The 51,062-nt window shown below is 71.5% G+C and carries 50 protein-coding genes and 1 pseudogene; 28 read left to right on the top strand and 23 right to left on the bottom strand.

Translation table 11 applies throughout. The features are described from left to right. Together IG78_RS0134700 and amaP are read left to right on the top strand one after the other, a co-directional pair. Positions 1-669 (top strand): DUF6286 domain-containing protein (locus IG78_RS0134700; protein WP_030571371.1); only part of this gene is annotated, 669 nt, incomplete at its 5' end. A gap of 7 nt (positions 670-676) precedes the next feature. Continuing rightward, a complete protein-coding gene (gene amaP / locus IG78_RS0134695) occupies positions 677-1,255 on the top strand; it encodes an alkaline shock response membrane anchor protein AmaP (RefSeq protein WP_030571368.1) in 579 nt (192 codons plus the stop codon). Positions 1,256-1,389: 134 nt separating this feature from the next. On the opposite strand, the gene IG78_RS0134690 is transcribed toward amaP, so the two are convergent. The 6 genes from IG78_RS0134690 to IG78_RS0134665 form a co-directional block, all read right to left on the bottom strand. Next, positions 1,390-2,145 (bottom strand): SDR family oxidoreductase, encoded by a 756-nt coding sequence (locus tag IG78_RS0134690; protein WP_030571365.1) that lies wholly within the window; start codon positions 2,143-2,145, stop codon positions 1,390-1,392. A gap of 14 nt (positions 2,146-2,159) precedes the next feature. Next, positions 2,160-3,983 carry a glycoside hydrolase family 15 protein gene (locus IG78_RS0134685; RefSeq protein ID WP_030571362.1) on the bottom strand — a complete coding sequence of 608 codons (1,824 nt, stop codon included), beginning with the start codon at positions 3,981-3,983 and terminating at the stop codon, positions 2,160-2,162. Positions 3,984-4,076: 93 nt separating this feature from the next. Next, entirely contained in the window at positions 4,077-4,877 is an 801-nt protein-coding gene (locus tag IG78_RS0134680) for an SURF1 family cytochrome oxidase biogenesis protein (protein WP_030571359.1), read from the bottom strand. 79 nt (positions 4,878-4,956) lie between these two features. Continuing rightward, positions 4,957-5,190, bottom strand: coding sequence for a hypothetical protein (locus IG78_RS0134675; RefSeq protein ID WP_078965802.1), 234 nt, complete (start codon positions 5,188-5,190; stop codon positions 4,957-4,959). Between the two features lie 64 nt (positions 5,191-5,254). Continuing rightward, positions 5,255-6,406, bottom strand: coding sequence for a DEDDh family exonuclease (locus IG78_RS0134670; protein WP_078965801.1), 1,152 nt, complete (start codon positions 6,404-6,406; stop codon positions 5,255-5,257). A 31-nt stretch (positions 6,407-6,437) separates the two neighbouring features. Continuing rightward, positions 6,438-7,199, bottom strand: coding sequence for a TetR/AcrR family transcriptional regulator (locus IG78_RS0134665; RefSeq protein ID WP_225882338.1), 762 nt, complete (start codon positions 7,197-7,199; stop codon positions 6,438-6,440). Between the two features lie 102 nt (positions 7,200-7,301). Here IG78_RS0134665 and IG78_RS0134660 point away from each other — a divergent pair, with 102 nt between their 5' ends. The 6 genes from IG78_RS0134660 to IG78_RS0134635 all read left to right on the top strand — a co-directional run bounded on the left by IG78_RS0134660 (position 7,302) and on the right by IG78_RS0134635 (position 13,555). Further along, the gene (locus tag IG78_RS0134660) at positions 7,302-8,099 is read left to right on the top strand and encodes an acetoacetate decarboxylase family protein (protein WP_030571347.1); all 798 of its coding nucleotides are present in this window, start codon (positions 7,302-7,304) and stop codon (positions 8,097-8,099) included. Position 8,100: 1 nt separating this feature from the next. Further along, positions 8,101-8,985, top strand: a complete 885-nt coding sequence (locus IG78_RS0134655; RefSeq protein WP_030571344.1) for an SDR family NAD(P)-dependent oxidoreductase — start codon at positions 8,101-8,103, stop codon at positions 8,983-8,985. 20 nt (positions 8,986-9,005) lie between these two features. Continuing rightward, entirely contained in the window at positions 9,006-10,298 is a 1,293-nt protein-coding gene (locus tag IG78_RS0134650; protein WP_030571342.1) for an amidohydrolase family protein, read from the top strand. A gap of 56 nt (positions 10,299-10,354) precedes the next feature. After that, positions 10,355-11,605, top strand: a complete 1,251-nt coding sequence (locus IG78_RS0134645) for an amidohydrolase family protein (protein WP_030571340.1) — start codon at positions 10,355-10,357, stop codon at positions 11,603-11,605. A 166-nt stretch (positions 11,606-11,771) separates the two neighbouring features. Beyond that, on the top strand, positions 11,772-12,722 hold the full coding sequence (locus IG78_RS0134640; RefSeq protein WP_030571336.1) for a sterol desaturase family protein: 951 nt from the start codon (positions 11,772-11,774) through the stop codon (positions 12,720-12,722). A gap of 218 nt (positions 12,723-12,940) precedes the next feature. Beyond that, positions 12,941-13,555, top strand: a complete 615-nt coding sequence (locus IG78_RS0134635; RefSeq protein ID WP_030571333.1) for a lysoplasmalogenase — start codon at positions 12,941-12,943, stop codon at positions 13,553-13,555. Here the strand turns inward: IG78_RS0134635 and IG78_RS51845 are convergent. The 3 genes and pseudogenes from IG78_RS51845 to IG78_RS0134625 all read right to left on the bottom strand — a co-directional run. Then, positions 13,524-14,005, bottom strand: a pseudogene (locus IG78_RS51845) (hypothetical protein); the annotation flags it as partial. The gene IG78_RS0134635 and the pseudogene IG78_RS51845 overlap by 32 nt on opposite strands. A 259-nt stretch (positions 14,006-14,264) precedes the next feature. Further along, positions 14,265-15,836: a S8 family peptidase gene (locus IG78_RS0134630; RefSeq protein WP_030571331.1), complete on the bottom strand. Its 1,572-nt coding sequence runs from the start codon at positions 15,834-15,836 to the stop codon at positions 14,265-14,267. An 8-nt stretch (positions 15,837-15,844) separates the two neighbouring features. Continuing rightward, positions 15,845-17,434, bottom strand: a complete 1,590-nt coding sequence (locus tag IG78_RS0134625; RefSeq protein WP_030571328.1) for a S8 family peptidase — start codon at positions 17,432-17,434, stop codon at positions 15,845-15,847. A gap of 351 nt (positions 17,435-17,785) precedes the next feature. Between IG78_RS0134625 and IG78_RS0134620 the strand changes: the two genes are divergently transcribed. The 3 genes from IG78_RS0134620 (at position 17,786) to moaA (ending at position 21,024) form a co-directional block, all read left to right on the top strand. Continuing rightward, entirely contained in the window at positions 17,786-18,160 is a 375-nt protein-coding gene (locus IG78_RS0134620) for a DUF485 domain-containing protein (RefSeq protein ID WP_030571323.1), read from the top strand. Next, positions 18,157-19,800, top strand: a complete 1,644-nt coding sequence (locus tag IG78_RS0134615) for a solute symporter family protein (protein WP_225882336.1) — start codon at positions 18,157-18,159, stop codon at positions 19,798-19,800. Before IG78_RS0134620 ends, IG78_RS0134615 begins: the two co-directional genes overlap by 4 nt. 204 nt (positions 19,801-20,004) lie before the next feature. Then, entirely contained in the window at positions 20,005-21,024 is a 1,020-nt protein-coding gene (moaA, locus tag IG78_RS0134610) for a GTP 3',8-cyclase MoaA (RefSeq protein WP_030571317.1), read from the top strand. Positions 21,025-21,046: 22 nt separating this feature from the next. On the opposite strand, the gene IG78_RS0134605 is transcribed toward moaA, so the two are convergent. After that, the gene (locus IG78_RS0134605) at positions 21,047-21,259 is read right to left on the bottom strand and encodes a hypothetical protein (RefSeq protein WP_030571314.1); all 213 of its coding nucleotides are present in this window, start codon (positions 21,257-21,259) and stop codon (positions 21,047-21,049) included. A 178-nt stretch (positions 21,260-21,437) separates the two neighbouring features. Then, a complete protein-coding gene (locus tag IG78_RS0134600; protein ID WP_051853206.1) occupies positions 21,438-21,827 on the bottom strand; it encodes a DUF3099 domain-containing protein in 390 nt (129 codons plus the stop codon). A 212-nt stretch (positions 21,828-22,039) separates the two neighbouring features. On the opposite strand from IG78_RS0134600, the gene IG78_RS0134595 reads away from it, so the two are divergent. Continuing rightward, positions 22,040-22,315: a GlsB/YeaQ/YmgE family stress response membrane protein gene (locus tag IG78_RS0134595; protein WP_030571307.1), complete on the top strand. Its 276-nt coding sequence runs from the start codon at positions 22,040-22,042 to the stop codon at positions 22,313-22,315. A 142-nt stretch (positions 22,316-22,457) separates the two neighbouring features. On the opposite strand, the gene tyrS is transcribed toward IG78_RS0134595, so the two are convergent. From tyrS to IG78_RS0134580, 3 genes are all read right to left on the bottom strand, one after another. Next, complete coding sequence (gene tyrS, locus IG78_RS0134590) at positions 22,458-23,723, bottom strand: tyrosine--tRNA ligase (protein WP_030571305.1); 1,266 nt, start codon at positions 23,721-23,723, stop codon at positions 22,458-22,460. Positions 23,724-23,842: 119 nt separating this feature from the next. Beyond that, on the bottom strand, positions 23,843-25,264 hold the full coding sequence (locus IG78_RS0134585; protein WP_051853204.1) for a metallopeptidase TldD-related protein: 1,422 nt from the start codon (positions 25,262-25,264) through the stop codon (positions 23,843-23,845). Next, positions 25,261-26,835: a TldD/PmbA family protein gene (locus IG78_RS0134580; RefSeq protein ID WP_030571299.1), complete on the bottom strand. Its 1,575-nt coding sequence runs from the start codon at positions 26,833-26,835 to the stop codon at positions 25,261-25,263. The genes IG78_RS0134585 and IG78_RS0134580 overlap by 4 nt, the downstream gene beginning before the upstream one ends. Before the next feature lie 308 nt (positions 26,836-27,143). Between IG78_RS0134580 and fabG the strand changes: the two genes are divergently transcribed. From fabG to IG78_RS43150, 3 genes are all read left to right on the top strand, one after another. Further along, complete coding sequence (gene fabG, locus IG78_RS0134575; RefSeq protein ID WP_030571296.1) at positions 27,144-27,863, top strand: 3-oxoacyl-[acyl-carrier-protein] reductase; 720 nt, start codon at positions 27,144-27,146, stop codon at positions 27,861-27,863. Positions 27,864-27,867: 4 nt separating this feature from the next. Next, the gene (gene fabI / locus IG78_RS0134570; protein WP_030571294.1) at positions 27,868-28,638 is read left to right on the top strand and encodes an enoyl-ACP reductase FabI; all 771 of its coding nucleotides are present in this window, start codon (positions 27,868-27,870) and stop codon (positions 28,636-28,638) included. 382 nt (positions 28,639-29,020) lie between these two features. Then, entirely contained in the window at positions 29,021-29,317 is a 297-nt protein-coding gene (locus IG78_RS43150; protein ID WP_225882337.1) for a hypothetical protein, read from the top strand. Positions 29,318-29,359: 42 nt separating this feature from the next. On the opposite strand, the gene IG78_RS0134560 is transcribed toward IG78_RS43150, so the two are convergent. Next, a complete protein-coding gene (locus IG78_RS0134560) occupies positions 29,360-30,046 on the bottom strand; it encodes a FadR/GntR family transcriptional regulator (protein WP_030571288.1) in 687 nt (228 codons plus the stop codon). An 83-nt stretch (positions 30,047-30,129) separates the two neighbouring features. Between IG78_RS0134560 and IG78_RS0134555 the strand changes: the two genes are divergently transcribed. The 4 genes from IG78_RS0134555 to IG78_RS0134540 all read left to right on the top strand — a co-directional run bounded on the left by IG78_RS0134555 (position 30,130) and on the right by IG78_RS0134540 (position 32,898). Continuing rightward, the gene (locus IG78_RS0134555; RefSeq protein ID WP_030571284.1) at positions 30,130-31,596 is read left to right on the top strand and encodes a CynX/NimT family MFS transporter; all 1,467 of its coding nucleotides are present in this window, start codon (positions 30,130-30,132) and stop codon (positions 31,594-31,596) included. A 61-nt stretch (positions 31,597-31,657) separates the two neighbouring features. Next, positions 31,658-31,774, top strand: a complete 117-nt coding sequence (locus IG78_RS52295; protein WP_107055065.1) for an SGM_5486 family transporter-associated protein — start codon at positions 31,658-31,660, stop codon at positions 31,772-31,774. Positions 31,775-31,962: 188 nt separating this feature from the next. Next, positions 31,963-32,184 (top strand): hypothetical protein, encoded by a 222-nt coding sequence (locus IG78_RS0134545; protein WP_030571280.1) that lies wholly within the window; start codon positions 31,963-31,965, stop codon positions 32,182-32,184. 195 nt (positions 32,185-32,379) lie between these two features. Continuing rightward, entirely contained in the window at positions 32,380-32,898 is a 519-nt protein-coding gene (locus IG78_RS0134540; protein WP_030571277.1) for a SixA phosphatase family protein, read from the top strand. Positions 32,899-33,062: 164 nt separating this feature from the next. Here IG78_RS0134540 and serB read toward each other — a convergent pair whose 3' ends face one another. Then, positions 33,063-34,370 carry a phosphoserine phosphatase SerB gene (gene serB / locus IG78_RS0134535; RefSeq protein WP_199813339.1) on the bottom strand — a complete coding sequence of 436 codons (1,308 nt, stop codon included), beginning with the start codon at positions 34,368-34,370 and terminating at the stop codon, positions 33,063-33,065. A 175-nt stretch (positions 34,371-34,545) separates the two neighbouring features. Next, a complete protein-coding gene (locus IG78_RS52835) occupies positions 34,546-37,107 on the bottom strand; it encodes a streptophobe family protein (protein WP_404827803.1) in 2,562 nt (853 codons plus the stop codon). 332 nt (positions 37,108-37,439) lie between these two features. On the opposite strand from IG78_RS52835, the gene IG78_RS0134525 reads away from it, so the two are divergent. Continuing rightward, positions 37,440-40,106: an FHA domain-containing protein gene (locus IG78_RS0134525; RefSeq protein ID WP_030571268.1), complete on the top strand. Its 2,667-nt coding sequence runs from the start codon at positions 37,440-37,442 to the stop codon at positions 40,104-40,106. Between the two features lie 132 nt (positions 40,107-40,238). Here IG78_RS0134525 and IG78_RS0134520 read toward each other — a convergent pair whose 3' ends face one another. After that, entirely contained in the window at positions 40,239-40,928 is a 690-nt protein-coding gene (locus IG78_RS0134520; RefSeq protein WP_030571265.1) for a transglycosylase SLT domain-containing protein, read from the bottom strand. 551 nt (positions 40,929-41,479) lie between these two features. On the opposite strand from IG78_RS0134520, the gene IG78_RS0134515 reads away from it, so the two are divergent. The 4 genes from IG78_RS0134515 to IG78_RS0134500 all read left to right on the top strand — a co-directional run bounded on the left by IG78_RS0134515 (position 41,480) and on the right by IG78_RS0134500 (position 44,139). Continuing rightward, complete coding sequence (locus tag IG78_RS0134515) at positions 41,480-42,625, top strand: GAF domain-containing sensor histidine kinase (protein WP_030571262.1); 1,146 nt, start codon at positions 41,480-41,482, stop codon at positions 42,623-42,625. Then, positions 42,618-43,280 (top strand): response regulator, encoded by a 663-nt coding sequence (locus tag IG78_RS0134510; protein ID WP_283936556.1) that lies wholly within the window; start codon positions 42,618-42,620, stop codon positions 43,278-43,280. The genes IG78_RS0134515 and IG78_RS0134510 overlap by 8 nt, the downstream gene beginning before the upstream one ends. Positions 43,281-43,454: 174 nt before the next feature. Beyond that, a complete protein-coding gene (locus IG78_RS0134505) occupies positions 43,455-43,700 on the top strand; it encodes a chaplin (protein ID WP_030571257.1) in 246 nt (81 codons plus the stop codon). A 193-nt stretch (positions 43,701-43,893) separates the two neighbouring features. Then, positions 43,894-44,139 (top strand): chaplin, encoded by a 246-nt coding sequence (locus IG78_RS0134500; RefSeq protein ID WP_030571255.1) that lies wholly within the window; start codon positions 43,894-43,896, stop codon positions 44,137-44,139. A gap of 173 nt (positions 44,140-44,312) precedes the next feature. Here IG78_RS0134500 and IG78_RS0134495 read toward each other — a convergent pair whose 3' ends face one another. After that, positions 44,313-45,119: a hypothetical protein gene (locus IG78_RS0134495; RefSeq protein ID WP_078965800.1), complete on the bottom strand. Its 807-nt coding sequence runs from the start codon at positions 45,117-45,119 to the stop codon at positions 44,313-44,315. Between the two features lie 130 nt (positions 45,120-45,249). Between IG78_RS0134495 and IG78_RS0134490 the strand changes: the two genes are divergently transcribed. The 3 genes from IG78_RS0134490 (at position 45,250) to IG78_RS0134480 (ending at position 47,684) form a co-directional block, all read left to right on the top strand. After that, positions 45,250-46,041 carry an ABC transporter ATP-binding protein gene (locus tag IG78_RS0134490; protein ID WP_030571250.1) on the top strand — a complete coding sequence of 264 codons (792 nt, stop codon included), beginning with the start codon at positions 45,250-45,252 and terminating at the stop codon, positions 46,039-46,041. Positions 46,042-46,089: 48 nt separating this feature from the next. Continuing rightward, complete coding sequence (locus IG78_RS0134485; RefSeq protein WP_030571247.1) at positions 46,090-46,518, top strand: NfeD family protein; 429 nt, start codon at positions 46,090-46,092, stop codon at positions 46,516-46,518. A 200-nt stretch (positions 46,519-46,718) separates the two neighbouring features. Continuing rightward, complete coding sequence (locus IG78_RS0134480; protein WP_030571245.1) at positions 46,719-47,684, top strand: SPFH domain-containing protein; 966 nt, start codon at positions 46,719-46,721, stop codon at positions 47,682-47,684. 93 nt (positions 47,685-47,777) lie between these two features. Here IG78_RS0134480 and IG78_RS0134475 read toward each other — a convergent pair whose 3' ends face one another. The 3 genes from IG78_RS0134475 to IG78_RS0134465 all read right to left on the bottom strand — a co-directional run bounded on the left by IG78_RS0134475 (position 47,778) and on the right by IG78_RS0134465 (position 49,881). Then, complete coding sequence (locus tag IG78_RS0134475; RefSeq protein WP_030571243.1) at positions 47,778-48,284, bottom strand: HNH endonuclease; 507 nt, start codon at positions 48,282-48,284, stop codon at positions 47,778-47,780. A 200-nt stretch (positions 48,285-48,484) separates the two neighbouring features. Then, positions 48,485-49,024 carry a YbhB/YbcL family Raf kinase inhibitor-like protein gene (locus IG78_RS0134470; RefSeq protein ID WP_030571241.1) on the bottom strand — a complete coding sequence of 180 codons (540 nt, stop codon included), beginning with the start codon at positions 49,022-49,024 and terminating at the stop codon, positions 48,485-48,487. 74 nt (positions 49,025-49,098) lie between these two features. Then, positions 49,099-49,881, bottom strand: a complete 783-nt coding sequence (locus IG78_RS0134465) for a sporulation protein (protein WP_030571239.1) — start codon at positions 49,879-49,881, stop codon at positions 49,099-49,101. 192 nt (positions 49,882-50,073) lie between these two features. Between IG78_RS0134465 and IG78_RS0134460 the strand changes: the two genes are divergently transcribed. Next, complete coding sequence (locus IG78_RS0134460) at positions 50,074-50,715, top strand: DNA-3-methyladenine glycosylase (protein ID WP_030571225.1); 642 nt, start codon at positions 50,074-50,076, stop codon at positions 50,713-50,715. Positions 50,716-50,871: 156 nt separating this feature from the next. Here the strand turns inward: IG78_RS0134460 and IG78_RS50725 are convergent. Beyond that, a partial coding sequence (locus IG78_RS50725; RefSeq protein WP_037687117.1) for a hypothetical protein occupies positions 50,872-51,062 on the bottom strand: 191 nt, incomplete at its 5' end.

Raw genomic sequence — 51,062 nt, 5'->3', positions numbered from 1 at the left:
GCCCCCGGCTCCGCCCCCGCCCCCGGCTCCGCCCCCGGCCTCGGCTCCGGCTCCGGGCCCCGGCTCGGGCAGTCGGCGTCGGCCGCTGCCCGCCAGCCGCTGCCCACCCTCGACGGCGAGGACGGCGACGCCCACCGCTTCTGGTCCGCGCGCCGGATCCCCGCGGGGATCCTCGCCCTTGTGATCCTCGGCGCGGCCGGTCTCCTCCTGTACGACGTCGTCGCCGTACGGGCCGACCACCCCGCGATGCGGTGGCGGCGCTCCCTCGCGCGGGAGCTCGCGGAGCGGCCGTTGGACAGCACGGCGGTGCTCACCGGGGCCGCGGTGGCCGCGGCCCTGGGGCTGTGGCTGTTCGTGCTCGCGGTGACGCCCGGCCTTCGCCGGCTGCTGCCGATGCGGGCTCCGCACGCCGATGTGCGGGCCGGGCTCGACCGCGGCGCCGCGGCGATGGTGCTGCGCGACCGGGCCATGGACGTGGCCGGGGTGCGGTCGGTACGGGTGCGCATGAGCAGGTCCAAGGTGGCCGTCCGGGCCGTGGCGCACTTCCGTGACCTCGACGACGTACGCGAAGACCTGGACGCGACGCTGGCCGACACCATCCGTGACCTCGGGCTCGGCAGGCCGCCCGCGCTCGCGGTGCGGGTGGCGCGGCCCGGCCGGAAGGGGTGAACGGGTCATGCTGCGTACGGTGAACCGTGTTCTGCTCGGCCTGATCGGCCTGGTACTCCTCCTGTTCGGCGCCTCCGTGCTCGCCGTCGGGCTCGGCGCACGCCCGCCGTCGTGGTGGGTGCACGACGGCCGCCACGACGTGCTGCTCAGTGACGCCGACCGGGCGCGGTGGCGCGACGAGGGCTGGTTCTGGCCGGTGGTCATCGGCGTGCTCGCCCTGGTCGTGCTGCTCGCCCTGTGGTGGCTGACCGCCCAACTGCGGCGGCGCCGGCTCGCGGAGGTCCTGGTGGAGACCGGCGACGGTGAGGGTGCGCTGTTGCGGGGGCGAGCCATGGAGGACGCCCTGGAGAGCGACGCGGGCGCACTCGACGGTGTCGCGCGCGCCCGGGTACGGCTGACCGGGCGGCGCAACGCCCCCGAGGCCCGGGTGAAGCTGCTCCTCGGGCCCGACGCTGTGCCCGGCGATGCGCTTCGCGGGATGTGTACGGGAGCCCTCGCGCACGCGCGGGACTCCGCGGGGTTGGAGCGGCTGCCCGCCACCGTGCGACTGCGCGCGGTGCGGCACCGTGCCGGGCGGGTCAGTTGACGGGTGACGGGTGGGCCGGTGGGCGCTGTCCCACCGGCCCACAGGCAGCCGCAGGACCGGCCCACAGGCAGCCGCAGGCCAGGCAGCCGCAGGCCAGACAACCGCAGACCGGGCAGCCGCAGACCGGGCAGGCCCTAGAAGCCGTGGCGGGCGCCGCCGTCGACGGGAAGCATCACGCCCGTGAGATACGACGCGGCGGGCGAGAGGAGGAACGCGGCGGTGCGGCCGAACTCCTGCGGGGTGCCGTAGCGCCGTAGCGGAATGCGGGACTCGTGGGCCGCACGGGTCGCCTCCGGGTCGGCCGAGAGGCCGTCGAGCTCACGTACGCGGTCGGTGTCGATGCGGGCGGGCAGCAGACCGACCACACGGATGCCGCGGGGCCCCAACTCGTCCGCGAGGGACTTCGCGAAGCCGGCGAGCCCGGGACGCAGACCGTTGGAGATGGTCAGGCCGGGGATCGGCTCGTGCACCGAAGCGGAGAGGACGAAGGCGACGACACCGCCCTCACCCAGCTCCGCCGCCGCGGCACGGGCGAGCCGCACCGCCCCCAGGAAGACCGACTCGAACCCGGCCTGCCACTGCTCGTCGGTGTTGTCGGCGACATAGCCCGGCGGCGGCCCGCCGACGCTGATGAGGATGCCGTCGAACCTGCCGAAGTGCTCGCGCGCGGCCGCGATCAGCCGCTCCGGAGCCCCGGCGTCGGAGTTGTCCGCGGCGACGCCCACCGCGTTCGGGCCGAGCTCCGCGGCCGCGGCGACGGCCGTCTTCTCGTCCCGGCCGCTGAGGACCACCTTCGCGCCGTCCGCGACGAGCTCACGGGCGGCGGCGTTGCCGAGGCCGCGGGTGGCACCGGTGACGACGTACACACGGTTGTTCAGTCCTAGATCCATGGCTCCATCCTGCTCTATCCCACCGCGTCCGGACCGAAGAGGGTGAAGGCGGTGCCCGCGAGGCCGACGTGGGAGAAAGCCTGCGGGAAGTTGCCGAGCTGGCGCCCTGCCACCGGGTCGTACTCCTCCGAGAGCAGCCCCACGTCGTTGCAGAGCGTCAGTATCCGCTCGAAAAGTTCCCGGGCCTCCCGGGTGCGGCCCGTCATGTGCAGGGCGTCGGCGAGCCAGAACGAGCAGACGACGAAGACGCCCTCGTCACCGGGCAGACCGTCCACGGTGGTGTCGTGGGGCGTCGTGTCGTCGGCGCCGGCGGTGGTGCCGGCGGTGGTGTAGCGGCGCAGGAAGCCGTCCTCCGTACCGAGTTCCTTGCGGATCGCGTCGATGGTGCCGGCCACGCGCGGATCGTCGGGCGGCAGGAACCCCACGCGCGGGATCAGCAGCAGGGCGGCGTCCAGCTCGCGCGAGCCGTACGACTGCGTGAACGTGTTGCGCTCCGCGTCGTAGCCGCGCTCGCACACCTCGGCGTGGATCTCGTCCCGCAACCGCCGCCAGCGGTCCACGTCGCCGGGCAGCTCCGGGTCCTCGTCGAGGGCGCGCACGGTGCGGTCGGCGGCCGCCCACGCGAGCACCTTGGAGTGCACGAAGTGCCGGCGCGGCCCGCGCACCTCCCACAGGCCCTCGTCCTCGCGGTGCCAGTTCTCCCGCAGGAACTCCATGAGCGCGAGTTGCAGCCGCCATCCGTGCGCGCGGGTGGCGAGACCCGACCGGCGGGCCAGCGCGAGCGTCTCCACGACCTCGCCGTACACGTCGAGCTGGTGCTGCTCCACCGCCTTGTTGCCGATGCGCACCGGCGCCGAACCCTCGTACCCCGGCAGCCAGGGCACCTCGTACTCGGGCAGCCGTCGCTCACCCGCGAGGCCGTACATGATCTGTAGGTCGCCCGGGTTGCCCGCGGCCGCGCGCAGCAGCCAGTCGCGCCACGCCTCCGCCTCCTCCAGATAGCCCGCGGCGAGCAGTGCGCCGAGCGTCAGCGTGGAGTCGCGCAGCCAGCAGTAGCGGTAGTCCCAGTTGCGGACGCCGCCGATCTCCTCGGGCAGGGACGTGGTGGGCGCGGCGACGATGCCGCCGGTCGGGGCGTAGGTGAGGGCCTTGAGCGTGATCAGGGAACGGACCACCGCTTCGCGGTGCGGGCCCTCGTACCGGCAGCGCGCCGCCCACGCCCGCCAGTCCGAGACGCTGTCGCGCAGCGCCTGCTCGGTGTCGAGCAGCCGCGGGCACGGCTCGTGCGAGGGGTGCCAGGTGAGGACGAACGTCACGCGCTCGCCCGCGGCCACCGTGACATCCGTGTACGTGGTGAAGTCACGGCCCTCGCAACGGATCTCGGGCTCGATGCGCAGCCACACCGCGTCGGGGCCCGCGACGGCCACGTGGTGACCGTCGGACCGGCGCATCCACGGCACGACCGAGCCGTAGTCGAAGCGCAGTCGCAGTGTGCTGCGCAGGGTCACCTCGCCGGTCAGGCCCTCGACGATCCGGACGAGGTCCGGTGCGCGGTCGCGCTGCGGCATGAAGTCGGTCACCCGTACCGAACCGTCCGGAGTGTCCCACTCCGTGTCCAGGACCAGGGTGTTCTCGCGGTACGCGCGGCGGGCGCAGACGTCGGCGTTCTCCGGGGCGATGCGCCAGTGGCCGTGTTCGTCGCCGCCGAGCAGCGCGGCGAAGCACGCTCCCGAGTCGAAGCGGGGCAGACACAGCCAGTCCACCGACCCGGTCCGGGAGACCAGGGCGGCGGTCTGATGGTCGCCGATCAGGGCGTAGTCCTCGATGGGGCGTCGCACGGGTGACGGTTTCCCGCATCACGGGGCCGTCAATCGGGGGCACGCGGACGTGTCTTCGCGGCCGGGCTGTGGCGTCGACCCGTGCCGGACGGGTCAGGCCGTGGCCGGAGTGGCTTCCTCCGCGGGCTCGGACGCCGTCTTCGCGGCCGCCGCCCTGCGGTCCTTGACCTCGCGGCGTACCAGGACGATCCAGCCCGCGGGCACCCCGGCGGCGAACAGCCACCACTGCACGGCGTACGCCATGTGCGCCCCGATCCCGCTGTGGTCGGGCTCGCCGAGCAACTGGGGGGAGTCGTCGTCCGGGCGCGGCGAGGTCTGCTCGACGTAGCCGCCGAGCACCTGCTTGCCCAGGGCGTGCGCCTGCTGCCCGCTGCTGATCAGCATGATCTGCCGGTCGGGCAGGCCGCGTACGTCCTTGATGCCGCTGGCCGCGGATGTCTCGTCGGCCATGAGCCGGCCGGTGACGGTGACTTCGCCGCGGGCCGGGGCGGGGATCTTCGGGAAGGCGGTCTGCGGTCCGTCGGCCGGGACCCAGCCGCGGTTGACGAGCAGCACCTTGCCGTCGTCGAGGACGAACGGGGTCAGGACGTGGAAGCCGACCTCGTCGTCGGCGTTGGTGCGGCGGCGCACGACGACCTCGTGCTCCGGGTCGTAGGTGCCGCGGGCGGTGACCCTGCGGTACACGGCGTCGTCCGGCACGTCACGGCCGGGCGATGTGAGCCGTTCGGCGGGGACCGGCGCGGCGTCGAGCGCCCTGCCGATCTTCGCGTTGTGCGCCACGCGCCGCTCGTGACGGTGCAACTGCCAGAAGCCCAGCTCGATCATCACGGGGATGAGGACGAGGCCGATGAGGGTGAGGATCACCCACTGGCGGGTCAAGAGGAAGCGGTACACCCCATGACGGTACAACTCGGCCATGGGGTGTCCGACAGGGGGTGGGGCACCTCGCGCCGACATTTTGTCGACTTGTCGCCTACACCTTGTCGACGATCCCCACCCGCCCCTCCGCGCGTGAGCAGTGCGCCCCGCAGTACCAGTGGCCCTCCACCTCGACGCCCTGCCCGATGATGCGGCACCGGCAGTGCTCGCAGATCGGCGCCATGCGGTGGATGGCGCAGGCGAAACAGTCGAAGACGTGCACCGCGCCCTGCGCGTGCACCTCGAAGGACATGCCGTACTCGTTTCCGCAGACCTCGCAACGTGCCATGCGCCACAGGGTGGGACCCGGCGGCGGGGCGGGGCGAGCGGTGGCCGGGCGAGTCGCCCGGCAATCACCCGTCCGAGGGGGCGGGTCCGCCGGGCGGGGGCACGCTGCCCGTCGTGCCCTCGGCCGGCGCGACGTCCTGGAGCAACTGGCCGAAGGCGGCCTCGTCGACGACCGGCGTACCGAAAGCCCGGGCCTTCGTCGTCTTCGACGTGCCCGAGTCCGGGTCATTGGTGACCAGCAGGCTCGTCAGCCGCGACACGCTGGTCGCGATGTGCAGTCCGGCCTCGAACGCCCGGTCCTCCAGGAGCTCGCGCTCCACGGAGGTGTCCCCGGAGAACGCGACCCGCATGCCCTGCTGGAGCGGCTTGCCGTCCTGCCACCGCCCCGGGTTCGGGTGGGGGCAGGCGGGGCGCTTGCGGGAGGGACGCCAACTCCCCGGGCGGTACGAGGAGTTGGCGCCGCCGATGGAGCCGGGGCCGGTGCTCTGGTGGCCGATGCGGGCAGCGCCGTCGGACCACTCGGTCAGCGCACGGCACTCCAGGAGCGGCAGCCGCACGCCGCCGCCCGCCGCCGCGTGCAGGCTCGGCCGGAACGCCTCGGCCAGCACACGGGCGTCGTCGAGGGCGTGGTGGGCCTGGCGCTGGACGACACCGAAGTGGGCGGCGAGTGCCTCCAGCTTGTGGTTGGGCAGCGGCAGGCCGAGCTCCTTGGAGAGCGCGATGGTGCACAGCCGCTGGCGGACGGGTGCGGTGCGCGCCGCGCGCGCGTACTCACGGGCGATCATCGACCAGTCGAAGACGGCGTTGTGCGCGACGAGGACGCGGTCGGCGAGGCGGGCGGCGAACTCCTCGGCGATGTCGGCGAAGAGCGGGGCGCCGGCCAGCTTGTCGCTCGTCAGGCCGTGGATCCACACCGGGCCCGGGTCGCGCTGCGGGTTCACCAGGGTGTACCAGTGGTCCTCGACCTCGCCGCGGGCGTCGAGGCGGTAGACCGCGGCCGAGATGATCCGGTCGTCTCTGGACAAACCGGTGGTCTCGACGTCCACGACCGCGTACCCCGAAGGGTAGGCGGTGGGCCAGGGCACGGCGGGTCCGGGGACGACCGTCGCCGCGGTCGCCTCCCCCCTCGCCGGTCCCTGCGGTGCCTGCGGTGCGTGGGGCCCCTTCGGTGCCTCCGGCCCCTCCGTCGGCGGTGCGGTCGTGCGGTCTTCGAGCATGGTCCATGAGGATACGGGCCGCGACTGACAGTCAGTTCCCTGGGCCGGGCGTGTTCGCGTCGCCGCCGGTCCCGCCCGCCTCGCCACCGGACCCCGGCGCGTCCTCCCCGGACTCCGCCGCGCCGTCGCCGGTTCCGGCCGCCGCCTCCCCGCCGGGCCCGAGCAGCCCCGCCACCAGGGCCCGCACCGACAGCGTGAACAGCCGTTCGGCGTCCAGGGGCTTGGCGAGCGCGCGGGCGAGCGCCGGATCGCCGTCCACCGTCCGTGCCTCCCACAACTGATGCTCGTCGGGGCGTTGCACCGGCGCGCGCTCGCGGGCGCGCTCCACCAGGACCTGGCCGACGACATGGACCTGGACGGCGCGCACGGCGTCGGCCGCGCGGGCGCCGCGCAGCCCGGCGGCGTGCATCTCGTGGGCGAGGGCACGCTGCGCGGGCAGGAACATCCGCTCCGTCAGGCCGCGTTCGTGGACCATCGCGACGAGGTGCGGGTGGTCGCGCAACTGTCGGCGCAGGGCGCGCGCGACGGAGACCACGCGCCGGGCGGGCGTGCGGCCCACCGGGTGGAGCTCCCCTAGGTCGGCGAGGGTGCGCGCCACGAGCGCGTCGAGCAGCGACTCGCGGTTGCCGACGTGCCAGTAGATGGAGGTGACGGCCGTGCCGAGTTCGGCGGCGAGCCCCCGCATGGTCAGGGCGGCGGGCCCGTGCCGCTCGACGAGGTCCGCGGCGGCGGCGAGGACCCGCTCGCGGTCGAGCCGCCCGCGTACCTGCTCGCGGTCCCGCCGCCCTGGCAGGTGACCGGAACGCGTCTCTTTACCCTTCACGCCTCCTGTTGTAACTGTGTTACAGAACCCCCGCAAGCCTCCGAAAGGCCCGTCAGCGAAGGGTGGTACGGCATGGCACGCGTACGCTACGGCGCGCGCACCGAGGCGGAGATCGCCGCGACGCGCACCGCGAGCAGCAGGCTCCCCGACATCTGGTCCACCGGCCTCGTGGCCGTCTGGGAGAGCGATCCGGACGTCGTGGCGGCCGTCCTGCCACCGCCCCTGAAGCCCACCGGGCGCCCCTTGGTGCGGGCGAGCATCAGCAGGGTCGCTCTCGCGGGCTACCCCCTCGGTGCGGGCTCGGTGGCCGTCGCCGCGGAGCACGGCGGCGTGTCGGGCTGGTATCCGCTGGTGATGCCGATGACGCACGAGCGTGCCCTGACCGGCGGCCGTGAGGTCTTCGGGGAGCCCAAGAAGCTGGGCGAGGTCACCGTCGAGCGGGACGGTCTGGTGGTGCGGGGTGCCATGGCCCGGCACGGCATCGCGTTCGTGGAGGTGCGCGGGGCCGTGAGCGGCGCCCTGCCGCTGCCGGAGCCCGCCCGGAAGACCGACTTCTACTTCAAGTTCCTTCCCGGCGTGGACGGTTCGGGCTTCGACGCGGATCCGGTGCTCGTGCACTGCGTACGCAACGAGCGGGTCCGCAAGCTGGAGGGCGTCACCGGGGACGTGGTGCTGCGGGAGTCGATGTACGACCCGGTCGCGGACCTGCCCGTATGCCGTCTGGTGGAGATCACCATCGGTGAGAAGACCAGCGACCAGCACGGCCGGGTGGTGGAGCGGGTGAGCGCGCGGGCGCTCCTTCCGTACATCCACCAGCGCTACGACGACCCGCGGCAGGTCCTCGACGGGCCGCCCGAGGGGAGCCTCTGAGATGGAGCTGCGCGCGGGACAGGTCGCCGTCGTCACGGGCGCCGCGAGCGGCATCGGGCTCGCCCTCGCACGGCGGTTCGCGGCCGAAGGACTGGCCGTGGTGCTCGCCGACGTCGAGGACGGCGCCCTGGAGAAGGCGGCGGCCGGGCTGCGCGCGGGCGGGGCGGCGGTGCACGCGCGCGTGGTCGACGTCGGCGTGCGCGAACAGGTCGTCGCGCTGGCCGACGACGTGTACGACAGGTTCGGCGCCGTGCACGTCCTGTGCAACAACGCCGGAGTCGGCTCGGGCGCCGAGGGCCACCTGTGGGAGCACGACCCGAACGACTGGAAGTGGGCCTTCGAAGTCAACGTGTGGGGCGTCTTCCACGGCATCCAGGCGTTCGTCCCGCGGATGCTCGCGGGCGGCGACGAGGGCCACGTCGTCAACACCTCCTCCGGCGACGGCGGCATCGCTCCGCTGCCCACCGCGTCCGTGTACGCGGTCACCAAGGCGGCCGTCGTGACGATGACGGAGTCCCTGTACGCGCATCTGCGGGCGGAGCACGCGCGCGTGGGTGCCTCCGTGCTCTTCCCCGGGCCCCACATGCTGCGCACCGGCCTGTGGGAGTCGCACCGCAACCGCCCCGACCGGTACGCCAAGTCCCGGCCCCGCAGGACGCCCTACCGCAGCCTCGGCCAGTGGGAGACGGCGATGCGGGAGGCCGGGCACGAGGTGGACTTCACCCCGGTCGAGGAGGTCGCCGGGCACGTGGTGGACGGCATCCGCGCCGACCGCTTCTGGATGCTCCCCGAGAGCGAGAACAGCGACCGGCAGATCCGCGCGCGCTCCCGCTCGATGCTGGAGCGCGCCAACCCCTCGTACCTCGAAAGCTTCATCCTGGACTGAGAGTGGATTGCGAGTTGACGATGACGGCTCAGGACGACCGCGACCCGTACTTGATCATCTCCTCCGACTGCCACGCGGGCCTCCCCACCGAGGAGTACCGGCCTTATCTGGACGCCCGCTTCCACCGGGACTTCGAGGAGTTCCTCGCCGGGCGCGAGCGGCGCCGCGAGGAGATGACCCGGCTCGGCATCCGCAACGAGACCTTCGCCGCCAAGTGGTTCAGGGACAACGAGGAGGGCCTGCGAGGGGGCTGGGACCCCGGGCAGCGGCTGAAGGAGCTGGACGGCGACGGCGTGGCCGGGGAGGTCGTCTTCCCGGACGCCGACGCCGTGGACAGCGGGACCGCGGCACCCTTCGGCGTGGGGCTCGGCCTCTCCGGCGACCAGGACCCCGACCTCGGCATGGCGGGCGCGCGGGCGCACAACCGCTGGCTCGCCGAGTTCGTGTCCGAGCACCCCGAACGGCACTGCGGTGTCGCCCTGCTGCCCGTCACCGCCGAGGTCGACCGGGTGGTGGCCGAGGTGCACCGGGCCAAGGAGTCCGGGCTCGGCGCCCTGATGATCCCCTCCATGTGGGTCGACAAGGCGCCCTACCACGACCGGCGTTACGACCCCGTGTGGGCGGCGGCCGCCGAGTGCGCCATGCCCGTGCTCACCCACTCCGGAGCGGCGCCCCGGCACGAGTACGGCGACCACCTCGGGATCTACGTCTCCGAAGTGACCTGGTGGCCCGCGCGCCCACTGTGGTTCCTGCTCTGGTCCGGGGTCTTCGAACGGCATCCCGGACTCAGGTTCGGCGTCGCGGAGTCCGGCTGCTGGTGGCTGCCGAACCTGCTGTGGTTCATGGACCGGCTCTACTTGGGCGCGCACGGCGGCAAGAAGCTGTCGCCGTTCGCCGAGCTGAAGCGGCCGCCGCACGAGTACCTGGACCGGCAGATCTTCGTCTGCGCCACCAACACCAAGCGCCGGGAACTCGCCCAGCGCTACGAGATCGGCGTCGACAACATCCTGTGGGGCAGCGACTTCCCCCACCCCGAGGGCACCTGGCCCGACACCCGCACCTGGCTGCGGAAGACCTTCCATGACATCCCCGTGGCCGAGACCCGCCGGATGCTCGGCCTCGCCGCCGCCGAGGTCTTCGGCTTCGACACCGGCAGGCTCGCGCCGCTGGCCCGCCGCATCGGCCCGACCCCCGCCGACCTCGGCCAGTTGGGCGACCAGGAGGCCGTGGCGGCGTCCTGGGCGCGCTCGCGCGAGGTGGGCCGCCACTGGCTGACCGGCCACGACTTCCCGACGCTCGGGGTGACCCCATGACAGACATGACAGGCACAGACATGACAGGCACGGCAGGCATGACAGGCACGGCAGGCATGAAAGACGCCAGGGCGTACGCCGCGACCGACCGCTACACCGTCATCTCCGCCGACTGCCACGCCGGCGCCGACCTGCTCGACTACCGCCCGTATCTGGAACGGCGCCACCACGACGCCTTCGACGCCTGGGCCGCGACCTACGTCAATCCGTACGAGGACCTGCTCGCCGACACCGCCGACCGCAACTGGAACTCCGCGCGCAGGATCGCCGAGCTGGAGGCGGACGGCATCGTCGCGGAGGTCGTGTTCCCCAACACCATCCCGCCGTTCTTCCCCTCGGCGTCCCTGATGGCCCCGGCGCCGACCCGGGAGGAGTACGAGCGGCGCTGGGCGGGCCTGCGCGCCCACAACCGCTGGCTCGCGGACTTCTGCGCTGCCGCCCCCGGGCGCAGGGCCGGGGTCTTCCAGATCCTCCTCAACGACGTCGACGAGGCGGTGCGCGAGGTCCGCGGGGCGGTCGCCGCGGGCCTGACCGGCGGCGTCCTGGTCCCGGGCACACCGCCGGGATCGGGCCTTCCCGAGCTGTACTCGAAGACGTACGACCCGCTGTGGGCCGTCTGCGCGGAGCTCGGCGTGCCCGTGAACCACCACGCGGGCTCGGCGTCGCCGCCGCTCGGCGACGAGCCCGCCGCCCGCGCGGTGTTCATGGTCGAGACGACGTGGTTCTCACACCGGGCGCTGTGGCACCTGATGTTCGGCGGCGCGTTCCGGCGCCACCCGGAGCTCAAGCTCGTCCTCACCGAGCAGGGCTCGGGCTGGATCCCGGGTGTGCTCGCGATGCTGGACTACTACCACGAGCGGCTCGTCGCGGCCGTCTCCCGGCGGGACACCGCCGAGTCCAAGTTCGGCGCGGGCCTCGCCGAGGCCATGGGCAAGGGGCCGTCCGAGGTGTGGCGGGACAACTGCTACGTGGGCGCCAGCTTCATGCGGCCGCACGAGGCGGCGCTGCGCGACCGCGTCGGCCTCGACAAGATCATGTGGGGCAGCGACTACCCGCACGACGAGGGCACCCACCCCTACTCCCGCGAGGGCCTGCGCACCGCCTACGCGGGACTGCCGCGCGCGGAGATCGCCGCCATGGTCGGCGGCAACGCCGCCCGGGTGTACGGCTTCGACCTCGCCCTCCTCGACGAGGTCGCCGCCGAGGTCGGGCCGACGGTAGCGGAACTGGACGAGCCCCTGAAGGAGCCGCCCGCCGACGCGACGAGCCCGGTGTTCGCCCCGGGGGGTTCGGTCCGCGTCTGGTGAGCAACCGGGGCACACGGAGACCACAGGGAGCCCACGGGCAGTCCACGGGAGGCCGCGCGGCGCCGACCTGTTGGCGGAGACCACCAAAAATCCAGGGCGTACCCGCGGTAATACTTATCGGTAACAACCTCTGGCGGTGCGCCGAAGGCCGTTCTACGGTGCACGCATGTCCCCGAACCTGCCCGATGTCGTGCTGTGGTCCATCCCCGCTTTCGTGCTGCTCACGGTCATCGAGATCATCGGCCACCGGGTCCATCCCGACGAGGACGCCGCCGGGTACGAGACCAAGGACGCCGCCACCAGCGTCACCATGGGGCTCGGCAGTCTCGTCTTCGACTTCCTGTGGAAGATCCCCATCGTCGCGATCTACTCGGGCGTCTACGCGCTGACCCCGCTGCGCGTGCCCGTGCTGTGGTGGACGATCCCGCTGATGCTGCTCGCGCAGGACTTCTTCTACTACTGGTCGCACCGCGGTCACCACGTGATCCGCGTCCTGTGGGCCTGCCACGTGGTGCACCACTCCAGCGAGAAGTTCAACTTCACCACCGCGCTGCGCCAGCCCTGGACGAGCCTGACGGTGTGGCCGTTCTACCTGCCGCTCATCGCCCTCGGCGTGCACCCGGCGGCCCTCGCCTTCTGCTCGTCGGCCAACCTGGTCTACCAGTTCTGGATCCACACCGAACGCATCGGCAAGCTGCCCCGCCCCGTCGAGTACGTCTTCAACACGCCCTCGCACCACCGCGTGCACCACGCCTCCCAGGGCGGCTACCTGGACCGCAACTTCGGCGGCATCCTCATCGTCTGGGACCGGATGTTCGGCTCCTGGGTACCGGAGACGGACCGCCCGGTGTACGGCCTCACCAAGAACATCCACACCTACAACCCCCTGCGCGTGGCCACCCACGAGTACGTGGCGATAGCCCGCGACCTGAAGCAGGCCACTACGTGGCGCGAACGCGCGGGCAGGGTGTTCCGGGGCCCGGGCTGGCAGCCACAACAGCCTCCGGCCACGACGCCGACACCGGCCCCAACACCGGCCACGACGCCGACACCGGCCCCAACACCGGCCCCGGCATCGGCGCCGGTCGCGACACCGGCCCCGGAGAAGGTCGCGTGACCCCTGAGAAGCCACCGCCCCCGGCCCCCACCGCGGGCAGCGGCCCGGCTCCCACCTCCGCTCCCGCTGTGGGCACCGGCCCGGCTTCCGCTTCCGCCCCCGCTCCCGCTGTGGGCAATCGTTCCGCAGGGCGGATCCCGACCCTCAAAGGCAGCCCCCCGGCTCCGGGCACCGTTCTGTCGGCGTCCACCAGGTACCGCTACGGCACAGCAACCCTCATGGCGTTCGCCGTGGTCGCAATCGCCGACCTGGTCGCCCTCGCGGCCGGGTCGGACGCGGGCCACACCCTCCTCAAGCCCCTCCTCATGCCCCTGCTGGCCGCATACGTCACCCTCCGCCAGGGCCCCCGACTCCTCACCGCAGCCCTCCTCCTGGGCTGGGGAGGCGACACCCTCCTCCTGGCGGACGCCGACCCGGCCTTCCTCACCGGCATGGCATCCTTCGCGGCAGGCCACGTCTGCTACTTGACCCTGTTCCGCCGGTACGGCAACAGCACCCGCCCCCGCACCGCCTTCGTCGCGGCGGCATACGCCGGAGCCCTCGTTGTCACGGTGACGCTCCTGTGGCCCGACCTGCCCCCGGACATGTGCGTCCCGGTCGCGGGCTACAGCCTGCTCCTGACCGCCATGGCGTTCGGCGCGACCACGCTGGGCCGCACGGCGGCGGCGGGCGGCGCCTTGTTCCTCCTGTCGGACACCCTCATCGCCACCGACGTGGCCGACTGGCCGCAGGCACCCCGCCCCGACTTCTGGGTCATGCTGACCTACATCGCCGCCCAGGCACTCCTGACCAGAGCCGTCCTCACCAGCGGATCGGCAACGGCACGACGGTGAGCAGCGCCGACACCGCCACCACGAGGCCGAGCACGACCACCTCGGCACGCGCGGGCGCGTACGCGGTGGCCGCCCGTTTCGCCGCGGACCGGCCGAGCCGCCGCCGGGCGAGTAGGCCGTCTCCGTCAGTTGGTCCGCCACGGTGTCCGGCGGCATGCGGCGCAGGGTGCTGACGACGCCCGTGGCGGTGATCGCGGCGAACAGGACGGCGGCCACGCGCGCGTAGCGGGTCAACACGGCGGCCCCCGCCTCCGGAGCCCGCGTCCGCAGGCACCGCACCGTGCGCAGCGCGTACAGCAGACCACCCGCCCACAGAGCCGCGCAGGCCAGATGCACCAGGGTGAGGCCGGAGCCGATGAGCGGGAGGTCCTCCGTCGGCGGATGCGCGCGCAGCGCCTCCGCCACGATCACGGCGGCCAGCGGAAGGACGGCGCTGCCCGGGCGGCGCGAGCGCACCGAAGAGCGGGATCACCGCCGCGGCGGCCACAAGGACGAGGACGGCCACGGCCCGGCCGACCCCGGCCGGTTGGCGGTGCGCGTCCGCACCCGGACCCGGACCCGGACCCGGACCCGGACCCGGACCCGCACCCGCACCCGCACCCGAGCCTGCCTCACGGGGGCAAAGGTGAGGGGCCGGGCGGTCCGCACGCCGCCCGGCCCCGGTCCCTACGCGCGCGGGGGCACCCCGCCGCGCACGGCTTGCACGGGCTTACTTACGTACGGCGTCCAGCGCGTCGGCCATGCCCACGCCGTAGAAGCCGTTCTTGTTCCTGCCGCCCTCGCACACCGCGTCGACCTTGCCGTCACCGTCGATGTCGTACGGGTCGGTGCACGGCATCGCGTCGGCCTGCCGGTACAGCAGGGCCTTCACCCGGGCCGCGGAGGCCTTGGGGTGCGACGACTTGATGAGCGCGGCCACACCCGCGGCGTGCGGCGAGGCCATCGACGTACCCGCCTTGTAGCCGAACTTGTTGCCCGGAAGCGTCGACAGGATCAGTCCGCTGGTGGCGGGCGGCTGCGGCTTCTGGAAGGCCGTCGAGTCGCCGCCGGGGGCCGCGATGTCGATGACGCCCTTGCCGTAGTTCGAGAACGAGGACTTGATGTTCTTCGCGCCCGTGGACGACACGGTCACCACGCCCGGGAGCTGCGACGGCAGGTCGAGGCAGTCCGCCGTCCGGATCGTCCGCTTGACGGGGGTCGTGTCGTTCGGGCTCGACTCGTCGACGATCTCGTCCTGGGCGAGGTCCGTCTCCGCGTTGCCTGCCGCGGCGACGTTCACCGCGCCCTTGCGCTCCGCGTACTTCGAGGCCCGGCCGACCGCGTCGACCAGTGCCTTCTGGTCGGCGTCGGTACGGCAGTTGAACAGCCACGGGTCCGTGTAGTAGCTGCTGTTCGTGACGTCCACACCGTGGTCGGCCGCCCACATGAAGCCGCAGACGACGGCTTCCGTGTAGTACATGCCGGTCGCGGGCTCGGCCACCTTGAGGCTCGCGACCTTCACGCCCGGCGCGACACCGGTGATGCCGGTGCCGTTCTTCGCGGCGGCTATGGTGCCCGCCACGTGCATGCCGTGGTCGCTCTCCCGCGCCACCGGCCGCCACGCGTTGTCCTTCTGCGTGGGCACGCCGCCAAGACAGCTCGCGGACGCGCGCTTGTCGAAGTTCGGCGCGATGTCGGGGTGGGTGTCGTCGACGCCGGAGTCGAGGACGCCGACGGTGACCTTCGGGCTGCCGAGGGAGACCTTGTGGGCCTTGTCCGCCTTCATGACGGGCAGGTCCCACTGCAGCGGCTCAAGCTCGTCCTGCGCGCCCGCGGCCTTGCCCGCGGCGGCCTTCGCCTCCTTCACGGACAGCGGCCGCGCCTCGTCGATGTCGTCGCTGGTCTGCGCGGACAGTGGCGCCGTGCGGGTGGCACCGGCCGACTGCACGCCCTTGACCTTGCGGATCTGCCGCGCGAAGTCGGGGTTCGCGGAGTGCGCGACGATCACGCCGATCTTGTCGTACGAGATCACGACCTTGCCGCCGGCCTTGGCGATGGCCTTCTTGACGTACGCCGAAGCCCAGGAGCCGTGACCCGCGCGGAGGTTGACGACGTAACTCATCGACGAACCGTCGGCGGCCGCGGCCAGTACGCCGGCGCCGGTGCCCGCGGCCGCCGGAGCCGCGGGAGCGTCGGGCTGCGCAGAGGCCGTGCCGGGCAGGAAGGCGAGCGCGGACACCACCGCGACACCGAGGGGCAGGGCGAGCGCGCGCCGGGCGAGGGGAGTGTGGTGACTGGTCATCGGAGCCCTCACTTCTTGACGGCGTCGAGCGCGTCGACGATCCCGTGGCCGTAGAAGCCGTTCCTGTTCTTGCCGCCCTCGCAGACCGCGTCGACCTTGCCGTCGCCGTCCGGGTCATAGGGCTTCGTCGGGCAGCCGGGGTTGTCCGCCTGCCGCTTCAGCAGCCACTGGAGCGTGGCCGGGCCCGCCTTGGGGTGCGTGGACTTCAGCAGGGCCGCGACACCGGCCGCGTGCGGGGACGCCATGGACGTGCCCTGCAGCCACGCGTACTGGCCGCCCGGCATCGTGGAGAGGATGCCGCCGTCCTTGGAGGGCGTGTCCGTCGGCTTCTGGTAGCGCCGGTCACCGCCGGGGGCCGCGACGTCGACGACGCCGTTGCCGTACGTGGAGTAGTAGGACTTGGCGTCGTATACGCCCGTCGCGCTGACCGTGACCACGCCCGGGAGCTGGGTGGGCACGTCGAGGCACTGGTGCGGGTCGATGGTGCGCTCGACCGGGGTGGAGTCGTCGGGGCTCGAATCGTCGACGATCGCGTCCGCGTCCAGGTCGTGGTTGGAGTTGCCCGCGGAGGCGATGTTCAGGGTGCCCTTGCGCTGGGCGTAGAGCTGGGCGCGGTTGACCGCGTCGAGGATGGCCCGCTGGTCCGGGTCGTCCTTGCAGTTGTACAGCCACGGGTCCACGTAGTAGCTGTTGTTGGTGATCTCGATGCCCTTGTCGGCGGCGAACACGAAGGCGCAGACCACGCTCTCCGGGTAGAACAGCTCGCTGACCGGGTCGGCCACCTTGATGCCCGCGACCTTCACGCCCGGCGCGACGCCCGCGACGCCGACGTCGTTGCGGGCCGCGGCTATCTCGCCCGCCACGTGCGTGCCGTGGTAGTGGTCCGGCTTCGTGGGACGCCAGGCGCCCGCCGAGGTGTCGGCCTTGCCGCCGACGCAGCTCGCGGACTGCGAGGCCGAGAAGTTGGGCGCGAGGTCGGGGTGGGTGTCGTCCACACCGGTGTCGATGACGCCGACGGTGACCTTCTTGCTGCCCGGGTTGATCTTCGCCGCCTTGTCGGCGCCGATGGAGCGCAGATCCCACTGGTCGGCCTCAAGCGGCTCCTGGGCGGGAGCGCCGCCCCGGCCCGCCGCGGCCCGCTGCTGGAGCGCCTTGGCCTTCTCCTTCGACAGGAAGGTCGGTGGTCCCTCCTGCGTGGTGGCGGCCGGGGTGAGCGGCGTGGTGCGGGTGGCGCCCGCGGACTGCACACCGCGTACGTCACGCAGTTGCCTGCCGAAGTCGGGGTTGGCCGAGTGGGCGACTATCACGCCTATCTTCGCGTACGTGACGACGACCGTGCCGTCGGCCTTGGCTATCGCGCGCTTCACGGCGGCAATGGTCCTGGCGTCCGTGCGGGTGTTCACGACGTACGCGAGCTCGCCGGCCGCGGGGGCTTCGGCGTTCCCGGCCCGGGCGCCGGCGGAGCCGGGGGAGTCGAGCGGGGCTGCGGTCGCGACGCCGGGCGCGAAGCCGACCGCCGCGGCGAGCACGACACCGAGCGGCAGGGCGAGTGCCAGGCGTCTGGAGCGCGACGTGCGCGAAGAGCGCAGATGAGCCATGGGATCTCCACATCATCCGGGTACGGAACTGCCCGAACACAGGTGGTGCTCGGGCAGGTGCATGACGAGTGGTGCAGGGCGAAGCTATCCCCCGAACTCCCAGGCCAGCAATGGGTTGCCGAAGAAAGCGGGAAAAGGGTGAGTTCGGCCGCTTCGGGCATGTCGCCACGGCGTTGAACAGGGCACAGAAGCAACATCAACCCCCTGTCGGATCCCGTCCCGTGCGCCTAGCATCACCAACCGCGGCCACGTGATCCGCATCACTCGCACGGCTTTCGAGAGCAGAGAACGCAGACCTCCATGGACCGCACCGCTTCCGTCCCCACCGCCCCCGCACCACGAGGAGACTCCGTGGCCACCGACGCACCGCCACCACCGAAGGGCGGCCCCGAACCCGAACCCACACGCCGTACCCCCTCCACGGCGGAGTTCGTCGAGGTGCAGCAGAGCGCGGAGTTCGGTGAACTGCGCGCCGCCCACCGCTCGTTCGCGTTCCCTCTCACCATCGCCTTCATCACCTGGTACCTGCTGTACGTGCTGCTGTCGATCTACGCGGGCGGCTTCATGGACGCCAAGCTGGTCGGCAACGTCAACGTCGCCCTGGTGCTCGGTCTCGCCCAGTTCCTGACCACGTTCCTCATCGCCTGGTGGTACTCCCGGCACGCCGCGACGAAGCTCGACCCCAAGGCAGAAGCGATCAAGTCCCGGATGGAGGGCGGCGCGTGAGCACCCTGAGCGTCCACACGGCCCAGGGCACCGTCCTGGCAGCCAACGAGGCCAGCGAGCACCGGCCGCTGATCATCACACTCTTCGCCGTCTTCGTCGTCGCCACCCTCGTCATCACCGTCTGGGCGGGCCGGCAGACCAAGAGCGCCGCCGACTTCTACGCGGGCGGCCGCCAGTTCACCGGCTTCCAGAACGGCCTCGCCGTCTCCGGCGACTACATGTCCGCCGCGTCCTTCCTCGGCATCGCGGGCGCCATCGCCCTGTTCGGCTACGACGGGTTCCTGTACTCCATCGGCTTCCTGGTGGCCTGGCTCGTGGCGCTGCTCCTCGTGGCCGAGCCGCTGCGCAACTCCGGGCGCTACACCATGGGCGACGTCCTCGCCTACCGCATGCGCCAGCGCCCCGTGCGCACCGCCGCCGGCACCTCCACCATCGTCGTGTCGATCTTCTACCTGCTCGCACAGATGGCGGGCGCGGGCGTCCTCGTCTCGCTGCTCCTCGGCATCACCAGCGATGCGGGCAAGGTCGGCATCGTCGCCCTCGTCGGTGTCCTGATGATCGTGTACGTGACCATCGGCGGCATGAAGGGCACCACCTGGGTGCAGATGGTCAAGGCCGTCCTGCTGATCGCGGGCGCGCTCCTGCTGACCTTCCTGGTGCTCCTGAAGTTCGACTTCAACATCTCCGACCTGCTCGGCACCGCCGCCGAGAAGAGCGGCAAGGGCGCCCCGTTCCTGGAGCCCGGCCTGAAGTACGGCGTGTCCGACACCTCCAAGCTCGACTTCATCTCGCTCGGCGTCGCCCTGGTCCTCGGCACCGCGGGCCTGCCGCACATCCTCATCCGCTTCTACACGGTGCCCACGGCCAAGGCCGCCCGGAAGTCCGTGAACTGGGCCATCGGCATCATCGGCGCCTTCTACCTGATGACGATCGCCCTCGGCTTCGGCGCCGCCGCCCTGATCTCACCCAAGGAGATCACCGATTCCAACCCGGCGGGCAACACCGCGGCGCCGCTGCTCGCGCTCCATCTGGGCGGCCTCGACTCCACCTGGGGCGCGATCCTGCTCGCCACGATCTCCGCCGTCGCGTTCGCCACCATCCTCGCCGTCGTCGCTGGCCTCACCCTCGCCTCGTCCTCGTCGTTCGCGCACGACATCTACGCCAACGTCATCAAGAAGGGCGAAGCGAGCGAGAAGGAGGAGATCAAGGCAGCCCGCTGGGCCACCGTCCTCATCGGCCTGGTCTCCATCGCCCTCGGCGCCCTCGCCCGCGACCTGAACGTGGCGGGCCTGGTGGCCCTCGCCTTCGCCGTCGCCGCCTCCGCGAACCTGCCGACGATCCTCTACAGCCTGTTCTGGAAGCGGTTCACCACCCAGGGCGCCCTGTGGTCGATCTACGGCGGGCTCACCACCGCCGTCGTCCTGGTCCTCTTCTCGCCCGTCGTCTCCGGCAACGAGAAGACGTCCATGTTCAAGGGCGTCGACTTCCACTGGTTCCCACTGGAGAACCCGGGCCTGATCTCCATCCCGGTCGGCTTCCTGCTCGGCTGGCTCGGCACCCTCCTTTCCAAGGAGGAGCCGGACAAGGAGAAGTACGCGGAACTCGAAGTCAGGTCCCTGACCGGCACCGGAGCCCACTGACCCGGCCGAAGGGGGAGGCCCGCACCCGGCTTCTCGGAGGCCCGCACCCGGCCGCGCCGCGGAGATCGTTGTAGCTCTCTACGACGCGGCCGGGCCGCTCCTGGCGGATCAGGCCCTTTCGATGTCACAGCCGTCACGTAGGCTCAGGTGTGTGAAGGGCGTACAGACGCCGCACTGCCGATCCGGACCGGGGAGGGGGCCCACGTGCTCATCGACACGTATGGCCGAGTGGCCACCGATCTGCGGGTTTCGCTGACCGACCGCTGCAACCTGCGGTGCACGTACTGCATGCCGGAAGAAGGCCTGCAGTGGCTGGCCAAACCGGACCTGCTCACGGACGACGAGATCGTCCGTCTCATCCGCATCGCCGTGACCGAACTCGGCATCGAGGAAGTCCGCTTCACCGGCGGCGAGCCGCTGCTCCGCCCCGGCCTCGTCTCCATCGTCGAGCGCTGCGCGGCCCTCGAACCGCGCCCCAAGATGTCCCTGACGACCAACGGCATCGGCCTCAAGCGCACCGCCAAGGCCCTGAAGGCCGCGGGCCTGGACCGGGTCAACGTCTCCCTGGACACCCTGCGCCCCGACGTCTTCAAGACCCTCACCCGCCGCGACCGGCACCGCGACGTCCTCGAAGGCCTGGAAGCCGCCCGCGACGCGGGCCTCACCCCCGTCAAGGTCAACACGGTCCTGATGCCGGGCCTGAACGACGACGAGGCCCCCGACCTGCTCGCCTGGGCCGTCGAGAACGACTACGAACTCCGCTTCATCGAGCAGATGCCCCTGGACGCCCAGCACGGCTGGAAGCGCGACGGGATGATAACCGCCGGTGACATCCTGGCCTCGCTCCGCACCCGCTTCGACCTCACCGAAGAGGGCTCCGAGCGGCGCGGCTCCGCCCCGGCCGAGCGCTGGGTCGTCGACGGCGGCCCGCATCGCGTCGGCGTCATCGCCTCCGTCACGCGCCCGTTCTGTGCCGCCTGCGACCGCACCCGGCTCACCGCCGACGGCCAGGTGCGCACCTGTCTGTTCGCCAGGGAGGAGACCGACCTCAGGGCGGCGCTGCGGGCCGCCCCCGAGGACGCCGCCAAGGGCTCCGACGCGGCCGCGGACGCTGAGATCGCCCGCGTCTGGCGCCTCGCGATGTGGGGCAAGAAGGCAGGCTCCGGCCTCGACGACCCGACGTTCCTGCAGCCCGACCGCCCGATGTCCGCGATCGGCGGCTAGCGGGGGAGGGGGAGGGAACCGGCTAGGGGGCCGACTCCCACTCGGCGAGCGGCACGACGTCCTTCAAGAACCCGCGTACACCGAGGAATTGGGACAGATGCTCCCGGTGCTCGTCACAGGCGAGCCACGTCTTGCGCCGGTCCGGCGTATGGATCTTGGGGTTGTTCCAGGCGAGCACCCACTGCGCGGCGGTGCGGCAGCCCTTGGCGGAACAGATCGGTGTCTCGTCGCTCACGTTCTCATCCCAAACAAGGCGACGCCGAGCAGCCACGGGGGGAGCTGCCCGGCGTCGGTCTGTCGCTCCGACGGGGGATGCGGAGCGCGTACGAAGTATGTCACGGGGAACCGGCCGCCTGGCACTGGAACAACATGATTGATCTGAGCTTTTCTTGAGCTTGGCGTAACGTCGACGGTCAGCTCTGTTCGTGTGACGGTGTGTCCCGCTTGTCGTACCGGGCTCCGGCCGGGTCTTCCGAGGCGGCTTCCGCGGCCCGCTCGCGGGGTGCCGTCGGGGGCAGCATCGGCCGCGACGGTGCCGGTACGAAGGTTGACGGCAGCGAGGGAGCGTTCTCCCGGCCCGCGTTGGCGATCACTACGGCGACGTACGGCAGGAGGATTCCGAGCACCAGCGCGACCACAGCGACATGCCGCTCCACGTTCCAGAGCACCGCGGCGGCAATGACCGAAACAGTGCGGACCGACATGGAGATCACATACCGTCGCTGCCGGCCCCGGACGTCGTCCGCGAGGCCCTGCCTCGCCCCTGTGATCCGGAAGACCTGGGCGCTGCTCCGGTTCCGCATCACGTTCCACCGCCTGCCGCTCTGCCAGGCGCTCCCCGGCCTGGACGCCCCTCCACGTTACGCCCCGCCTGCGCAGACGCGTAGGCCGGGGGGCGGGTCAGCTCCCGGTAAAGACTGCGTCGCGCCACGTATGGACCGCCCGACATGCGCCGTATGGCGGATGGACCGACACTGAGCGTAATGCTCATGTCGAGCCGTCTGAGGAGGCAGCTATGGGCTGGTTGTGGGCGATCATCGTGGGATTCGTGCTTGGCCTCATCGCCAAGGCGATTCTCCCGGGCAAGCAGCACAGTCCACTGTGGCTGACGACCATCTTCGGCATCATCGGCGCCGTACTCGGCAACTGGATGGCTGCCGGTTTCGGTATCGACGAGACCAAAGGCATCGACTGGGGGCGGCATGCCCTGCAGTTGGTCGCAGCACTGGTGGTAGTGGGACTCGGGGACGCCGCCTACAAGATGATCAAGGGGAACAGACAGCGCACCTGACCAGCGGGCCCATGAATGAGGGGCCGGTCCACCGGACCGGCCCCTCATCACCCGCGTACGTGGTGCGCGGCGCCTGTGTACGGGTGCGCGGCACCTTCGTGCAGGGGCGCGACGCCTGCGTGCAGGGGCGCGACGCCCGGCGTCAGGCGGTGACCTCGACCGCGGCGAGGTTCTTCTTGCCCCGGCGAAGGACGAGCCAGCGCCCGTGCAGGAGGTCCTCGTGGGCCGGCACGGCGTCCTCGGCGGCGACCTTCACGTTGTTCACGTAGGCACCGCCCTCCTTGACCGTGCGGCGCGCGGCCGACTTGCTCGCCACCAGACCGACCTCCGCGAACAGGTCCACGGCCGGGCCGAGCTCGGCGACCCGGACGTGCGGCAGCTCGGAGAGCGCCGCCGCGAGCGTCGCCGCGTCGAGATCTCCGAGGTCACCCTGGCCGAACAGCGCCTTCGACGCGGCGATCACGGCCGCGCACTGGTCGGCGCCGTGCACAAGGGTGGTCAGCTCCTCGGCGAGGGCACGCTGCGCCGCCCGCGCCTGCGGCCGCTCCTCGGTCTGCCGCTCAAGATCCTCAAGTTCCTCGCGGGACTTGAAGCTGAGGATGCGCTGGTACGTCGTGATGTCCCGGTCGTCCACGTTCAGCCAGAACTGGTAGAACGCGTACGGCGTCGTCATCTCGGGGTCCAGCCAGACGGCGCCGCCCTCGGTCTTGCCGAACTTGGTGCCGTCCGCCTTGGTCATCAGGGGCGTCGCGAGCGCGTGCACGGTCGCGTCCGGCTCCAGGCGGTGGATCAGGTCGATGCCCGCGGTGAGGTTGCCCCACTGGTCGCTGCCGCCCTGCTGGAGGGTGCAGCCGTGGCGCCGGTAGAGCTCCAGGAAGTCCATGCCCTGGAGCAGTTGGTAGCTGAACTCCGTGTAGCTGATGCCCTCCTGCGACTCCAGGCGCCGGGCGACGGAGTCCTTGGTGAGCATCTTGTTCACCCGGAAGTGCTTGCCGATGTCACGCAGGAACTCGATCGCGGACATCCCCGCGGTCCAGTCCAGGTTGTTGACCATGACCGCGGCGTTCTCGCCCTCGAAGGACAGGAAGGGCTCGATCTGGGTGCGCAGCCGCGACACCCAGTTCGCGACCGTCTCCGGGTCGTTCAGGGTGCGCTCCGCGGTCGGCCGCGGGTCGCCGATCTGGCCCGTGGCGCCGCCCACCAGCGCGAGCGGGCGGTGGCCCGCCTGCTGCAGGCGGCGCACGGTCAGGACCTGCACCAGATGTCCGACGTGCAGGCTCGCCGCGGTCGGGTCGAAGCCGCAATAGAACGTGACGGGACCGTCCGCGAGCGCCTTGCGCAGTGCTTCTTCGTCGGTGGACTGGGAAAACAGTCCCCGCCACTTCAGCTCGTCGACGATGTCCGTCACGGGTCTCTTGTCTCCTTGGGTGTGCTTGAACCGTGCACCTCGGGGGTGCGGTGTCCGGGGATCGCGCACCCCGGGGTGCGGTCTCCGAAGACCGTGCACCTCGGGTGCGGTCTACGAGGTTATACGCCCTGGCTGACCGAACTCATGTTGAAGTCCGGCACCCGCAGCGCGGGCATCGCCGCCCGGGTGAACCAGTCGCCCCACTCGCGCGGCAGCGTCTTCTCCGTACGCCCGGCTTCGGAGGCCCGCGACAGCAGGTCCACCGGCGACTCGTTGAAGCGGAAGTTGTTCACCTCGCCGACCACCTCGCCGTTCTCGACCAGATAGACGCCGTCCCTGGTCAGGCCGGTCAGCAGCAGCGTCGCCGGGTCCACCTCGCGGATGTACCAGAGGCAGGTGAGCAGCAGACCGCGCTCGGTGGCCGCGACCATCTCATCGAGGGAGCGGTCCGTGCCGCCGTCCAGGATCAGGTTGCCGATCGCCGGAGCCACCGGCAGGCCCGTCAGCTTCGCGCTGTGCCGGGTCGTGATCAGCCGGGCGAGATCGCCCTCGCGCAGCCAGTCGGTGGGCTCCAGGGGCAGCCCGTTGTCGAACACCGACGCGTCGTCGCCGGAGGCGTGCGCGATCACGAAGGGCGCCGCCTCCAGGCCCGGCTCGTACGGGTCGCTGCGCAGCGTCAGCGGGAGCCGCGCGAGCCGGTCGCCGACCCGGGTGCCGCCGCCCGGCTTGGAGAACACCGTGCGGCCCTCCACCGCGTCCCGCCCCGAGGACGACCAGAACTGGTAGATGAGCAGGTCCGCCACGGCCGTCGGCGGGAGCAGCGTCTCGTACCGCCCGGCGGGCAGCTCCACCCGGCGCTCCGCCCACGCGAGGCGCCGCGCGAGCTCCTCGTCAAGGACGCCGGGGTCGACGTCCTTGAAGTCCCGGGTCGCCCGGCCCGCCCACGCGGAGCGGGTCCGGTCCGGCGACTTCGCGTTCAGTTCGAGGGTGCCGTTCGGCTGGTCGTGGCGCAGCCGAAGCCCGGTCGACGTACCGACGTAGGTGGAGGTCAGCTCGTGGTTGGCGAAGCCGTACAGCTCACGGCCGCCCGCGCGGGCGAGCGCGAAGGCCTCGCCGAGCGCCGGTGCGAAGTCCGCGAAGACCGCCGAGGAGGTCTCGGCGGGCGCGTCCGTGAAGTCCGACGACGCCGTGCCGCCGGTGATCAGCGGCTGCGCGTCCTCCGCGGGCCCGGCCGCGCGCGCCGCCGCCTCTGCGGCCCGCACGAGCGGTTCGAGATCGTCCGCGGTCACCGCGGAGCGCGAGACGACACCGGAGGCGGTGCCCTCCTTGCCGTCGACCGTGGCGACGACCGTGAGGGTGCGGCCGCGGGTGACGCCGTTGGTGGTCAGGGCGTTGCCCGCCCAGCGCAGATTGGCCGTCGACTGCTCGTCGGCGATCACCACGCAGCCGTCCGCGGTGGAGAGCTCCAGGGCACGCTCGACGATCTCGTGGGGCCGCGACGTCCCGGCCGTGCCGTTCCTGCCGTTCGTACGGGAACTCATCGCCCGGCCTCCTGCGTGGTGTTCAGAATGTTGACGCTGGTGAAAAGGGCGGAGGGGCAGCCGTGGGACACGGACGCGACCTGGCCCGGCTGGGCCTTGCCGCAGTTGAAGGCGCCGCCGAGGACATAGGTCTCAGGCCCGCCGACCGCCGTCATCGAGCCCCAGAAGTCGGTGGTCGTGGCCTGGTACGCGACATCGCGGAGCTGGCCCGTGAGCCGCCCGTTCTCGATCTTGTAGAAGCGCTGGCCCGTGAATTGGAAGTTGTAGCGCTGCATGTCGATCGACCAGGACCGGTCGCCGACCACGTAGATGCCCCGGTCCACGCCGCTGATCAGGTCCTCCGTGGAGAGGCCCGCGGGGTCCGGCCGCAGCGAGACGTTCGCCATCCGCTGCACGGGGACATGCCCGGGGGAGTCCGCGTACGCGCAGCCGTTGGACCGCTCGAAGCCGGTGAGCTTCGCGATGCGGCGGTCGAGCTGATAGCCGACGAGCGTGCCGTCCTTGACCAGGTCCCAGGACTGCGCGGCCACGCCCTCGTCGTCGTACCCGACGGTGGCGAGGCCGTGCTCGGCCGTGCGGTCGCCCGTCACGTTCATCAGCGACGAGCCGTACGCGAGCTTGCCGAGCTGGTCGAAGGTCGCGAAGGAGGTGCCCGCGTACGCCGCCTCGTAGCCGAGGGCACGGTCGAGCTCGGTGGCGTGGCCGATGGACTCGTGGATGGTCAGCCACAGGTTCGAGGGGTCGACCACCAGGTCGTAGCGGCCCGCCTCGACGCTCGGCGCTCGCATCTTTTCGGCCAACTGTTCCGGAATGCGGTCCAGTTCGCCCTGCCAGTCCCAGGTGGTCCCCGTGAGGTACTCCCAGCCCCTGCCGGCCGGTGGCGCCAGGGTGCGCATGGAGTCGAATTCGCCACTGGACTCGTCGACGGCGACGGCCGTCAGTTGCGGATGCAGGCGCACCCGCTGCTGCGTGGTCACCGTGCCCGCCGTGTCCGCGTAGAACTTGTTCTCGTGCACGGTGAGCAGTGAGGCGTCGACGTGCGCGACCCCCTCGGCGGCGAGGAGGCGGCCGCTCCACTCCGCGAGCAGTCCCGTCTTCTCCTCGTCCGGCACGGAGAACGGGTCGATCTCGTACGAGGACACCCACGTCCTGTCCGCGTGCACCGGCTCGGCCGCGAGCTCCACCCGCCCGCCCGTCTCCCGCCACCGCCCTTCCAGGGATGCGCTTCGCGCGCCCCCCTGACCGGACCCCGCTGCCTTGATCACCTGCGCGGACAGCTTGGCCATCGCCACGGCCTGGGACGCGACCCGCGCCGCCGCGTCCATCGTCAGGTCCACGCCGGAGGCGAATCCCCATGTCCCGCCGTGCACCACCCGCACCGCGTACCCCAGGTCGGTGGTGTCGGAGGACGCGGCGGGGCGGGCGTCCCGCAGCCGCCAGGCCGCGCTGCGCACCCGCTCCAGGCGGAAGTCCGCGTGCTCGGCGCCCAGCGCACGCGCGCGGGCGAGCGCGGCGTCGGCGAGGGCCCTCAGCGGCAGCGCCGTGAAGGCGGAATCGATCGAATGAGGCACGGAATGTCTCCCTGCTGTCACCTGTGGTGGGCACCGGTGTCATCTGCGGTGGCACCGGCCTGTCGGCGTCGGCCCTGGTACGCGGCCGCCTCCGGCCCCGGCCCACGGCCGCCTCCCGGCACCGGTCACGTCCGATCATCGCGTGCGGACCGGCCGCCGGGCCACACCTTTGCCCGCCGCCCGCCCCCGACTTTCTGTAGGGATCCCACAGGGAGTCTTCCGAGCCACTGTCGGTCACCGATTCCCCGTATCGAGCACAGGACCGATAGATTTCCGGGTGACCACACAGCCAAGGAAAGGGTGATCCGTTGAGCCGCTCGGTTCTCGTCACTGGAGGAAACCGGGGCATCGGCCTCGCCATCGCCCGCGCGTTCGCCGACGCCGGCGACCAGGTCGCGATCACCTACCGCTCGGGTGAGCCGCCCAAGGACCTCACCGCGGCCGGCGTCCTCGCCGTCAAGTGCGACATCACCGACACCGAGCAGGTGGAGCAGGCCTACAAGGAGGTCGAGGAGAAGCACGGCGCGGTCGAGGTGCTCGTCGCCAACGCGGGCATCACCAAGGACCAGCTCCTGATGCGTATGTCCGAGGAGGACTTCACGTCCGTCCTCGACACCAACCTCACCGGCACCTTCCGGGTCGTGAAGCGGGCCAACCGCGGCATGCTGCGCGCCAGGAAGGGCCGCGTCGTCCTGATCTCCTCGGTGGTGGGTCTGTTCGGCGGGCCGGGGCAGGCCAACTACGCCGCCTCCAAGGCGGGTCTGGTCGGCTTCGCGCGCTCGCTCGCCCGGGAGCTGGGGTCGCGCAACCTCACCTTCAACGTCGTCGCGCCCGGTTTTGTCGACACGGACATGACCAAGGTCCTGACGGACGAGCAGCGGGCGAACATCGTCTCGCAGGTGCCGCTCGGCCGTTACGCGCGGCCCGAGGAGATCGCCGCCACGGTGAAGTTCCTCGCCTCGGACGACGCCTCGTACATCACTGGAGCCGTCATCCCTGTTGACGGCGGATTGGGCATGGGTCACTGATCACATGAGCGGAATTCTCGACGGCAAGCGGATCCTGATCACGGGTGTGCTGATGGAGTCGTCCATCGCCTTCCACGCGGCCAAGGTCGCGCAGGAACAGGGTGCCGAGGTCATCCTGACCGCCTTCCCGCGGCCCACGCTCACCGAGCGCATCGCCAAGAAGCTGCCCAAGCCCGCCAAGGTCATCGAGCTCGACGTGACCAACGACGAGCACCTGGCCCGCCTCGAAGGCCTGGTGCGCGAGGAGCTCGGCGGCCTGGACGGCGTCGTCCACTCCATCGGCTTCGCCCCGCAGGACGCCCTCGGCGGCAACTTCCTGAACACGCCGTTCGAGTCGGTGGCCACGGCCATGCATGTCTCGGCGTACTCCCTGAAGTCGCTGACCATGGCCTGCCTGCCGCTGATGCCGGAGGAGGGCGGCGCGGTCGTCGGCCTGACCTTCGACGCGCAGTTCGCCTGGCCGCAGTACGACTGGATGGGCCCGGCCAAGGCCGCCCTCGAGGCCACCAGCCGCTATCTGGCGCGTGACCTCGGCTCCCGGGACATCCGCTGCAACCTGGTCTCCGCGGGGCCGCTCGGCTCCATGGCCGCGAAGTCCATCCCGGGCTTCTCCGACCTCGCGAAGGTCTGGGACGAGCGCTCCCCGCTCCAGTGGGACATGGCCGACCCGGAGCCCGCGGGCCGCGGCATCGTCGCGCTGCTCTCGGACTTCTTCCCGAAGACCACCGGCGAGATCATCCACGTCGACGGCGGCGTGCACATGATGGGTGCCTGATCTCCTTACGGGTTCACCGACGCTCCGGTTCACCGACGCCCCGCCTTCCCGCACCGCGCCGGAGGGCGGGGCGTCGCCCGTTCGGCCTTCTGACCGGGCGCGGGCGGGCCCGTGCCGCGCACCCTGGAGTGTGCGCTGGTCACCCGGTGCGGTGCTCGCCGCCGCCCTCGCCCTTCTCGTCTCACTTCCCTACGACCTTCCCTACGACAGCCTTTCCTACGACGACCTTCCCTACGACAGCCTTTCCTACGACGACCTTCCCTACGACACCGTTTCGCACGGCGCCGGGGGAGTGTCGGAGACGCGCGCTCCCGTCGGGGAAGTCTCGGAGAACCGCGCTCCCGTCGGGGGAGCGGCGGAGGCCCCCGCTCCCGTCGGGGGAGTGTCGGAGTCCCGCACAGCCGTCGGCGAAGAACCCGCGGACGCCGCCCAGGACGCGCGCGAGGACCGGCCTTTTGGCGCGGAGTGCCGCAGCAGCATCCAGGGGTCGACGGCCGTCGCCTACTGCCACAACCCCTATCCCGAGAGCGACCGCGTCCGGCTGCACATCGAGTGCGACCGGTGGTGGGACGTGGACAGCGACAGCCGCCCGGTCGCGGCCGGACCCGCCACGACCGTGCGGCTCACCGGGCGGTGCTGGAAGGAGATCCGCGCGGTGTGGGTCAGCCACCAGCGCTGACCTGACCGCGACCGGGCCCGGAGTGGGCTGCCGGGCGGCTCGTCAGGCGTCGGCAGCGAGGCGCTCGGGACGGCACAGGTACGGATAGCTCGCCGCCACCGTCGCGGCGCCCTCCGCGTCCTGCGCCCGGATCGCCTCCACCAGGCGGCTGTGGTCCATGTAGGCGGCGGGCGTGAGCTCGCTGCCGATGTCCTCGCGCAGCCAGTCCCGCAGGACCTCGCCCAGATCCGCGTACATCGCCGTCATGACGTCGTTGTGGGACGCGGCCACCACGGCCAGATGCAGGGTCGAGTCGGCCGTCACGAACGCCTCGGCGTCGCCCGAGGCCCAGGCCTCCTCGCGCCGGGCGAGGAGCGAGTCGAGCTGCCGCAGGTCCCGTTCGGTGCGCCGCTCCGCGGCGAGCTTCGCCGCACTCGACTCCAGCGTGGCCCGCAGCTCGGCGATGTGCCGGGGGCTCGCGTCGGCGAACCTGCGCTGCATCACGCCCGCGAGCTCACTGGTGGCGACCACATAGGTGCCCGAGCCCTGCCGGATGTCGAGCAGGCCGTTGTGGGCGAGCGCGCGGACGGCCTCGCGCACCGTGTTCCTGGCCACGCCCAGTTGCTCCACCAACTCGGGCTCGGTCGGGATGCGGGAGCCCACCGGCCACTCGCCGGACGAGATCTGATTGCGCAGCTCGGAGATGACCTGCTCGGAGAGCGCCGAGCGGCGAGGGGTGGTCAGCGGCATGACGTTCCTTCGGGCGAGCGGTCACGACGGACGGAACATTTACGATTGGACAGCCAATCATCCCATGATTCTATGATGGCCTCATGGCGAGTGAGGAAGCGAAGACGAGGACCACCACGGGCGCGGGCGCCCCCACGAGCACGAAGACGCCTCCTGCGGACCCTGCCGGGCGGGCATCCGCCGCGCGGGAGTCCGTGGACCCGGAGTCCGTGGACCGGACGTCCGGCACGCGGGAGTCCGGCGTGCGGTCACCCGACGTGCGGTCATCCAGCGCGGGGTCATCCGTCGCGGGAGCGCCCAAGGGCGAACAGCCCGCCACGCGCGCGTGGGCAACGCGTCTGGTCGTCGTCGGCATCGTCCTCGCGGCGCTCAACCTGCGGCCCGCCATCACCAGCCTCGGCGCGCTCCTCGAAGAGGTGCGCGACGGGCTCGGCATGAGCGGCACCCTGGCGGGACTCCTCACCTCCGTGCCCCCGCTGTGCTTCGCGGTCTTCGGAAGCCTCGCGCCGCGCTTCGCCCGCCGCTTCGGCCCTCCCGCGGTGGTGTGCGCGGGCATGGTGGCCATCGCCGCGGGCCTGCTGATACGCCCCTTCATCGGCGGTACGGTCGGCTTCCTGGCCGCCAGCGCGCTCGCCCTCATGGGCATCGCCGTCAGCAACGTCCTGATGCCGGTGATCGTCAAGCGCTGGTTCCCCGACCGCGTCGGTTCGATGACGGGCCTGTACTCGATGGCCCTCGCGCTCGGCACCTCGCTCGCGGCCGCCGCCACCGTGCCCCTGACCGACGCCCTGGGCGGCAGTTGGCGCACCGGCCTCGCGGTCTGGGCGACGATCGCCGTCGTCGCCGTCGTGCCGTGGATCGCGCTGGCGCGCCACCGCGCCGCCGGTGAGGCGGGCGCCGAACGCGTGCCAGCCGCCGTGCGGCGGCAGGACGAGGCCCTGCGCATCACGCACAGCCGCACCGCGTGGGCACTGGCCTGCTTCTTCGGCCTCCAGGCCACCGCCGCGTACATCACCATGGGCTGGATGCCGCAGATCTTCCGGGACGCGGGGGTACCGGCAGGCGAGGCCGGTGTGCTGCTCGCCGTCACCATGGCCATGGGTGTGCCCCTCGCCTTCGTCATCCCGCGCGTGGCCACGCGGCTGCCCCATCAGGGTCCCGTGGTGGCCGTCCTCGGCGCATGCGGTCTCGCCGGGTACGCGGGCCTGTACTTCGCCCCGGCGGGCGGCGCCTGGGCGTGGGCGCTGCTGTGCGGCATCTCCAACTGCGCCTTCCCGCTGGCCCTCACGATGGTCGGCATGCGCGCCAAGAGCAGCACGGGTGTGGCCAAGCTCTCCGCCTTCGCGCAGAGCACCGGCTATCTGATCTCGATCCCGGGACCGCTGCTCGTCGGCGTGCTCTACCAGCACAGCGGCGGCTGGGGCCTGCCGATCGCGCTCATGGCGGGCCTGATGGTGCCGCAGATCGCCCTCGGCATCCTCGCGGGCCGTGACCGCACGGTCGAGGACGAGGTGGCGGCCAGGGCGTCGGCCGCGCGACCGGGGGCGTGACCGGGGGCGTGATCCCGACCCCGGCGGCTCCCGTGCGGGCGAAGGGTGCGAGACTTGCCCCATGCCCGTGCTCGACCCGAACCCCCAGAACGGCCAGAAGAAGCTCCTGATCGTGCTCGGCGCGATGCTGGCCATCACCGTCGTCATCGGAATCATCGCTGCGGTGGCCTCGCCCTGACGTCGACTCAGCAGACCCGCGAGCGCCCCGCGCCGACGCATGGTGGGGCTAGCACCACCATCCCCTAGGGGGTCAGTGTCAGGGTTAACTGGGTGGATCACCGGATGGGTTGAGGAGCCCGGACTCCGTACCTTCGAGATGTGGCCGCGAACACGCGGCACGGAGCACTCGAAGACCATGGAGGCGGCATGTCGGCCCGTTCGCACACCCGGCGCGACCCGGCGGACCAGGCGAAGCCGGCCGCCATCGAGATCCAGCTCCCCTGGTGGGCCATAGCCCTGCCCGCGATCGCCTTCGCGGCCCTGCTCCTGCTCATACTGAACCCCGCAGACGCGCACGCGGCCAGCAGCGAGCCCGCCGTCTCGGACCTCCTGGAGCGCTTCCGCGCCCTCCTGCGCATCGCCGCCTGACCCTTGGCCCGCCCCCGTTCCGCTGCGCCACCAGGACGGACACAAGATCGCGGTTGAACACGCCCGAAAGCCTGCGATCGGCCCGGAAACCGCCGCCGACCTCGTACGTCACGTGGTGGACGCCCCGTCACTCGTGTCGGCAGAGCCGGTCAACTCCCCGCGCTCCATGGCGTGTTTCATGCGAAGCTGGGACGCATGAGCGTCGCAGAACTCCGCAGGATCGTCCTCTTCCGGCATGCGAAGGCCGACTGGCCGCAGGTGTCCGACCACGAGCGGCCGCTCGCCGAGCGCGGCCGCAAGGATGCCCCTGTCGCCGGCCGCAGACTCTCCGAGACCGGGATCGCCTTCGACCTGGCCCTCTGCTCGAGCGCCGTCCGGACCCGCGAGACGTGGAAGCTCGCCGTCCAGGAACTGCCACAGCGCCCCCGGACGGTGTATGACGACCGGCTCTATGAGGCCTCGCCCGGCGAGCTGATCGCCGTGCTCAACGAAACGCCGGACGACGCGCGGGACGTGATCCTGATCGGCCACAACCCGGGCGTCCACGGACTCGCCGACGTCCTGGCCGGAGACGCGGAGGGCGACGCGCAGGTGCGCATGAACCGCCGCGGTTTCCCGACGTCGGCCTTCGCCGTCCTGACGCACACCGGCTCCTGGAAGACCCTGGAGCCGGGCACGGCCACTCTCGTGGACTATTGGGCGCCTTCGGAGTAACGGCATGGTGAGGTGTCGTACCGACCGGCGGGGTCGGCACGACATCGGTGCGCAGCGGGGCCCGGCGTCTCGCCGGGCGCGGGGCCCCGCTGCGCTCGCTCGTGCCGGGTCGGCCCTGACCGTCTTTCACGCCGAGCCCGGGCTGGGCCGGTCCAGCCCGGTCCTCAGTCCTGGTCCAGGTGCATGTTCGCGGCCTCGACCTCTTCGCGGGTGATGCCCAGGAGGTACAGGACGGTGTCCAGGAAGGGGACGTTCACCGCGGTGTGGGCGGCCTCGCGGACCATCGGCTTGGCGTTGAAGGCGACGCCGAGACCGGCCGCGTTCAGCATGTCCAGGTCGTTGGCACCGTCGCCGATCGCCACGGTCTGCTCCAGCGGCACACCCGCCTCGGCGGCGAAGCGGCGCAGCAGTCTGGCCTTGCCCGCCCGGTCCACGATCTCTCCGGTCACCCTGCCGGTGAGCTTGCCGTCCACGATCTCCAGCGTGTTGGCGTGGGCGAAGTCCAGGCCGAGACGCTCCTTCAGGTCGTCGGTGACCTGGGTGAAGCCGCCGGAGACGACGCCGACCTGGTAGCCGAGGCGCTTGAGGGTGCGGATGAGGGTGCGCGCGCCCGGGGTGAGCCGTACCTCGGCCCTGACCTTGTCCACGGAGGACACGTCCAGGCCCTTGAGCAGGGCGACGCGGGCGTGCAGCGACTCCTCGAAGTCGAGCTCGCCGCGCATGGCCGCCGTGGTCACGGCGGCGACCTCCTCCTCGCAGCCCGCGTGCGCGGCGAAGAGCTCGATCACCTCGTCCTGGATGAGGGTCGAGTCGACGTCCATCACGACCAGGCGCTGGGCGCGGCGGTGCAGGCCCGCGGCGACCACCGCGACGTCCACACCGAGGGCGCGCGCCTCCGTCGCGAGGGCGGTGCGCAGCGGTTCGGTCTCCGTACCCGAGACGGCGAACTCCACCGCGGTGACCGGGTACTTGGCAAGGCGGAAGATACGGTCGATGTTGCCGCCGGTCCCGGTGATGCGGGCGGCGATCGCGGCCGTCGACTCGGCGGTGAGCGGGTGGCCGAGGACGGTGACCAGGGACCGGCCGAGGCCGCGCGGGCGGTTGTCGCCCCGGCCCGAGATGATCTCGGCCTGGAGCTTCAGGGACTCCGCCCAACTGTGGACGGTGGCCCGCAGGTCGCCTTCGAGGCCGGGCTGCGGTGCGGTGACGAGGGCGCACAGCACTATCCGGCCACGGGTCACGACCTGCTCGATGTCGATGACGTCGACGGAGTATGCGGCGAGGGTGTCGAAGAGCCCGGCGGTGATTCCCGGACGGTCCTTGCCGAAGATCTTGACGAGGAGCGTGGGGAGGTCGGCGGGGGCGTGGGCACCTGCCGGTGGCGCGGGCGTACGGGACTCCGCCGGCGCGGGCGCGCCGGAGCCTGCCAGCACGGGCGCGCCGGGGATCTTGGGGGGCGTCGAGGCACTCATGGTGATCCCCACGGTAGCTGGCCCCACGCCCCACCCGACGCGGGTGTCCGGCCCTCGGACGCCCGGCCCACCGGCCTCTCGACCGCCTGTCGCCCGGGGTCCGCCGGGTAGTGGGGGCTTGTTCACCCGGGGCGCGGGGGCTCGCCGCAGGGTTCTGCTCGCGTACGGCGGGCCCTCAGTCCTCGCGCCGCCGCGGCGGCTTTCGCCGAGGTGGCGGTGGGGGCGGCGGGGGTGGAGGGGGCGGTGGCGGCGGCCAGTCCGCCTCGCCTCGGCGTCCGCGCCGTGACCCGTCACCCGGCGGCGGCACCGTCGGCCCAGCAACCGTGGGCGCCCCGCTCACCCGGGGCGGCGCCACCGGCCCGGGCGGACCGTACTCAGGCGCCCCTCCACCGCCCCCCGACCACCGCTCGTCGCGCTCCTCCTCCGCTCGACGGGGGCCGCCCGCACCGGAGCCGTGCCTGCCGCTTGCGGGTCCGGGTGCGTGCGCGTCGTCCCCGTGCCTGCCGCTTGCGGGTCCGGGCGCGTATCCGCCGTCCCGGGACCCACCGCTCGCGGGTCCGGGTGCGTGTCCGCCGTCGCGGGACCCACTGCCCGCGGGCCCGGGCCCGGGCCCGGGCGCGTGCGCGTCGCTCCCATGCCTGCCGCTCGCGGGTCCGGGTGCGTGTCCGCCGTCGCGGGACCCACTGCCCGCGGGCCCGGGCGCGTGCGCGTCGCTCCCATGCCTGCCGCTCGCGGGTCCGGGTGCGTGTCCGCCGTCCCGGGACCCACCGCTCGCGGGCCCGGGTGCGTATCCGCCGTCGCGGGACCCACTGCTCGCGGGTCCGGGTGCGTGCGCGTCGTTCCCGTACCTGCCGCTCGCGGGTCCGGGTCCGGGTGCGTGTCCGCCGTCCCGGGACCTGTCGCCCGCGGGTCCGGGTGCGTGCCTGCCGTCCCGGGACCCACCGCCCGCGGGTCCGGGTGCGTGTCCGCCGTCGCGGGACCCACTGCCCGCGGGCCCGGGCGCGTGCCCACCGTCCCCGGACCTGCCCCCCGCGGAGTCGGCCCCGTGCCCAGCGCCCCCGTACCCCCCGCCCCCGGAAACACCGTCCACAGGTCCCTCCCCCCGATCCCGCCAGCCCCGCGACACCTGTGGCGCCTGGAGATACGGATTCGTCTCCGCCCGCGGCGGCCGGTAAGGCGTGCTCTGCCGGTACGGCCCGGACGCGGGCCCCGAGGGCCGCGCCCCCGACTCAGGGGACAGCCCAGGCGCAGAAGGCACCCCCGGCCCAGGGGATGACACCCCCGGAACCAGATCCTCCGCAGCCCCGCCGAGCCCCAGCGCCAGCGGCGATGCGCGACCCCCCGCCGCCCCCGTGGCCCGGGCGAGGACGGCCCCCGCGGCCCCGGCGGCAAGACCCCACCCGGCCCCCAGAAGCACCGCCATGCCGACGCGGCCGCGCAGTTCGAGCCCCGCCCCGAACGCGTCGAAGCCGAGTACCGAAAGGGAGGCGTCCGCGGAGACCCCGGTCAGCCAGGTCATCAGGGGCAGGGCGACCGCCGTCACGAGGCCGAGCCACAGCGCGCAGCGGGCGGCGAAACCGGCGGCGCCCGCGTCCCGTACCAACGGGCTGCGCACGGCCGTGAGCACTCCGGCGAACAGCATCATCAGAAGCGCGGCCACCGCGAGCAGCCAGACCCTGCCGTCGAGCTCCGCGAGCCGGTCAAGGGTCAGTGGCTTGTTCGTGTCGCCGCGCAGCAGATCGTCCACCGGGTCGGGCAGGAAGCGGGTGAGCGCGCCGGACGCCTCCCCGTCGTAGGGGACGAAGAGGCCGACGGGGAGCCCGAGGAACACCCCGTTGGGAGCGCCGAGCAGCGCACCGCCCGCGATCCGCTTCGGGTGGGCATCACCGATCATCGCGTACACCGCCGCGGTGATCCCGGCGAGCACGGCCATCAGGACCACCGTCACCAGGGCGGACGCGGCGGGCCGCACGAGGCGGTGCACGGCGCCGAAGCCGGGCGGCAGCGGGGTGTGGCGGGAGGCGAGCAGCGCGACGATCAGTACGACGGTGACCCAGACGGCGCCACCGAGCAGCGTGGCACCCGTGTCGACGGTGAAGCCGACGGCGGCCTCCGCCTCCGCGAGATCGCCGAGCCGGTCGGGCAGCAGCCCGCCGATGTCCCCGATGCCGCCGATGTCCTTGAGCCCGTCGGGAATCCGGTCGGCGATTCCGTCGGGAAGATTGTCCAGACCTTTGTCGACGCCTTTGTCGATTCCCTTGTCGATACCGAGCTGTTCGCCGTCGATCGTGATGACATCGTGTCCCGCCCACGCGAGGCCACCGAGCATGCCGAGGAAAAGGATGATCACCGTGCCCACGCGGGCACAGAGTTCGGCGGGTGAGATCACAACTCCCGCGCCGCGCAGGGAACGCAAGAAGAAGAGAGCGAGTAACACCGCCCCCACCAGACTCACGCCGAGCGGGGTCACATCGATGGCGGTGGTCGCCTCCGCGCCCTCAAGACCGAAGGCCGACACATCACCGGAAGGGCTGATCGAACCGCCGACGCCCAGGGCCACCGCCGCCGCGGTCATCGGCCCGAGCGAGCCCGCCGCGTCCGCGCCGAGCAGGTGCAGCCCCAGCGCCGCGGTGCCCGCCATTCCGATGAGTGCCCAACTGACCGCGGCGATCGCGGAGAGCAGGACGTCCCCCCAGGGGACGCCTCGGCGCACGTCCTTGTACCGGCCGGTCTCCATCGGACCCCCCGAGCTCGCAGCGCGTCGCCCTCCTCGTGCGGACGCACCGGTCACGCCGGACACGGCAGAGATGGCGAACAGAACAGAACGTCGCATCGCTGACATGAGAGACATGCACTTTATGTACGCGATCCGTACTCGCTGAGAGCCCTTACTACTTTCCGGGGTGGTATCCACCCCGTCAACGGGGCAGTCATAGTGGCCCGTACGCAGTCTTCACAAGGCTCGACTTTCGGTCAGAGGCCTCCGCCTGAAATAGTTCCTCCCGATGTTCGACATCCCTAGACTCCCCATGATGGGGCAACTCGGGGGACAACTCAGTGGGGCATGGAGTGCCGGAACTCGTACTGGAATTGAATGGCAGGACCTGGACGCTGGATTCGTCCAGGGCGTACACCCTTGGGCGTGATCCACAGGGTGACATCGCGCTCGACGACGCCAGGGTCTCCTGGCGACACGCGACGATCAGTTGGGGCGGGCGCAGTTGGGTCATCGAGGACCACGGCTCCACCAACGGCACCTTCGTGCAGGGGCAGCGGATCCATCAGATGGAGATCGGCCCCGGGTCGGCCGTCCATCTGGGCAACGCGACCGACGGCCCGCAGCTCGTCCTCTCCGGCGGCGCTCACGGCGCCGCCGCCGCTGCCATGTCCGCGCCGGGCGCGCAGCAGCAGGCACAGCAGCAGGCACAGCACGCGCCGCCGCAGCAGGGCCCCGGCCAGGCCGGCGCCGGGCAGCAGGAAGCGCCAGGCTGGGCCGCTCAGGCCCCGCAGCCGCACCAGCCGCAGCACCAAGCACCGCAGCACCAGGCGCCGCACTACCAGGCGCCCGGGCAGCAGATGCAACAGCAGCAGCCGCAGCAGGGCTGGCCGCAGCAGGGGCAGGTCCCGCAGCAGGGCCACGGTCAGGTTCCGCAGCAGGGCCCGGGCGCGGGCGTGGGAACCGGCGGCGCGGCGGGGGCCCCGCCGGTCTACGGCGACCGCAGCCCGACGACGTACCACCAGTTCGCGCTTGGCCGAAAGATGCGCATCGGCCGCGCCCTGGAGAACGAGCTGGTGGTCTCCGACCTCCAGGTCTCGCGGCTGCACGCGGAGTTCACGGCGTCGCCCGACGGCCGCTTCGAGCTGAGCGACCTCGGCTCGCACAACGGTACGTACGTCAACGGCATGCCGATCGCGAAGTCGTCCACGGTCCTCATCGGCCCGAACGACATCGTCGGCGTCGGCCACTCGACGTTCCGCCTCGTCGGCGACCGACTGGAGGAGTTCGTCGACACCGGTGACATCTCCTTCTCCGCGCGCCATCTCACCGTCACCGTCGACGGCGGCAAGCAGATCCTGAAGGACGTCTCCTTCGGTGTCCCGGAGAAGTCGCTGATCGCGGTCATCGGCCCCTCGGGCTCAGGAAAGTCGACCCTGCTCAAGGCGCTCACCGGCTACCGGCCCGCCAACCAGGGCGACGTCCTCTACGACAACCGGAACCTGTACAAGCAGTTCGCCGAGCTGCGTCAGCGCATCGGTCTGGTCCCGCAGGACGACATCCTGCACAAGGAGCTGACCGTCAACAAGGCGCTCAAGTACGCGGCCAAGCTGCGCTTCCCCGCCGACACCAGCGAGCAGGAGCGCCAGCAGCGCATAGGCGAAGTCCTGCGCGAGCTGAAGCTGGACATCCACAAGGACAAGAAGGTCACGTCCCTGTCCGGCGGTCAGCGCAAGCGCGTGTCGGTGGCCCTGGAACTGCTCACCAAGCCGTCGCTGATCTTCCTGGACGAGCCCACGTCGGGCCTCGACCCGGGCATGGACCGTGACGTCATGCAGCTCCTGCGCGGCCTCGCCGACGACGGCCGCACGGTCCTCGTCGTCACACACTCCGTGGCCGAGCTCGCCATCTGCGACAAGCTGCTCGTGATGGCGCCGGGCGGCTCGGTGGCGTACTTCGGCCCGCCCGAGGAGGCCCTGAACTTCTTCGGCTACAGCACCTGGGCCGACGTCTTCTCCGCCTTCGAGAACTACCGCGACTACGACTGGGCGGGCCGCTGGAAGGGCTCACAGCACTACCAGATGTACGCCGCGGACATCGACGCAGTCGCCGCGCAGTCCGTACATATGCCGCCGCCGCGCGCGATCAGCCCGCCCAAGCCGCAGGGCTGGGGCTCGCAGTTGATCACCCTGATCCGCCGCTATGTGTCCGTGATCGCCTCCGACAAGGGCTTCATGGCGCTGATGCTGATCCTGCCCGCGGTGCTCGGCGCGGTGAGCCTGCTCATCGACCCGGACAAGGGCCTGCTGCCGGTCGTGAACCCCAGGACCGGCAAGATCGTCCCGAACGGCACAGCCACGACGGTGCTCCTGATCCTCGCGGTCGGCGCCTGCTTCGCGGGCGCCGCCAACTCGGTCCGCGAGCTGATCAAGGAACGGGTGATCTACGAACGGGAACGCGCGACCGGCCTGTCCCGTTCCGCGTACCTGATGTCCAAGGTCATCGTCCTCGGCGCCATCACCGTGCTGCAGGGCGCCCTGGTCGGCGCCATCGGCTTCTCCACCCGTGAGATCCCGGAGAAGGGCCTGATCCTCGGCGGCGGGGTGCTCCTTGAGCTCTCCCTGCCGATCATGGCCCTCGGCTTCACCTCGATGATGTTCGGCTTGATCATCTCGGCCCTGGTGAAGACCGCTGAGAAGACGATGCCGCTCCTCGTGATGTTCGCGATCATCCAGGTCGTCTTCACCGGCTGTCTGTTCATCCTGCACGGCACGGTCGGCGTCAACCAGTTCTCGTTCCTGATGCCCTCACGCTGGGCCGTCGCCGCCGCCGGCGCGACCCTGGACTTCAACAGGATCAGCCCGAACCCGGACGACCCGGGCGCCACCGACCCGCTCTGGGACCACGAGGTCATGTCCTGGGCCATGGACATGGGCGCCCTGCTCGCCCTCGGCGCCCTGTGCGGCTTCCTCGTGGCCCGCTTCCTGCGCCGCCACGAGCCGGAGGTCATGCGCAAGTAGCGACGTGCCGCCCGTACGCGAAGACGTACGGATACGCGAAGGCGTACGGGCGGCACGAAAAAGGGCGGCACCCCGCGCGGGGTGCCGCCCTTCGGCGTCTGCGAGCCTCGGAAGAGGTCCAGGTCGTCCGGCTCAGTAGGCGCTGTTGACGTTGTCGATGGAGCCGTAGCGGTCGGCGGCGTAGTTGGCCGCGGCCGTGATGTTGGCGACCGGGTCGTAGATGTTCGTCGAGGTGCCCTCGACGTGGTACGCGCTGAACGTCGGCTGGATCACCTGGAGCAGGCCGATCGACGGAGTGCCGTTGATGGCGTTGATGTCCCAGCCGTTCTTGGCGTTCGGATTGCCCGTGGACTCACGCATGATGTTGCGGTGCAGACCGTCGTACGAGCCGGGGATGCCCTTGGACTTCATGATGTCGAGGGACTGGCGGATCCAGCCGTCGAGGTTGTTGGCGTAGACGGGCTTGCGGGCGGCGGCACGGCTGGCCGTCTCCTTGGCCTTGCGCTCGTCCTCGGCCTTCTTCTTCGCGGCGGCCTCGGCGGCGGCCTTCTTGTCGGCGGCGGCCTTCGCGGCGGCGTCCTTGGCCTGCTTGCTGGCGTTGGCCTGCTGCTTGCTGACGCTCGCCTGCACGGTCTGGGCGTGGGCGGGCGTCGTCCAGGCCGCCGAGTGGGTGCCGAGGGCCTCGGCCTGAGCTTCGGAGTTGCCCGGCACGATCGAGAAGGCGAGGGCGGCGGCACCCAGAGTGGCGACACCGGCGATCGAGAACTTCTGGGCCTTGGTCAGGGTGGAGCGACTATGACCAGAGGGGACGTGCTTGGACATGCGGGATGGACCTCTTCGTATCGGGGAGGCCGCTCTGCGCCGACGGGGGACGGACTGCTACCGGCGAAACGCCGCGGTGCGAGGACCGCGGCGCCGAGCGACGGATGCAATTCTTAGCGGGCGCAAAATTGTGTGGCAAAGGCGTGACGTACGATCCCGCTTAGTGGATCAGGGGGCGGGCCCCGAGCCCGCACCCCCGCCCCTGTCCCACCCCCATGGGACCTTCACCTCCACTAGGCGGCTTCGTACGTGATGTGCGTCCTATGCGCGGGCTCACATCGGCGGCGTAACAACCTCACCAACAGTTGCTGACGCAATGCTCTCGGTGAGCAAACTCATCCGGAGGGATGAGGTCCGCTTCTGTGGGTGTCCTGCCAGGGGCGGAGAGCGGCTTCCCGACCCCTCCTACCCGCGAGCACGCGCGCGTGCCCGCGTGCTGCCTCCTCGCGGGCGCGCGCGTGCGGGGACCCATGGGCCTAGGGCCGGGGTCCTAGAGATCGGCCGCCACAGGACGGATACGCGCTGTCACAGCCCGCCGGTACGGTTGGGCCATGAAAGACGGACCCCGATCGGGGCTGTACGCGGTCAGCTCCGCCCTGCTCGCCATGAGCAGCCAGCTCGAGGTGCGCGACGTCCTCAAGACGATCGTCGCCTCCGCCCGCGAGCTGCTCGACGCGGAGTACGCGGCGCTCGGCGTCCCCGACGACCACGGCGGCTTCGCCCAGTTCGTCGTCGACGGCGTCAGCGACGAGCAGTGGAAGGCCATCGGGCCGCTGCCCCGCCAGCACGGCATCCTCGCCGCGATGCTGCGCAAGGCCGAGCCCGAGCGCCTCGCCGACGTCCGCGAGGACCCCCGCTTCGAGGGCTGGCCCGCCGCCCACCCGGACATGTCCGACTTCCTCGGCCTGCCGATCCGGCACGGCGACGAGACCCTCGGCGCCCTCTTCCTCGCCAACAAGCGGTGCGCCAAACCGGCCGGCGGCTGCGGCTTCGACGAGGACGACGAGGAACTCCTGTCGATCCTCGCCCAGCACGCCGCCATCGCCCTGACCAACGCCCGCCTCTATGAGCGCAGCCGTGAACTCACCATCGCCGAGGAGCGCTCCCGCCTCGCCCACGAGCTGCACGACGCCGTCAGCCAGAAGCTCTTCTCGCTGCGCCTGACCGCACAGGCGGCGGCCGCCCTGGTGGACCGCGACCCGACGCGCGCCAAGGGCGAGCTCCAGCAGGTCGCGGCGCTCGCCGCGGAGGCCGCGGACGAGCTGCGGGCCGCCGTCGTGGAGCTGCGTCCCGCCGCCCTCGACGAGGACGGCCTGGTCGCGACCCTGCGCACCCACGTCCAGGTCCTCGACCGCGCCCACTCCGCCACGGTCACGTTCGACAGCAGCGGAGTGCGCGCCCTGCCCGCCGCCCAGGAGGAGGCGATGCTGCGCGTCGCCCAGGAGGCCCTGCACAACGCCCTGCGGCACGCGGAGGCGGAGAGCGTCGGCGTCGCCCTGCAGAAGCGCGGACCCGGCGCGGTCCTCCGCATCATCGACGACGGCAGGGGATTCGACCCGCGCACGGTGCGGCGCGCGGGACGGCACTTGGGTCTGGTCTCCATGCGGGACCGGGCGGGCGGGGTCGGCGGACGGCTGACCGTGGAGTCGGAGCCCGGCAAGGGCACGACGATCGAGATGGAGGTCCCTGGTGGCTGACGCCGTGGTCAATTCGAAGGCAGCGATCCGGGTGCTTCTGGTGGACGACCATCAGGTGGTCCGGCGCGGTCTGCGTACGTTCCTGGAGGTCCAGGAGGACATCGAGGTCGTCGGCGAGGCCGCGGACGGCGCCGAGGGCGTCGCGGCCGCCGAGGAGCTGAAGCCCGACGTCGTCCTGATGGACGTCAAGATGCCGGGTATGGACGGCGTCGAGGCCCTGCGCAAGCTGCGCGAGCTGGCCAACCCCGCGCGCGTGCTGATCGTCACCAGCTTCACCGAGCAGCGCACGGTGGTCCCCGCCCTGCGCGCGGGCGCGGCGGGCTATGTGTACAAGGACGTGGACCCCGACGCCCTCGCCGGCGCCATCCGCTCCGTGCACGCCGGACACGTACTGCTCCAGCCCGAGGTGGCGGGCGCGCTGCTGTCCCAGGAAGAGACCCACACCCCGCAGGGGAGAGGCAGCTCCCTCACCGAACGGGAGCGCGAGGTGCTCGGCCTGATAGCGGACGGCCGCTCCAACCGCGAGATCGCCCGCGCCCTCGTGCTCTCCGAGAAGACCGTCAAGACCCATGTGTCGAACATCCTCATGAAGCTCGACCTCGCCGACCGCACCCAGGCGGCCCTGTGGGCCGTGCGGCACGGCGTGGCCGGCTGATCCCCGCAGGCCACGGCGCGGTCCTGCCGGCCAGTCCGGACCGTCGCGTTCCGGGCTGAGATTCATACCGTCGTGTGGATGTCCCCTGTTCGGCGCAACCCGGCGGGGGCTCAGCCGTTCTCCAGTGCGTGCTGCGGCGGCTGGCCGCAGCTTCTGCTCAGGAGGATGCACGAAGTGAAGAACCTGAAGAAGGCCGCTGCCGTCACGATGGTGGCCGGTGGTCTGGTGGCGGCCGGTGCCGGTATCGCGACGGCGCACGGCGGCGCGGACGCCCACGGAGCGGCGAAGAACTCCCCCGGCATCGTCTCCGGCAACCTCGTCCAGGCCCCGGTCCACGTCCCGGTGAACGCCTGCGGCAACACCATCACCGTGGTCGGCGCCCTGAACCCGGCGTTCGGGAACGTCTGCGAGAACTTCTGATCGCAGCACCCGCGCACCCGCGCACCCGCGCATCCGGCCGCATCCGCGCGATCCGGCGACAGCCCCGGACCCCCTGCATCCGGCACCCCCCGCCGAAACGCCGGAGCGCCGGAGCGTAGCGAGCGCCGAAGCGTCGCACACGTCCTGACCCCACAGCCGGGGTCACCGCGTCATCAGTGAGGAACACTCCCCCATGAACATCGCCAAGAAGGCCGCCCTGGCCGTCACCGTCGCCGGTATCGCGGCGGGCGCCTCCGCCGGTGTCGCCTCCGCCGCCTCCGGCGCCGAGGCCAACGGCGTGGCCACCAAGTCCCCGGGCGTCGGCTCCGGCAACCTCGTCCAGGCCCCGGTCCACGTCCCGGTGAACGCCACCGGCAACAGCGTGAACGTGATCGGCGTCCTGAACCCGACCTTCGCCAACGCGACGGTCAACCGGTGACACGCCGCCCCCTCGGGTAGCCGCACGCCACCCCTCGGGGCAGAGGGCCCCGCGAACCACCAGGTCCGCGGGGCCCTCTGGCACACCCACCCAGGCACAACCAGGGCCCCGAGCACCGCACACCCCAGGGCCCCGAGCACCGCACACCCAGGGCCCGAGGCCCCGGGCGCCCCCTACCTCCCGCCGCCCCGCTCCCGCTCCTCCACATAAGCGTTGTACGCGGCCACCTGCGCCCGCCGCGCAACCCGCTCCACCGGCCGCAGCGCCTGCGCCCGCGCCCCCATCTGCGACGCGCTCACGGCCCCGCCGTGCCCGTTCTCGTACGCCACCGAAATCAGCAGACCGACCCGCTGCGCCAGCTCCAACACCCGCACCGCGCGCGGCGGATACCCCGGCGCGAGCAGCTCGCGTCCCGGCTCCGACCGTGCCCGGTACGCGTCGATCGCGGCCTGTGCGACCGGGCCCGACGCCGCCACGTCGAGCCGCGCGAGTACCTCGGTGGCCTCCCGCAGCGCGTCCGCGAGCTCGCGCTCCGCCTCGCCGAGCGAGGGCACGTCCGCGGGCGGCGCCGCCCGCACCGGCAGGCAGTGCCACACGACCTCCACATGGACGTCCGCCGCCTCCGCCGCACCCTCGGGCCCCGCCTCCGTCACCTCCGGCACGAGCCCGTACGGCGCACCCGACGCGACCACGGCCTCCTCGGCCTCCAGGGCGCGCTCGTTGAAGGCGGGCGGCCCGCTCAGACCGAGCGGATGCCCCGGCGCGGGCAGCGCCACCCGAAGCCCCGTCGCACCGAGCGACCGCAGCCGACCGAGCGCCAGCGAGAGTCCGACCGGCGCGGACTCGCCCGGCAGCCCCTCGACCCGGTGCACCGCGTCGTCGCCCACGATCGCGTGCACCGCGTCATCGGGAGAAACAAGTCCGGCCAAAAGGGCGTTTCCCCAAGCGGCCAAGCGTCCTGAACGTGGTTCCGAGAGCATGCACACAGCCTAAGGACCGGGCTCGGCACGGGAACGGCCGACCGGTGGCGTAGGTTTTATCCGGGGGCCGCGTCCACAGACGCGGACACGCGAGCGACAGCCGAGAAGAGCAATGGGAGACAACGCGCTCATGAGCGATGTACTGGAGCTTCAGGACGTATCCGTGGTCCGGGAGGGCCGGGCTCTGGTGGACCAGGTCTCCTGGTCGGTGAAGGAAGGGGAGCGCTGGGTCATCCTCGGCCCGAACGGCGCCGGCAAGACCACCCTCCTCAACGTCGCGTCCAGCTACCTCTTCCCGAGCAAGGGCACCGCCACCATCCTCGGCGAGCAGCTCGGCAAGGTCGACGTCTTCGAGCTGCGCCCGCGCATCGGCATGGCCGGCATCGCCATGGCCGACAAGCTCCCCAAGCGCCAGACCGTCCTGCAGACGGTCCTCACGGCCGCGTACGGCATGACGGCCGGCTGGCACGAGGACTACGAGGACATCGACGAGCAGCGTGCCCGCGCCTTCCTCGACCGCCTCGGCATGAGCGACTACCTGGACCGCAGGTTCGGCACCCTCTCCGAGGGCGAGCGCAAGCGCACCCTGATCGCCCGCGCCCTGATGACCGACCCCGAGCTGCTGCTCCTCGACGAGCCCGCCGCAGGCCTCGACCTCGGCGGCCGCGAGGACCTCGTACGCCGTCTCGGCCGGCTCGCGCGCGACCCCATCGCCCCCTCGATGATCATGGTCACGCACCACGTCGAGGAGATCGCCCCCGGCTTCACCCACGTCCTGATGATCCGTCAGGGCAAGGTGCTCGCCGCAGGGCCGCTGGAGCTGGAGCTCACCTCGCGCAACCTCTCCCTCTGCTTCGGCCTGCCGCTGGTCGTCGAGCAGCGCGGCGACCGCTGGTCGGCGCAGGGCCTCCCGCTCGGCTGATCGCATACGCCCTGTCGGTCACGGGACCCGCGCGCCTACCATGACCGTGTGGACATCGACGCATGGGTGTGGTGGCTGATCGGCGCGGCCGCCCTCGGAATCCCGCTGGTAGTGACCGCGATGCCGGAGTTCGGCATGCTCGCCGTCGGCGCGGTCGCCGCCGCCGTGACCGCAGGACTCGGCGGTGGCGTGGTCCTGCAGGCGGTGGTCTTCGCCGTGGTGTCGGTCGCGCTCATCGCGGTCGTACGCCCGATCGCCGCCAGGCACCGCTCCCAGCGGCCCGAACTCGTCAGCGGGGTCGAGGCGTTGAAGGGCAGATCCGCCGTCGTCCTGGAGCGGGTCGACTCCTCCGGGGGGCGCATCAAGCTGGCGGGCGAGATCTGGTCGGCGCGGCCGCTCGACAACGAGCAGAGCTATGAGCCCGGCCAGGAGGTGGACGTCGTCGAGATCGACGGAGCGACAGCCGTGGTCATCTGAGTGTCCGTCCGCATCCGGGCGCCCGGCCGACGCCAACTGGCCGCGCCCGGCCGGGAAGTGACGGCATGTGACGGCAGGGTGATCCCGAACGACCCACGGGCCGCGCACTGTTCTGACAGACTCGACCGGCGGGCTGGAAGATCTTCCGGAACACCGCAACCATCCGGGAACACGAAGCATGAAGGGTACGGGGAACCACGATGGAACCAATCATCATCGTCCTGATCATTCTGGTGGTGCTGGTCTTCATCGCCCTGATCAAGACGATCCAGGTCATTCCACAGGCCAGCGCCGCCATCGTGGAGCGCTTCGGCCGCTACACACGCACCCTGAACGCGGGCCTGAACATCGTCGTCCCGTTCATCGACTCCATCCGCAACCGCATCGACCTGCGTGAACAGGTCGTGCCCTTCCCGCCCCAGCCGGTGATCACCCAGGACAACCTGGTCGTGAACATCGACACCGTCATCTACTACCAGGTCACCGACGCCCGCGCCGCGACGTACGAGGTCGCCAGCTACATCCAGGCGATCGAGCAGCTCACCGTCACCACCCTGCGCAACATCATCGGTGGCATGGACCTGGAGCGGACCCTGACCTCCCGCGAGGAGATCAACGCGGCTCTGCGCGGCGTCCTCGACGAGGCCACAGGCAAGTGGGGCATCCGCGTCAACCGCGTCGAGCTCAAGGCGATCGAGCCGCCCACCTCCATCCAGGACTCGATGGAGAAGCAGATGCGCGCCGACCGTGACAAGCGCGCCGCGATCCTCCAGGCCGAGGGTGTCCGCCAGTCCGAGATCCTGCGCGCCGAGGGCGAGAAGCAGTCCGCGATCCTGCGCGCCGAAGGTGAGGCCAAGGCCGCGGCCCTGCGCGCCGAGGGCGAGGCCCAGGCGATCCGTACGGTCTTCGAGTCCATCCACGCGGGCGACCCGGACCAGAAACTCCTCTCCTACCAGTACCTCCAGATGCTCCCGAAGATCGCCGAGGGCGACGCCAACAAGCTCTGGATCGTGCCCAGCGAGATCGGCGACGCCCTCAAGGGCCTCGGCGGTGCGCTCGGCAACTTCGGCCCGCTCTCCGGCGGCGGTTCTTCCGGGGGTGGCGGCGCGGCCGCCGTGAAGAGCCCGAGCGGTGTGGAGCGCCGCGAACAGCCGCCCATCGACTGACTCGCGTACTACCCGTACTCACGTACTCGCGTACGGGTACGACGTCGGGGGCGCCCTCTTCCGAAGAGGGCGCCCCCGACGTCGTACGCGCACTTACGCGGCGGGCTGTGCCAGCCAGTCCGGCAGGGCCTCGAAGTCCTCGCGGCCGAGCGCCAGCAGCATCGCGTCCGCGGGCGTCGGCTCGAACGGCTGGCGCAGCAGCGGCATCTGCGCCTGCTCCGGCGTACGGTCCGCCTTGCGGTGGTTGTCGAGGGCGCACGACGCCACCGTGTTCAGCCAGGAGTCCGCACCGCCCTGGGAGCGCGGCACCACGTGGTCCACGGTCGTCGCCCTTCTGCCGCAGTACGCGCACCGGTGCTGGTCACGCACCAGGACACCGCGCCGCGACCAGGGAGCGCGTCTTCGGAAAGGCACCCGTACATAACGGCACAACCTGATCACCCGGGGCACCGGAAGCTCGACGGCGGCGGCGCGCACGCGCAGCGCGGGGTGGGCCTGCTCGACAACGGCCTTGTCCTGCAGAACCAGCACGACGGCGCGGTTCAGCGTCACCGTCGACAGAGGTTCGAAGCTCGCGTTCAGCACCAGCGTGTCCCGCATCTCGCCCACCCTCCCGTGCGCACCGGCCCACCCCCTGGCGGGCTTGGATCAACTCTGGCCGGGCACGCCGGGTTGGACAACGCAATAAAAGATGCCCGCCTCTGATCACTTCCAAGACCAGAGGCGGGCAAACGTTGCATGAACCCTGAGCTGTCGGGAATTCCCCGGGGGCGCACGCCGGGCTTGCGCCGGAGCTCGCGCTAGCTGTCGGCGGCCGCGGCGTACTCCGCGAGGACCTGGGCCCGCGCCAGCGTGTGGAACCGCAGGTTGAAGCCGACGACGGCGGGCGAGGCGTCCGAGTCAGGGCCGAGCTTCTCCTGGTCGACCGCGTACACCGTGAACACATAGCGGTGCGCCGGGTCGCCGGGCGGCGGGGCGGCGCCACCGAAGTCCTTGGTGCCGTAGTCGTTGCGCACCTGCACGGCGCCCTCGGGGAGCCCCTCGAACTTGCCGCTGCCCGCGCCCGTCGGCAGTTCGGTCACCGACGCCGGGATGTCGAACACGGACCAGTGCCAGAACCCGCTCCCGGTGGGGGCGTCGGGGTCGAAGCAGGTCACGGCGAAGCTCTTCGTCTCCGGCGGGAAACCCTCCCACCGCAGGTGCGGCGAGGTGTTCCCGTCCGCGTACACCTGGGCGTCCTTCAGTACCGCACCCGGTTCGAAGTCCGCGCTGCGGACCGTGAACGACGGCACGGCCGGGTGGAAGTCATGGGGCAGCGGCGGCCTCTTGACCTCGGTCACGTAGGCACCTCCTGATCGGTTCCAGTGGGGCGATGGCGGCGTTCGCGCGCCGCTGTCGTCGAGTGTCGTCGAGCCTAGAACCAGTTGCGCTTGGACCCGACGTGGGACAGCCACTCGTTCAGGTACGCCGCCCAGTCGGTGCCCTGGAAGTCGCTCAGGCCGACCTTGAAGGTCTTGTACGAGTCGCTGCCCTCGCTGAACAGGCCCGGCTTCTTGTCCATCTCCAGGACGACGTCCATCTCCCGGTCGTCCGCGACGAAGCTCAGCTCGACCTGGTTCAGGCCGCGGTACTGCTCCGGCGGGAAGAACTCGATCTCCTGGTAGAACGGCAGCTTCTGCCGGGTGCCACGGATGTGGCCGCGCTCCATGTCGGCGCTCTTGAAGCGGAAGCCCAGTTGTCCGAAGGCGTCCAGGATCGCCTGCTGCGCCGGCAGCGGGTGTACGTTCACCGGGTCCAGGTCACCGGAGTCCACGGCGCGGGCGATCTCCAGTTCCGTCGTCACCCCGATGTTCATGCCGTGAAGCTGACGTCCGGCGAAGTGGGTGACGGGCGTCTCCCAGGGGATGTCGAGACCGAACGGCACCGCGTGCACCGCGCCCGCCTTCAGCTCGAAGGCACCGCCGAGCCGCTGCTTGGTGAACTCGATGTCCTGCTTGGTCTCCTGGTCGTGGCCCTCGACCTCGACGCGCGCCTGCAGACCGACGGACAGCGCCTCGATGCGCTGGTCGACGCTGCCGCCCTGGATGCGCACCTCGCCCTGGACGACACCGCCCGGTACGACGTTGGCCTCGGTGAGCACCGTCTCCACGGAGGCCCCGCCGGCACCCAGACTCGCCAGCAGCTTCTTGAACCCCATGACTCTCCTCCCCAGGCCCAGCCTGTGGCTTGACTCGATCGATCGATCGTCGACCTTCGACAACGTACGAACGCGATCGGGCCGCGCGCGGTTCCACGCCCGTGCCCGCGCCCACACCCTCGCGGCGGTGTGGCCGGCAGGCCAGCCTCCACGCCAAACCCGTACACGTTCGGTGCACTACGCTCGTAAGGCATGATCGTGGCCCCTGACCGTACGCCCCTGCCCCGCGACTTCTTCGACCGCCCCGTACTCGAGGTCGCACCCGAACTGCTCGGCCGTGTCCTTGTGCGCAGCACACCGGACGGCCCGATCGAGCTGCGCCTCACGGAGGTCGAGGCGTACGCGGGGGAGGCGGACCCCGGGTCCCATGCCTATCGCGGCCGTACGGCGCGCAACAGCGTGATGTTCGGCCCGCCCGGGCACGCGTACGTCTACTTCACCTACGGCATGTGGCACTGCCTGAACGTGGTGTGCGGTCCGGAGGGGACGGCAGGCGGGGTCCTGCTGCGGGCGGGGGAGATCATCGAGGGTGCCGAGCTGGCCCGCGAGCGGCGACTCTCGGCCCGCAACGACAAGGAACTGGCCAAAGGCCCCGCCCGCCTCGCCACGGCCCTCGACGTGGACCGGGACCTCGACGGCGCCGACCTCTGCGCGGGCCCCGACGCCCCCCTCACTCTCCTCAGTGGCATACCCACTCCCGCCGAGCAGGTCAGCAACGGCCCGCGCACCGGAGTGGGCGGTGAGGGGAGCGTCCACCCCTGGCGTTTCTGGACGGCCAACGACCCTACGGTGAGCCCCTATCGGGCGCATGTGCCGCGGCGCCGCCGAACTTGACGCGGCCTTGCTGGAGCCGTAACGTGGCCCGAGCCGCTTGACCCGGGTACGGCGTTCAGCCTGCAGCCGGAAGCGGCCAACCACTACCTACGACTTCCCCCAGCGGGGTCCTGTTTCGCATGCCTGCATGTCGAAATTCGAATCCGCGGAACTCGATTATGAGTTGCCAGGGAAATCCGCTAACGTAGTGACCACGCCGAAGGGCAGCCGAAAGGCAGTCAATAAGGCAAGGCCCTCCAACGGCCACCGGAAATGAAATCCGAACCGGGAACGGAACGGAAAACGGATCTGGTAGAGTTGGAAACGCAAGAACAAAAGAAACACCGAAGGGAAGCGCCCGGAGGAAA

This window comes from Streptomyces aureocirculatus (genome assembly GCF_000720475.1).
In the GTDB taxonomy this organism is placed as follows: Bacteria; Actinomycetota; Actinomycetes; order Streptomycetales; family Streptomycetaceae; genus Streptomyces; species Streptomyces aureocirculatus.
The sequence above is the reverse complement of the archived record's forward strand: the minus strand, read 5'-3'. Positions and strand labels throughout refer to the sequence as shown.

Bases quoted from the DNA above. Each gene is read 5' to 3' on its own strand.
- amaP (WP_030571368.1), top strand. From the start codon at position 677: ATGCTGCGTACGGTGAACCGTGTTCTGCTCGGCCTGATCGGCCTGGTA.
- IG78_RS0134690 (WP_030571365.1), bottom strand. From the start codon at position 2,145: ATGGATCTAGGACTGAACAACCGTGTGTACGTCGTCACCGGTGCCACC.
- IG78_RS0134675 (WP_078965802.1), bottom strand. From the start codon at position 5,190: ATGGCACGTTGCGAGGTCTGCGGAAACGAGTACGGCATGTCCTTCGAG.
- IG78_RS0134670 (WP_078965801.1), bottom strand. From the start codon at position 6,406: ATGCTCGAAGACCGCACGACCGCACCGCCGACGGAGGGGCCGGAGGCA.
- IG78_RS0134660 (WP_030571347.1), top strand. From the start codon at position 7,302: ATGGCACGCGTACGCTACGGCGCGCGCACCGAGGCGGAGATCGCCGCG.
- IG78_RS0134655 (WP_030571344.1), top strand. From the start codon at position 8,101: ATGGAGCTGCGCGCGGGACAGGTCGCCGTCGTCACGGGCGCCGCGAGC.
- IG78_RS0134650 (WP_030571342.1), top strand. From the start codon at position 9,006: ATGACGGCTCAGGACGACCGCGACCCGTACTTGATCATCTCCTCCGAC.
- IG78_RS0134645 (WP_030571340.1), top strand. From the start codon at position 10,355: ATGAAAGACGCCAGGGCGTACGCCGCGACCGACCGCTACACCGTCATC.
- IG78_RS0134640 (WP_030571336.1), top strand. From the start codon at position 11,772: ATGTCCCCGAACCTGCCCGATGTCGTGCTGTGGTCCATCCCCGCTTTC.
- IG78_RS0134635 (WP_030571333.1), top strand. From the start codon at position 12,941: ATGGCGTTCGCCGTGGTCGCAATCGCCGACCTGGTCGCCCTCGCGGCC.
- IG78_RS0134630 (WP_030571331.1), bottom strand. From the start codon at position 15,836: ATGACCAGTCACCACACTCCCCTCGCCCGGCGCGCGCTCGCCCTGCCC.
- IG78_RS0134625 (WP_030571328.1), bottom strand. From the start codon at position 17,434: ATGGCTCATCTGCGCTCTTCGCGCACGTCGCGCTCCAGACGCCTGGCA.
- IG78_RS0134600 (WP_051853206.1), bottom strand. From the start codon at position 21,827: ATGCGGAACCGGAGCAGCGCCCAGGTCTTCCGGATCACAGGGGCGAGG.
- IG78_RS0134595 (WP_030571307.1), top strand. From the start codon at position 22,040: ATGGGCTGGTTGTGGGCGATCATCGTGGGATTCGTGCTTGGCCTCATC.
- IG78_RS0134585 (WP_051853204.1), bottom strand. From the start codon at position 25,264: ATGAGTTCCCGTACGAACGGCAGGAACGGCACGGCCGGGACGTCGCGG.
- fabI (WP_030571294.1), top strand. From the start codon at position 27,868: ATGAGCGGAATTCTCGACGGCAAGCGGATCCTGATCACGGGTGTGCTG.
- IG78_RS0134560 (WP_030571288.1), bottom strand. From the start codon at position 30,046: ATGCCGCTGACCACCCCTCGCCGCTCGGCGCTCTCCGAGCAGGTCATC.
- IG78_RS0134555 (WP_030571284.1), top strand. From the start codon at position 30,130: ATGGCGAGTGAGGAAGCGAAGACGAGGACCACCACGGGCGCGGGCGCC.
- IG78_RS52295 (WP_107055065.1), top strand. From the start codon at position 31,658: ATGCCCGTGCTCGACCCGAACCCCCAGAACGGCCAGAAGAAGCTCCTG.
- IG78_RS0134545 (WP_030571280.1), top strand. From the start codon at position 31,963: ATGTCGGCCCGTTCGCACACCCGGCGCGACCCGGCGGACCAGGCGAAG.
- IG78_RS0134540 (WP_030571277.1), top strand. From the start codon at position 32,380: ATGAGCGTCGCAGAACTCCGCAGGATCGTCCTCTTCCGGCATGCGAAG.
- serB (WP_199813339.1), bottom strand. From the start codon at position 34,370: ATGAGTGCCTCGACGCCCCCCAAGATCCCCGGCGCGCCCGTGCTGGCA.
- IG78_RS52835 (WP_404827803.1), bottom strand. From the start codon at position 37,107: ATGGAGACCGGCCGGTACAAGGACGTGCGCCGAGGCGTCCCCTGGGGG.
- IG78_RS0134520 (WP_030571265.1), bottom strand. From the start codon at position 40,928: ATGTCCAAGCACGTCCCCTCTGGTCATAGTCGCTCCACCCTGACCAAG.
- IG78_RS0134515 (WP_030571262.1), top strand. From the start codon at position 41,480: ATGAAAGACGGACCCCGATCGGGGCTGTACGCGGTCAGCTCCGCCCTG.
- IG78_RS0134500 (WP_030571255.1), top strand. From the start codon at position 43,894: ATGAACATCGCCAAGAAGGCCGCCCTGGCCGTCACCGTCGCCGGTATC.
- IG78_RS0134495 (WP_078965800.1), bottom strand. From the start codon at position 45,119: ATGCTCTCGGAACCACGTTCAGGACGCTTGGCCGCTTGGGGAAACGCC.
- IG78_RS0134490 (WP_030571250.1), top strand. From the start codon at position 45,250: ATGAGCGATGTACTGGAGCTTCAGGACGTATCCGTGGTCCGGGAGGGC.
- IG78_RS0134480 (WP_030571245.1), top strand. From the start codon at position 46,719: ATGGAACCAATCATCATCGTCCTGATCATTCTGGTGGTGCTGGTCTTC.
- IG78_RS0134475 (WP_030571243.1), bottom strand. From the start codon at position 48,284: ATGCGGGACACGCTGGTGCTGAACGCGAGCTTCGAACCTCTGTCGACG.
- IG78_RS0134465 (WP_030571239.1), bottom strand. From the start codon at position 49,881: ATGGGGTTCAAGAAGCTGCTGGCGAGTCTGGGTGCCGGCGGGGCCTCC.
- IG78_RS0134460 (WP_030571225.1), top strand. From the start codon at position 50,074: ATGATCGTGGCCCCTGACCGTACGCCCCTGCCCCGCGACTTCTTCGAC.